Here is a 57,286-nt window from a genome sequence, read left to right on the forward strand (position 1 = left end):
GACGTCGAGCTCGGTGAGCGGGTGGGTGTTGCCGTCACCGTCGCCGTAGGTCATGCAGAAGCAGCTGTCGTCCCAGAACGCGTTCACGTAGTTCTGGCCGTAGTGGACGCGGCTGTAGGCGCCGACGCCGTCGTTGCGGATGCCGTTGCGGCCGAACGTGTTCTTGTAGTAGTCCCAGGTGGCCGCGACGCCGAAGTGGGCGTCGACCGCGGCGGACTCGCTGTTGGCGGCGGTGCCGTCGCCCCAGCTGTCGGTGGACTTGCTGTACAGGGTGCCGGTGCCGGAGGTCCCGTGGTTCAGGTTGGTGGTGTACATCCCACCGCGGGCGCCGTCCTTCATCTGGTACGTCGAACCCGACTGCGTGGTGCCGATGGTGACGTTGCCGACGAAGACGCCCTTGCCGGTGCCGGTCTGGACGCCCTCGAACTTCTGGATGACCTGGCCGGAGGTCGCGTCGGTGACCACGTGCAGCTTGCTCGGGGTGCCGTCGGCCTCGGTCGAGGAGACGACCGTCTCCCAGGCGAGCCGCGGGTTGTTGTCGGCGGCCCAGACCACCAGGCGCGGCGCGCTCTCCACCGCGGAGCCCGACTCGGCGGCCAGCGCGGCGGACTGCGCGGCCGGCGCGGCCAGCTTCGGAGTCGTGCTGACACCGGTGAGCGCCGCGCTGCTGGCCCGGTCCACGCCCGTGGTCGCACCGCCCGGGGCCTGGTGCACCACCAGGTCGCCGCCGAGCACCGGCAGGCCGTTGAGGGTGCGCTCGTAGCGCAGGTGGCGGGCGCCGTTGGCGTCCTGGACGACGTCCTTGGTGACCAGCTTCTCCTCGCTGCCCAGGCCCAGGGTCTGGGCGAGGGAGGCGGACTGCTGGGTCGCCGAGGAGAGCAGCTCGGCACGGCTGGCCTGCTGGGCGGCGACGGCCGCCGGCGCGTCCGGGGTGGCCGCCTGCGCGATGACCGGGAAGCCGGTCACCAGCAGCGCGGTGGTGGCGGCCATGACAACCGCCGCCTTCCGGGCCTGGGTGTAGCGGGACATGCGGACTCCTTTTCCGACCGGCGCGGGTTCGCGTGCGGTGGAGAGAACCTGGCCGCAGGGTTGCGGCTCAGTGGGGGCCCCCGCCGCCGGTGTACGGCGCGGGTGCGGTTGCGGAGCAGGGTGGAACGATTTCCGTAGGGGCGCGCTGTTCCTGACCTGTGACAGCCGCACCGGGGGGTGGGGCCCCCTCGTCTGCAGCCGGAGGAATCGTGGCAGCAAACGCGTCATGAATGACAGATGCATGCCACGGAATGGCCGATTAGCGATCGAAACCGTATACCGGTCGGCCCCTTGACTGTGTTACAGGCATGAGACCTCGTGACGACCGTTTTCATTTTCTCCGGAACGTTCGGCCACCCCTGGTGGGCACTGACCAGTGCTCGGATCGGCCGCCCGCGCCGAAACCCGGCCGGAGGCGCCGGGCAGCGGCGGCACGTCACTGTTCCGGCCGTGCCGGCGAAGGTTTTCGGCCACCCGGCGCCCCGCCCGGTCCGGAAGACGACGCGGGCCCTGCACCGCCCCGGGGCGGTGCAGGGCCCGGGTCCGGGCGCTGCGTCAGCGCTGGACGAACACCGCCACGGTGCGGCCGGGCACCGTGAACGTGCCGCTGGACGGATCGAATCCGGCCTGCTTGACCACCGGGTCGGCCCCGCCGGCCTGGACCGGGTGCAGCGCCTGCGCGGTGCCCTTCAGGCCGGGCACGGTCTGGCTCTGCGCGCCGGGCGTGGCGTTGAACACCACGGTGACGCCCTTCTCCGCGCCCGCCAGCCCGGTGCCGTCCAGGTGGAGGGTGATCACGCCGGGCGTCTCGCCGGGCGTGCCGGAGAGCGGGTAGGAGAGCCGTTGCTGGACCTCCGCCAGGGTGGGCAGCGAGAACAGCGGCGAGGACCGCTTGATCCGCAGGAAGTCCTGGTACTGCAGGCCCGTCGCCCGGATGTCGGCGGCACCGACCGCCAGCTTCGGGTTGGCCAGCAGGGACTTGGCGGCCGGCCACATCTCCCGGTTGTCGGCCGCCATCGGCACACCCCGGCCCCAGCCGTTGCCGTCGGCCGGATCCCAGTGGATGGCGTTGAACCAGTCACCGGAGTCGTAGGCGTTGGCGTCCAGCGACTTGGAGCGCAGCAGGTCGCTGCCGGCCTGGGCGAAGCCGGTGCCCTGGCCGAGCGCCGTCAGCGAGAGCGCCAGGGCCTGCATCCGGGCCCGGTCGGCCGGCGCGGTGCCGGTCGGCAGCTTGTAGGCCAGCGCGTCGAACAGGTCGGTGTTGTCGTGCGCGTCCACGTACTCGACCGCCTCGCCGGGCTTGGCCGCGTAGCCGGTCGGGGCGCCGTTGTAGTCGACGCCGGCGCCGGTGACGGTCCGTCCGGAGCTGTCGGTGAAGGTGTAGCCGGCCAGGTTGCCGGTGAGCCCCACCTTGATCTGGTCCATCTGCTTGAGCAGCCGGGCCCGCTGCTCCTCGGGGCTGCCGTTGGCGGGCGAGCCGTTGGGGTCGGTGAACAGGCCCGAGGCGAAGCCCTGCTGCGGGGCGGAGGAGAGCATGAAGTTGCCGCCGCGCGCCGCGTCCCGGATCCGGTCGTCGAAGGTGGCGATGCCGGTGCCGGCCATGTTGAGCTGGGTGGCCTGTTCGAACCGGGCGTTGTTCGCGACGACGCCGAAGTTCCAGCCCTCGCCGTAGAGGAGGACGTTCCTCCCGTCCACGCCGTCCGAGTCCGGCGTCATCCGCCGCAGCGCGGCCTGCACGTCCAGCATGGTGGACTTCGGGTCCAGGCCCATCAGGTCGAAGCGGAAGCCGTCCACCTTGTACTCGCGCGCCCAGGTGGTCACCGAGTCCACCACCAGGCGGTTCATCATGGCGTGCTCGGGCGCGGTGTCGGAGCAGCAGCTGTCCGTCGTCACCTTGCCGTCGGCGTCCAGCCGCTGGTAGTAGCCGGGGACGACCTTGTCCAGCACCGAGTGCTCGGCCTGACCGCTCGCGGCGGTGTGGTTGTAGACCACGTCCAGCACCACCCGCAGCCCGGCCGCGTGGATCGCCTGCACCATCTGCCGGAACTGCACCGTCCGGGCCGTGCCCGTCGGGTCGGTGGCGTACGAGCCCTCCGGCACGTTGTAGTGCAGCGGGTCGTAGCCCCAGTTGTAGGCGTCCTGGGCGGCGACGGCGGCCACGCACTCCTGCTGCTTCTCGCTGTCCGCCGCCAGCGCCTTGAGGTCGCAGGCGGGCAGCTTCTGCTCGGCCCGGTTCTCCCGGATGGTGGCGATGTCGAAGGTCGGCAGCAGGTGGATGGTGGTCACACCGGCCCCGGCCAGCTCGCGCAGGTGCTTCATGCCGGCCGACTGCGACTCGGTGAAGGCCAGGTACGTGCCGCGCTCGGCGGCCGGCACGGTGGCGTCCTCGACCGAGAAGTCGCGGACGTGCAGCTCCTGGATCTGCTCACGGGCGGGCGGGACGGCCTCGGGGACGGCGTGGTCGTCCCAGCCCTGCGGCTTCAGGGCCGGAGCGGCGAGGTCGGCGACCAGGCTCCGCCGCGAGTCGGCGGAGAGCGCCACCGAGTAGGGGTCGGTCACCGTGTTGACCACCGTGCGCTGCACCGACGGGGCCCAGACCTTCACCTGGTACAGGTAGTACTTGCCGTCCAGCTCGGCCTTGTCCCTGACGAGTTCCCAGACACCGGTCTCGTCGTCCAGCTTCATCGGCACGGTCTTCGGGGTGCCGCCGTCCGGCCCGTCGAAGAGCTGGACGGAGACCTCCTGTGCGGTCGGCGCCCAGACGGAGAGCGCCACCTTGCCGTCGTAGTAGGCCGGGCCGAAGTCCACCCGCCCGGTGCGGCGCGCGTACAGGTCGTCCAGCACGCCGGGGATCTGCACCCCGGTGGCGGCCAGCGCGGCCCCGCTCGGCAGGTGCTCGGTGAAGAGCAGCTGGCCGCGGAGCGCCTGCGCGACGCGCCCGGTGTCCCGCTGGTCCACGGTGAAGGCGCGGTAGCCCGCCAGGTGCGGGAACCTCGCCTTCTGCGCGTCGGTCAGCCCGCCCTGGACGGGGGTGAGGCGGATCCACTGCCCGGCCTTGCTCAGCACGCCCTTGTCGGCCGTGATGCCGCCCTCGGGGTCGTAGACGAGCTGGGCGCTGGTGCCGCCGGCCAGGGCCACGTCGCCGGCGCCGTAGCCGGCCGGGACGACCACCGTACGGGCGTCGATCCACTGCGCCTTGGCCGAGCCGAGGTCCACCTGGGAGGAGGCGGCCGCGGTCTGCGGCAGCAGGTAGCCCTCCCGGCCCCCGAGGATCCAGACCTCGCGGCCGGTGGCGGCGAGGTCCAGCGACTGGTCGTGGGGCAGGTCCTTGTCGTTGCCCCGGTGCAGGATGTAGCTGAGGCTGGTCGCGCCGGGCGCGAGCGGCACCTCAAAGACGGCCCCGAAGGCGTCGCGGCGCACCGGCATCAGCGGGCTGCCCCAGTCGGTGGGGTGGGCGGCGCCGGTCCAGTCGTGCAGGCCCCAGCCGTCGTAGTCGCCGTCGGGTCGGTTGTAGTGGATGACGGCGGTCCCGGCCGGCGGGGTGCCGACCGGCCCGGGGTTGGTGGTCCGGACGGTCGGGTCGCCCTCCTTGAGCCAGATCTCGCCGGTCGCGCCGACGTCGATGTGGCGGTCGGCGTCCACGTCCTTGACGCCGCCCTTCTCCACGATGAAGCCGACGTCCGAGGCGCCGGGCTTGAGCCTGACGTAGGCGAAGGCGCCGTAGGCGTCGCGGCCGGTGAAGCCGTGCCCGGCCGGCCACTGGGTCCCCTCGCCGTCGGCGATGTCACCCCAGGCGTAGAGGTTCCAGCCGTCGTAGTCGCCGCCCCGGCGCTGGTAGTGCACGACGGCGTAGGGGCGGGCGGCCGCGCTGGGCACCGGCTGGGGCGCGGGGGCGCCAGTGGTGTAGCTCGCGGTGGCCGAGCGGAGGTGGCCGCTGGAGTCCTGGACCACGGCCTTGTAGCGGACGACGGTGCCGGGCGCCACGGCGCCGAGGTCCTGGGTGACCCGGTAGGTGCCGTTGTCGGCGGTGCCGAGGGTCTGCCAGGGCCCGGTGCCGATCTGGGCGGCGAAGGTGACCCGGTTGAAGCCGCCCCCGTCGACGTCGGCGCCGACGGTGACGGTGCCGCTGCTGCCGTCGGCCGGCGGCCGGAGCGCCAGGCCCGGTGCGGCCGCGACCGGGGCCAGCCTGGCGGCGGCCTTGAACACCACCGAGGAGAGCGCGGGCACGGTCACGGTCACCTTGCGGTCCGCGCCGCTGGTCAGCCGCTCGCCCGCGGTCGGGTAGATCCGGTCGAAGCCCTGCCCGGCGGCGAAGGTGTCCAGCGTGACGGTCTTCGCCTCGGTCGCGTTGTTCACCGCGACCAGGTACTCGACCTGCTGGCCGGCGTCGATCCGGGAGAAGGCGTAGACGCCCGCGCCGTCGGCGGCGTACCGCTCGATCTGGGCGCCGTCGGCGAGCGCCGGGTGGTCGCGACGGAGCCGGGCCAGCCCGGCGATGCCCTGGTAGAGCGCGCCGCCCTGGTCGTAGCGGTCGGCGGAGCCGGCGGTGCCGCCGAGCACCCGGTCGGTGTTGTACGAGGGGGTCTGCGAGGCGAAGAGGTCCTGCCGGGCGTCCTTGTCGCCGCCCGCACCGGTGAAGCCCTGCTCGTCGCCGTAGTAGACGACGGGCTGGCCGCGGGTGAGGAACTGCAGCTCGGTGCCGAGCCGGTCCTTCTTCACCAGGGTGGCGTCGTCGGCACCGGGGTTGTCGCTCAGCAGGAAGGAGCCGAACCGGCCCATGTCGTGGTTGCCCAGGAAGGTCGGCAGCTCGTACGCGTCGGTGTCGGCGGTGGTGTAGCGGTAGTCCTGGCCGTACACGTCGGCGAGGGCCTTCGCCGGGCCGCCCTGCGAGACGTAGGAGCGGGCGGCGTTCTGGAACGGGAAGTCCAGCGTGGCCTGCAGCCTGCCCTTGGTGACGTACGGCGAGGTGATCGCCGGGTCGCCGGAGTAGACCTCGCCGAACATGAAGAACCGCTTGTTGCCCTGCCTGGCGGCGAAGTCCTTGAGTGCCGGAGCCCACTGCTGCCAGAAGGCCATGTTGACGTGCTTGACGGTGTCGATCCGGAAGCCGTCCACGCCGGCGTCCTTGACCCACTGCTGGTAGACCTTCTCGAAGCCCTGCACCACCCGCGGGTTCTGGGTGTCGAGGTCGTCCAGGCCGGAGAAGTCGCCCTCGGTGGCGGACTCGCCGGCGAAGGTCGAGTCCCCCCGGTTGTGGTAGAGCGCGGGGTCGTTGAGCCAGGCCGGGGTCTTGGCGGTGGCGTCGGCCGGGTTGCGGAAGACCGGGCTGTACGGGAACGAGTCCCTGGTCAGCTTCGGCCACGCGGCCCGTGCGTCGGCGAGCGCGGTCTCGTCCACCGGCCGGCCGTCGGCGTCCAGCACCGGGTAGGCGCCGGTGCTCCGGTAGCCGTACTGCTTCTGCTGGTAGTCGATGACGTCGGCGGTGTGGTTGGTGATGACGTCGAAGAAGACCTTGATCCCGCGCGCGTGCGCCTTGGCTATCAGCTCCTTGAGCTGCTCGTTGGTGCCGAAGTGCGGGTCGACCTGGGTGAAGTCGGTGATCCAGTAGCCGTGGTACCCGGCGGACACGTCCGAACCCGTGCCCTGGACCGGCTTGTTCTTGAAGATCGGGGCCATCCAGATCGCCGTGGTGCCGAGGTTCTGGATGTAGTCGAGCCGCTGGATCAGCCCGGCGAGGTCGCCCCCGTGGTAGAAGCCCTTGTCCGCGGGGTCGAGGCCGTGTTCCAGCCGGCTGCCGGTGATGCCGCCGGTGTCGTTGCCCCGGTCGCCGTTGGCGAAGCGGTCCGGCAGCACGAAGTAGAACTGCTCGCGGGTGAGGTCGTGCCGCCCGGCGGTGGCGGCCAGCGCGGCGTCCGACGGGGGTGCCGGCGGGGCGGCGGCGAACGCGGCCGGGGCGGTGCCGAGCGTGGCGGCCAGCAGCGAGGCGGCCAGCAGCACCGCCGTCCGGCCGGGTCTACGGGTGGTGCTCCGCCGGCGGCGGGGCGTGACATCGGCCACGGAGGGCTCCCTGCGGGGGAAAGGGGTGATCGAGTTGCGAGGACGCTAGCGGGCTGCAATCTGTTTCAGCAAGATGCAGAAACGGTTTCGGGGAGGGAAAATACGCCCCTCGTACCGGTTCCCGACCCCCGATTGCGCCGGCCGATCCACCCGGCGTGACAATGGGAGCTATGCCCGTCCCACCGGTTCGCACCAGACCCGTCCGCACCCCCTACCCCGGTGGGAGAGACCCCCTAGCCCTCAAGGGGGACAGCCGGTGAAGAATCCACTTCCACAGGATGAGCAGACGGCTACGGGACGTCTGGCAGACTTCTCGTCCATGGGGGAACCGACCGACATCCAGCAGCCCGGCGCCGAGCAGACGGCCGCGGAACCCGGCACTCCCGCGACGGCCCCGGCCGAGCCCGGCCCGATGCCCGACGGTGCCACCCGGGTCGCCCAGTCCCGGTCGGCCGCCCTGCGCAGCCGCGTCCGCGACCAGCGCCGCTCGCCGGCCCGACCGCGGATCTGGTTCGAGCTGGCGCTGATCGGCATCAGCTACTGGCTCTACTCCCTTGTCCGCAACGCGGTGCCCGAGCAGGAGGCGATAGCCCAGCATCACGCCTCCTGGATCTGGGACTTCGAGCACAGCCTGGGCATCGCGTTCGAGCGGTCGGTCAACCACGCGGTGGACGGCGTCGGGTGGCTCATCACGGGGATGAACTACTACTACGCGACGCTGCACTTCGTCGTCACCATCGGCGTCCTGGTCTGGCTCTACCGGAGCCACCCGGGCCGCTACGTCGGGGTCCGCACGGTGCTGTTCGTCACCACCGGCCTCGCCCTGGTCGGCTTCTACTTCTTCCCGCTGGCCCCGCCCCGGCTGATGACCGACGGCGGCTTCATCGACACCGTGAAGACGCACGGCACCTGGGGCTCGATGGCCTCCGGCCCGGCCACGCACGTCTCCAACCAGTTCGCGGCGATGCCCTCGATGCACATCGGCTGGTCGATGTGGTGCGGCCTGACCCTGTTCTTCCTGGCCCGCCGGACCTGGGTCCGGGTGCTCGGCCTGCTCTACCCGGCCGCCACCCTGGTGGTCATCGTGTCCACCGCGAACCACTTCTGGATGGACGCGGTCGGCGGCCTGGTCTGCCTCCTGGTCGGCTTCCTCACCGCCCGCTGGCTGTACCACTCCTCGGTCTACAGGCTGCCGAGGGTGCCCGCCCGGGAGACCCCGGAGGAGCCGATCACCGTGCCCGAGCAGTGGAGCGAGCCGGCCGTGAGCACCGCCCGCCGCTGACCGCCGTACGGCACGACCCGAGGACGCCCGAGAGGGCCCGGTGACCACTCGCCGGGCCCTCTTCGCACCCTGCAGCGCGCAGCCCGGGCGCGCCGCCCGGACGTAAGGACGCGCACCCCGGGCGGGCACCGCACGCCCCGGGGCAGGCGGCCCTCAGCCGTAGAACAGCCGCTCCACCACCGCCCGGGCCCGCCGGGTGGCCCGCCGGTAGTCGTCCACCAGCTCGCCGCTGTGCCCGGCGCCGTAGCCGAGGTAGCGCGCCACCCCGGCCAGCTCGCGCGCGTCCGCGGGAAAGCTGTCCCCCGGCCGGCCGCGCACCAGCATCACCGCGGACCGCACCCGTGAGGCCAGCACCCAGGCGGTGTCCAGCACCGCCGCGTCCTCCGCGTCCACCAGCCCGGCCTGGGCGGCGGCCGCCAGCGCGGCCCTGGTCCGGGTGGTGCGCAGGGCCGGCAGCTCGTGCCCGTGCTGGAGCTGGAGCAGCTGGACGGTCCACTCGACGTCCGCCAGCCCGCCCCGGCCGATCTTGGTGTGGGTGGTCGGGTCGGCCCCCCGCGGCAGCCGCTCGGCCTCGATCCGGGCCTTGATCCGGCGGATCTCCATGAGGTCCCGCTCCGGCACTCCGAGCCCCGGGTACCGCAGCGGGTCGATCAGCTGCCGGAACCGCGCCCCCAGGTCCTCGTCCCCGGCCACCGGCTCGGCCCGCAGCAGCGCCTGGCTCTCCCAGGCGTGCGACCAGCGCCGGTAGTACGCCGCGTACGAGGCGAGGGTGCGCACCAGCGGACCGTTGCGGCCCTCCGGCCGCAGGTCGGCGTCGACCAGCAGCGGCGGCTCGGTGGACGGCGCGGCCAGCAGCGTGCGCAGCTCGTGGCAGACGGCCTGGGCGGCCCGCGCGGCGTCCTGCTCCAGCGAGCCGAGCAGCGGCTCGTGGACGAAGAGCACGTCCGCGTCCGAGCCGTAGCCGAGCTCGCGGCCGCCGAACCGGCCCATCGCGATCACCGCGATCCGGGTCGGCAGGCCGCCGTGCGCGGCCTCCCAGCCGGCGATGCAGGCCCGCAGCGCGCCCTGCAGCGTGGCGGCGTTCAGCGCGGTGAGCGCTTCCCCCGCCGCGTCCAGGGCCTCGGCCGGGTCGTCACCCAGCCGGCCGAGCACGTCGGCGGCCGCGGTGCGGAACAGCTCGCGCCGGCGCACCGCGCGGGCGGCGGCGACCCCCGCGCCGGCGGAGTCGGCCCGGCCGACGGCGGCCAGTATCTCCTGTTCGAGCGCGGCCCGGCCGCGCGGCACCAGACCCTGCGGGTCGCCCAGCATGGCCACCGCCTCGGGCGCCCGCAGCAACAGGTCGGGGGCGAGCCGACCGGCCGACAGCACCCGGGCCAGCTGCTCGGCGGCGCCGCTCTCGTCCCGCAGCAGCCGCAGGTACCAGGGGGTGCGGCCGAGCGCGTCGGAGACCTGGCGGAAGTTGAGCAGCCCGGCGTCCGGATCGGCCGAGTCGGCGAACCAGCCGAGCAGCACCGGCAGCAGCGTCCGCTGGATGGCGGCCTTGCGGCTGACGCCGGAGGCGAGCGCGGTGAGGTGGCGCAGCGCGGCGGCCGGGTCCGCGTAGCCGAGCGCCTCGAGCCGGGCCCGCGCGGCGTCCGGGGTGAGGCCGGCCGCGCCGGGCGGCAGTTCGGCGACGGCGTCCAGCAGCGGCCGGTAGAACAGCTTCTCGTGCAGCCGGCGGACCTCGACGGCGTGCCGCTTCCACTCCCGCTGCAGCGCGGCCACCGGGTCGGCCCGGGTGTCGTCGTTGATCAGCGGGGCGAGCGAGCGGGCCAGCCGGCGCTGGTCCTCCTCGCCGGTGGGCATCAGGTGGGTGCGGCGCAGCCGGTGCAGCTGGATCCGGTGCTCCATCGAGCGCAGGAAGCGATAGGCGGCGTCCAGCGAGGCGGCGTCGGCCCGCCCGACGTACCCGCCCCGGGAGAGGGCGGCCAGCGCCTCCAGCGTGTTGCCGCTGCGCAGCGCCGGGTCGGTGCGCCCGTGCACCAGCTGGAGCAGCTGGACGGAGAACTCCACGTCGCGCAGCCCGCCCGGGCCCAGCTTGAGCTGGCGGTCCAGCTCGGTGGCCGGGATGGAGTCGATCACCCGGCGGCGCATCTGCTGCACGTCGGCGACGAAGTTCTCCCGGGTCGCGGCCTGCCAGACCATCGGCTCCAGCGCGGCGAGGTAGGCGGCGCCCAGCTCGGCGTCGCCGGCCACCGGACGGGCCTTGAGCAGGGCCTGGAACTCCCAGGTCTTGGCCCAGCGCTGGTAGTACGCGGTGTGGCTGGCGAGGGTGCGCACCAGCGGGCCGTTGCGGCCCTCGGGGCGAAGGTTGGCGTCGACCGGCCAGATGGTGCCCTCGCCGGTGGTGTCGGCGCAGAGCCGGGTGAGCGCGGCCGCGAGCCGGGTGGCGGCCTTGAGCGCCTCGTGCTCGTCGGCACCGTCCTGCGGCTCGGCGACGAAGATGACGTCCACGTCGGAGACGTAGTTGAGCTCGCGGCCGCCGCACTTGCCCATGCCGATGACGGCCAGCCGGCAGGCCCGGGCGGCCTCCGGGTCCTGCTCGGCGGCGAGGTCCAGGGCGGTCTGCAGGGTGGCGCCGGCCAGGTCGGCGAGCTCGGCGGCGGTCTGCGCCAGGTCGGTGGTGCCGGTGAGGTCGCGGGCGGCGATGGCCAGCAGGCAGCGGCGGTAGGCGATCCGCAGGGCGTCCGCCGGGTTGCCCGCGCCCTCCGCCCGGACGGCCTGTTGCAGCGCGCGCAGGAAGTCGTCCGGGCCGGGATGCATGTCGCGCAGCTCGAAGGTGACCAGGGCGTGCCAGTCGTGCGGGTGCCGGGCCAGGTGGTCGGCGAGCGCGGTGGACGCGCCGAGCACGCCGAGCAGCCGGTCGCGCAGCGGCTTGGAGGTGGTCAGGGTGTCGCGCAGGGCGCGCCGGTCCGCCTCGTCGGCGGCCTCCAGCAGGCGGGCCAGGCCCAACAGGGCGAGGTCCGGGTCGGCGGTGGCGCCGAGCGCGTCCAGCAGCACCGGGTCGTCGGCCAGGCCCTCCAGGCCGGGGCCGGCGAGCAGCCGGACGGCCTGCGCCGGATCGGTGAACCCGCGCCGGACCAGCCGGATCTCCGGTCGGCTCACCCGGCTCCCGGCCCGCTGCTCCTCCACCGCCATGGCCCCTCCATCCCTCCGTTCAGCAGGTTACGCGCCCCCACGGCGCAGTGCCGGGCATGACCGCGGACCGGACGCCGCCCGGCCGGCGGTGTGGCGTGTCGGCTTGCCCGCCCGTCCGGGGCGCGGTGGAGTACGCCATGACCGGTCCGGACGGCTCGGGCCACGGCGTGCCCGCCGCCGCGCCGTGCGGACCGCGGCCCCACCCCGGTCCGACGTCCGCACCCCTGCCTCAGCCGAAGGACAGCGTCATGGCGACCGTGCACCCGCCCGCGGCCCGATCCCCGCGCCGGCGCCCGCGCCGGGCCGTGGTCGGCGCGCTCGGCGACCTGCTGTTCACCGTGGGCGTGCTGCTCGCCCTGCTGGTCGTCCACGCACTGTGGTGGACGGACCTCACGGCCGACCGGCACGCGGGTCTCGCCGCCGAGCAACTGCGCCGGCGCTGGTCGGCGGCGGTCCCGGCGGCACCGCCGACGGTGGCGCCGGCGCCGCCGACCGGAAGCGCGGACGCCGCCGCCCCGGCCCCGTTCGGGGAGGACGACGGCATCGGTTTCCTGCACGTGCCCGCGATGGGCGCCGGCTACCAGGTGCTGATCAAGTCCGGCACCGACGAGAGGACCCTCGCGGAGGGCGTGGCCGGCGCCTACACGGAGCCGTACGCCTCCGCCATGCCCTGGGAGCCCCAGGGGAACTTCGCCCTGGCCGCCCACCGGGACGGCCACGGCGCGAAGTTCCACGACCTGGACGTGCTGAAGCCGGGCGACCCCCTGGTTGTGGAGACCCGCGACCGCTGGTACGTGTACCGCGTCGACGCCACGCTGCCGAAGACCTCCAAGGACGACACCGGCGTCATCGCCCCGGTGCCCACCGGCTCCCCCTACACCGGGCCGGGCCGCTACATCACCCTGACGACCTGCACGCCGGTCTACACCTCGCTCCACCGGATGGCCGTCTGGGGCAGCCTGGTCCGGGAGCAGCCGGTGGACGCCGCTCGAACGCCTCCCGCCGAGCTGCGGTAGCCGGGCCCCTCTCAGGGGCGACCGGTGGAGGCCGGCCGGCGGACGGGCGCGCGGTGCGCCTCGCCCCCGGCCGGCCGCCCCGGTCGCTGCACGGCCGGGGCGGCATCCCGGACGACCGCGCAGCGCGGCCCGCGCACCGTCACCCGGCGGCCCGGGGGACGGGTGCGGTCATGCACGCCGCCGGCCGACCCGCATCGCCGCCACGCCCGCCGCGAGCAGCGCGGCCGAGAGGCCGAGCATGATCGGCATCCCCTGGGAACCCGTCTCGGCGAGCTCGCCGTGGTGGTGCCCGGACTTGTGCTCCGTGTCCTTGCCGTGCGGCTTGCCCTGGTGGTCCTTGCCGCCACCGTGGTGACCGCTCGGGTGCTCCTGGCCGGAGGCGTGGTGCACGGGCTTCCCGCCGTGCTCGCCGCCGCCGTGGTGAACAACCGTCGAGGGCTTGCCCGCCTGCCCGACGAGGCTGGTCTTGTTCACGTTGTGCGAGGCCTGCTGGTTCTTCTGGCTCTGGGCGTTGGACAGCTTGTTGTCCTGCGAGGCCGACTGGCTGTTGTGCGCCGCGTTCTGCGCGCTGTTGTGCGCCGAGTTGTTCGAGCTGCTGGCGGCGATGTTGTTCGCGCTGTTGTCGAGGTTGTTGGTGACGCTGTTCTGCACGACGACGGTCACGCTGACGTGCTGGTCCTGGCCCTGGTTCTGCGCGCCGCTCTGGCTCTGGCCCTGCTCCTGGCCCTGACCCTGCTGCTGGCCCTGGTTCTGGCCCTGCCCCTGGTTCTGGCCGTTGCTCTGGCCCTGGTTCTGCCCCTGCCCCTGCCCGCCGTGGCCCTCGTGGCCGCCATGACCCTCGTGGCCCTCGTGGCCCTCGTGACCGCCGTGGTCCTCATGACCACCGTGGCCCTCGTGGCCCTCGTGACCACCATGCCCCTCGTGACCGCCGTGGCCCTCGTGACCGCCGTGGTCACCGGACTGGCAGTCGCAGTCGGACGGCCCGTGACCGTCGCCGTGGCCCTGCCCGTTCTCGTCGCAGTGCTCGCCGCCGTGCTCGCCGTGCTCGCCGCCACCGGTCGGCCGGCCCTCGGGGGTCACGAGCTCCGGCGACGCCGAAGCCGCCGGTCGGGTGCGCACGACGCCGTCCTCGCCCAGCCGGGCCGGCTCGTCCTGCTCCACGGCGTCGCCCTCGGCCGACTCCCACGCCGGGCCGTCGGCCCAGGCGCCCTCGGCCTCGGTGTCGGTGCCGGTCTCGGCCCGGTGGGCCGGGCGGACCACCGGCGAGGAGTGGATGGTGCTGCGACCGGTGAAGGTCCAGGTACCGGCGGCTGAGCCGGTGTCCTCCTCGGCCAGGCGCAGGAGGCTGTCGACCCATTCGCCCTGGGCCTCCACGGATTCCGAGGCTGCGCCGTGGTCGACGAGGGGTGAGGCGTAGGCCGTGCCGTCCGCGCCCCACACGAGGGCGGCCGAGGCCAGTCCGGACAGGACCAGGGTGGTGATTCGAGTACGCATGACGCTCCAGGATGATCCGCAAAACGGATCTTCTGAATACGCCCCTCCGTCATCCGTTCACGGTTCGCACCGCTGGGGTGTAACCGCATCGGCCTAACGAATTAGCGTGCGCGGGGGACGCCGCCCCGGCCCGCCCCGGCCCACCCGCCACGGCCACCGGAACGGGCGCCCGCCTCCACGAACCACAAGTGGGCTCACTCCGAACGGAGCAAGCCCACTTGGCAGTTGACTGATCGTCAGAGCACCTGGAGGTTCTTCCGGAGCTCGAACGGCGTGACCTCGGAGCGGTACTCCTCCCACTCCTGGCGCTTGTTGCGCAGGAAGAAGTCGAACACGTGCTCGCCGAGCGTCTCGGCGACCAGCTCACTGCGCTGCATCAGGTCGATCGCCTCGCCGAGGTTCTGCGGCATCGGCTGGATGCCGAGGGCGCGGCGCTCGGAGTCGGTCAGCGCCCAGACGTCGTCGTCGGCGCCGGGCGGGAGCTCGTAGCCCTCCTCGATGCCCTTGAGGCCCGCCGCCAGGGTGACGGCGTAGGCCAGGTAGGGGTTGCAGCCGGTGTCGAGCGAGCGGACCTCGACCCGGGTGGAGCCCTGCTTGCCGGGCTTGTACATCGGGACGCGGATCAGCGCGGAGCGGTTGTTGTGGCCCCAGCAGATGTACGACGGGGCCTCGCCACCGGCGCCGGCGGTGCGCTGGGAGCCGCCCCAGATCCGCTTGTACGAGTTGACCCACTGGTTGGTGACGGCGGCGGTCTCGGCGGCGTGCCGCAGCAGGCCGGCGATGAAGGAGCGGCCGACCTTGGAGAGCTGGTACTCGGCGCCGGACTCGTGGAAGGCATTGCGGTCGCCCTCGAAGAGTGAGAGGTGGGTGTGCATGCCGGAGCCGGGGTGGTCCGAGAACGGCTTCGGCATGAAGCTGGCGTGCACGCCCTGCTCCAGCGCGACCTCCTTCATGACCAGACGGAAGGTCATGATGTTGTCGGCGGTGGAGAGCGCGTCGGCGTAGCGCAGGTCGATCTCCTGCTGCCCCGGGGCGCCCTCGTGGTGGGAGAACTCCACCGAGATACCCATCGACTCCAGCATGGTGATCGCCTGGCGGCGGAAGTCGTGGCCCACACCGCGCGGCGTGTGGTCGAAGTAGCCGGACTGGTCGGCGGGGATCGGCGGGGTGCCGTCGCCGGGCAGGTTCTTCAGCAGGAAGAACTCGATCTCGGGGTGGGTGTAGAAGGTGAAGCCCTGCTCCGAGGCCTTCTCCAGGGTGCGCTTGAGCACGAACCGCGGGTCGGCGAAGGACGGCGAGCCGTCCGGCATCAGGATGTCGCAGAACATCCGGGCCGTGCCCGGCGTCTCCGAGCGCCACGGGAGGATCTGGAAGGTGGTCGGGTCCGGCTTGGCGATCATGTCGGACTCGTAGACCCGGGCGAAGCCCTCGATCGCCGAGCCGTCGAAGCCGATGCCCTCCTCGAAGGCCTGCTCCAGCTCCGCCGGTGCCACCGCCACGGACTTCAGGAACCCGAGCACGTCGGTGAACCACAGCCGGACGAAACGGATGTCACGCTCTTCGAGCGTCCGGAGCACGAACTCCTGCTGCTTGCCCATGGGGACAGTCTCACCTCTGCTCTTTACGTTCGTGTTACGCCCGGAAACCACCTGGGAGCGCCTGTTCCCCATCATGGCGGATCACCGCCCCGCAGGGCAGTGGTGACCCCCGCCCGGGACATTGCGTCAGATAGACGATTACACTCGGGGCCATGCCCAATCTCCGTCTCGCCCTGAGCCAGACCGACCCCTGGGTCGGCGACATCGCCCGCAACAGCGATGAGGTGGTGCGCTGGACCAAGCGGGCCGCCGAGGCCGGCGCCCAGCTGGTCGCCTTCCCCGAGATGGCCCTCACCGGGTACCCGGTCGAGGACCTCGCCCTGCGCCGTTCGTTCGTCGAGGCGTCCCGGTCCGCGCTGGTGGAGCTCGCCGCCCGGCTGGCCGCGGAGGGACTGGGCGAGCTGCCGGTGGTGGTCGGTTACCTCGGCCGCTCCGACCAGGCCTCGCCGCGGTTCGGCCGCCCGGCCGGCTCGCCGCAGAACTGCGGCGCCGTGCTCCACCGGGGCGAGGTGGTCACCCGGTTCGCCAAGCACCACCTGCCCAACTACGGCGTCTTCGACGAGTACCGCTGGTTCGTCCCCGGCGACCAGCTGCCGGTCCTGCGGCTGCACGGGGTGGACGTCGCGCTCGCGATCTGCGAGGACATCTGGCAGGACGGCGGCCGGGTCACCGCCGCCCGTGAGGCCGAGGCCGGCCTGCTGCTGGTGATCAACGGCTCCCCGTACGAGCGGAACAAGGACGACGTCCGGCTGGAGCTGGTCCGCCGCCGCGCCGCCGAGGCGGGCTGCCCGCTGGCGTACGTCAACATGGTCGGCGCCCAGGACGAGCTGGTCTTCGACGGCGACTCGATCGTCGTCGCCCCGGACGGCGAGGTGCTGGGCCGTTCCCCCCAGTTCGAGGAGCACCTGCTCGTCCTCGACCTGGACCTGCCGGCCGCCAGCAGCGACCACACCGACGGGCTGCTGCTCAGCGACGGCCTGCACCTGGTCCGCACCGAGCTGGACGGCGAGGCGCGCCCGGCCCCGGCCGAGCCGCTGCGCGCGGAGGTGGCCCCGCGGGTCTCGGACGAGGCCGAGATCTGGGCCGCGCTGGTCTCCGGCACCCAGGCGTACGTGCGCAAGAACGGCTTCCGCTCGGTGCTGATCGGCCTCTCCGGCGGCATCGACTCGGCCCTGGTGGCGGCCATCGCGGTGGACGCGATCGGTGCGGAGAACGTCCACTGCGTCTCGATGCCGAGCCGCTACTCCTCGCAGCACTCCCGGGACGACGCCGCCGAGCTGGCCCGCCGCACCGGGCTGCACTTCCGGACGGTGTCGATCGCCCCGATGTTCGACGCCTACATGGCGGCCACCGAGCTGACCGGCCTGGCGGAGGAGAACCTGCAGTCCCGGCTGCGCGGCACGCTGCTGATGGCGATCTCCAACCAGGAGGGGCACATCGTGCTCGCGCCCGGCAACAAGAGCGAGCTGGCGGTCGGCTACTCCACGCTGTACGGCGACTCGGTCGGCGCGTTCGGCCCGATCAAGGACGTCTACAAGTCGCTGATCTTCCGGCTGGCCAACTGGCGGAACGAGGAGGCCGAGCGGCGCGGCGAGGTGCCCCCGATCCCCGAGAACACCATCACCAAGCCGCCGTCCGCCGAGCTGCGGCCGGACCAGAAGGACACCGACTCGCTGCCCGACTACGACCTGCTGGACACCGTGCTCGACCTCTACGTCGAGGGCGACCAGGGCCGCGACGCGATCGTGGCCGCGGGCTTCGACCCGGCGGTGGTGGACCGCGTCGTCCGGCTGGTCGACACCGCCGAGTACAAGCGGCGGCAGTACCCGCCGGGCCCGAAGATCTCGGTCAAGGGCTTCGGCCGGGACCGCCGCCTCCCGATCACCAACCGGTGGCGCCGGGGCTGAACCCGCGACCGGGTCAGTACCGGTAGGTGGCGGCCACCGCGAGGTGGTCGCTGCCGTCCCGGCCCAGGGTGCGGGAGTCGGTGGGCTTCAGGCCGCCCTTGCTCATGATCTGGTCGATCCGGGCCATCGGGAAGGACGCCGGCCAGCTGAAGCCGAAGCCGTCGCCGGCCGCGCCCTGGGCCGAGCGCATCTGCGAGGTGATCGGCGCCAGGCTGCGGTCGTTCATGGTGCCGTTGAGGTCGCCGAGCAGCAGGACCTTCTTCAGCTGCTCCGCCTCGATCGCGTCGCCGAGTGCCTGGGCACTGGCGTCGCGCTGGCTGACGGTGAAGCCGCCCTCGGCCTTCAGCCGGACCGACGGCAGGTGCGCCACGTACACCGCGACCGGGCCCTGCGGGGTGGCGACCTGGGCGCGGAACGCCCTGGTCCAGCCCATCTTGATGTCCACCACCGAGACCCCGCTGATCGGGTACTTGGACCAGAGCCCGACGGTGCCCTCGACCGCGTGGTACGGATAGGCGTCGGCCAGGCCGGTCTCGTAGCCGCGCAGCGGCCTGCCGGCCAGCTCCTGCAGGGCGACGATCTGCGCGCCGGAGTCCTTGAGCAGCTTCACCGTGCCCTGGGCGTCGGTGTTGGCCGCGGCCACGTTGTGGCTGACCACCGTGAAGTCGCCGGTGCCGCCGCTCTTGTCGCTGAGCAGCCCGCCGAACATGTTGAACCAGATCAGGGTCGGCAGCAGCAGGGCGACCAGGGCGGTCGCCGAGCGGCGCAGCAGCGCGGGCACCAGCAGCACCGGGACGGCCAGGCCGAGCCAGGGCAGGAAGGTCTCCAGCAGGCTGCCGAGGTTGCCGACGGTGTTGGGGACGTCGGCGTGCAGGCCCAGCAGGGCCGCGGTGAGCAGGGCGAGGGCGGCGACCGCGAGGCCGCGCCGCCAGGTGGTGCTGCCCCTGCGGTCCCGGCCCCAGTGCCGCAGGCCCAGGAACCCGCCGCTGCCGGCGCCGGGACCCTCGGGGCGCGAGCCATCGGGGCGGGGACCCTCGGGGCGGGGACCCTCGGGACGGGGATCCTGGGGGCGGGGACCGTCGGGGCGCGAGCCGTCGGGGCGCGGGTCGGAGCCGCCGTCGGCGCCCGGGCCGTCAGGACGGGAGCCGGAGCCGCCGTCGGCCGGGCCACTGCCCCCCGCCTCCGGTGCCGCCGTCCGGTCCGTCCTGTCAGCCTTCGCCATGCCGTGGCTCCCGTCGTTCGTGCCGCCTGCCGGTCCGGCGGCCCCGCGACGCCGCCGGCGGGGCGGGCGAGGCGCCGGGCCGGTGCCGGTTCGATCGGATTCCCGGCTCAGCCTATGCCGGGACAGACGCCGGTCCGGTGGACCGGGTTCCGGCGTGGCCCGCTTTGGTGAGCCACACCACGGCGGGTGCGCCGGGGGCGCGCGGCGGGAGCGGCGGCCGCTCAGCCCCGGGCGGCCGGGCCGCCGAGGCCCTGGAGCAGGGCGTCGACCATCTTGACGGCCAGCGCCGGGTCCTCCAGGTCGGAGTCGTCCCACAGGACGCTGCGGGCGAGGATCGGGCCGACCAGCAGGTCCCCGACGAGGTCCTCGTCGAGGTCGGAGCGGAGCTCCCCCTCCTCGATGCCACGGCGGACCAGCTCACGGGCGGCCTGCCGGCGCGGCTTGATCACCCGCTCGCGGTAGGCGGCGTGCAGCTCGGGCGAGCTGTGCATCTGCCCGAGCGCGGCCTTGAGCACCCAGCGGGAGCGCTTGGCCAGGCCCCGCAGCCGCATGTACTCGATCATGGCGACCAGGTCGCCGCGGACCGATCCGGTGGCGGAGGGCAGCGGCTCCTCCAGGCGGCTGACCATGTCCACCAGCAGCGCCTCCTTGTTGGGCCAGCGCCGGTAGATGGTGGCCTTGCCGACGCCGGCCGCGGCGGCGATGCCCTCGATGGTCAGCTCGGGCAGGCTGGTGCCGCCGGCCATCAGCTCCTCGACCGCGGCGAAGATGGCCTGCTCGGCGGCCTCGCTGCGGGGGCGGCCCCGGCGCGGGGCGGCGCAGTCCGACGCGGTCGTGGTGTCGGTGGTCATCGCCGCTCCTGTCTGCCCGGCCGCTCGCGTGCACGCGGCGCCGTCTCCCACTCCCGAACCTCCCGATTGTCGTCCGCGGCCCCGGATCCGGGAAGTCCCGGTACGGCCGCGGCCCTGCCCGCACGGACGGATCCGGACGGGCAGGGCCCATTGTCGCTCAGCGCAGCCGCTGGTCAGGCGCGTGCGGGGGCCGCCGGACGGGACTTCCCGGCGGGGTCGGCCGCCTCCTCGGGGCCGGCCTGGCCGGCCTGCGCCGCGCCGGGCGCACCGCCCTGGCCGCCGGCGCCGCCCGGGCCGGCGGCCGGCACCCGGCCGGGGAGCAGGAACCAGGCCAGCAGCGCGCCGACCACCGTGATTCCGGCGGAGAGCCCGGCCACCACGTGCATCGCGTTGATGAAGGAGTCGTTGGCCGGGCCGACCAGCCCGGCGCCCTGCGGGCCGAGCCGCCCGGCGACGGCCAGGGTGGCCTCCAGGGACTCGCCCGCCTTCTCCCGCAGGCCCTCGGTCGGCAGCGCGTCCAGCTTGTCGGCCATGCCGTCGCGGTAGACGGTGGAGAGCACCGCACCGAGCACGGCGACCCCGAGCGAGCCGCCGACCTGGCGGAAGGTGTTGTTGATGGCCGAGCCGGCGCCGGCCTTCTCGCGCGGCAGCGAGCCCATGATGGCGACCGTGACCGGCGGCATGACGTGCGCCATGCCGGTGCCCATCAGCAGGCCGAGCACCACCAGCACCCAGATCGGGGTGTCGGTGTCCAGCAGCAGGTAGCCGAGGAAGCCGACCGCGATCAGCGCCATGCCGCCGGCGCAGGTGGCCCGGACGCCGAAGCGGTCGACCACCAGCCTGGCCCGCGGGGCGAACAGCAGCTGGGCGACGGCCAGCGGCAGCATCAGCACTCCGGCCTGGAGGGCGCTGTAGCCGCGCACGCTCTGGGTGTAGAAGACACCGAAGAACGAGACGCCCATGAGGGCGAAGAAGACCACGCCGACGACGGCCACCGAGGCGCTGAAGACCCTGTTGCGGAACCAGGTGACGTCCAGTGCCGGGTGGGCGGTGCGGCGCTCGAACCAGACGAAGGCGGCCAGCGCCGCGGCGCCGACCAGCATCGGCACCCAGGCCTCGGGGGAGGTGAAGTCGGCGAGCTCGCCACCCTTGATGATGCCGAAGATCAGGGAGACCAGGCCGATGATCGAGAGCAGCACGCCGACCGGGTCGAGCCGGCCCGGGTTCGGGTCCTTCGACTCGGGCACCAGCAGCACCATCGCGATCAGGGCGATGATCACGATCGGGACGTTGATCAGGAAGACCGAGCCCCACCAGAAGTGCTCGATCAGCACGCCGCCGGTGATCGGGCCGATGGCGATGGCCAGACCCACCGCGCCGGCCCAGATGCCGATCGCCTTGGGCTGCTCGGCGCGCTCGAAGACGTTCATGATGATGGCCAGCGTGGCCGGCATCGCCAGCGCGCCGCCGACGCCCATCAGCGCGCGGTAGCCGATCAGTTCGCCGGGCGAGGCGGCCAGCGAGGAGAGCAGCGAGGCGATCCCGAACACCGCCATGCCGGCGAGCAGGGCGCGCTTGCGGCCGAACCGGTCGCCGAGCAGGCCGGCCGTGAACAGCAGGCCCGCGAAGACCAGGGTGTAGGAGTTGATCGCCCATTCCAGGTCGCTCTGGCTGGCGCCGATGCCGGTGGGCGCCGGGGACGCGATGGTCTTCATCGCGACGTTGAGGATCGAGTTGTCCAGGACGACGACGAGCAGGGCGAGTACCAGCGTGCCCAGGATCGCCCAGCGGCGGCGATGGATGGCCTCCGGTACCCGTGGTGGCGCGGCTGCAGTGGTCATGGCGGTCTCCCCGTCCGTGGTGGCGTGACACTGGCGGGCATTTCCGAGTCGATGGCGTCTCGTAACCCCCGTGGCGAGCGTAGCGCCATTTTCGATACGAGACGAATCCGTTTCGTAAAACATGGGCAAAGAACGGGCCGCCCCGGGCCGGACCGCGCGGCCCCGCCCGGCGGACCGGCCCCCGCCCGGCCGCCCGGTGTGCCGTAGATCGCACCGGCACGGCGGCACCCCTCTTTGCGCCCGTGCCGGGGCGTGCAAGCATGGAGGTGATCCGGGGACGCCACACGGCGCCACGAGACGACAACCCTTCAGGAGCCTGTTCGATGAACGCTTCTTCGCCGTCGCCTGCCCAGAACCAGGCGTCGACCGCCTCGCTCTACGGCGGGGTCACCAACCGCCGCGTCACCGTCCGCGACCTCGCCGCCGCCAAGCAGCGCGGCGAGAAGTGGTCGATGCTCACCGCGTACGACGCCCTCACCGCGGGCGTCTTCGACGAGGCCGGCACGCCCGTGCTGCTGGTCGGCGACTCGGCCGGCAACTGCCACCTCGGCTACGAGACCACCGTCCCGGTGACCATGGATCAGATGGTGATGCTCTCCGCCGCCGTCGTCCGCGGCACCAAGCGGGCCATGATCGTGGCCGACCTGCCCTTCGGCTCCTACCAGGAGTCCCCCGCCCAGGCCATGCACAACGCCGCCCGGCTGATGAAGGAGGCCGGGGTCGGCGCGGTCAAGCTGGAGGGCGGCGAGCGCAGCGCCCGCTCCATCGAGCTGCTGGTCGAGGCCGGCGTCCCGGTGATGGCGCACATCGGGCTCACCCCGCAGTCCGTGCACGCCCTCGGCGGCTACCCGGTCCAGGGCCGCGGCGACGAGGCGGCGCACCAGCTGCTGCGCGACGCCAAGGCGGTCCAGCAGGCCGGCGCCTTCGCCGTCGTCCTGGAGGCCGTGCCGGCCGAGCTGGCCGCGCAGGTCACCGAGCAGCTGGCCATCCCCACCGTCGGCATCGGCGCAGGTGTCGGCACCGACGCCCAGGTGCTGGTCTGGACCGACTTCGCCGGCATGACCGCGGGGCGGGTGCCGAAGTTCGTCAAGCAGTACGCCGACCTGCGGGCCGTGCTCGGCGAGGCCGCCCGCGAGTTCGCCGAGGACGTCCGCTCCGGTGCCTTCCCGGCGCCAGAGCACACCTTCCACTGACGGTCGCCGCACCACTGGACCGGGCCCCGCTCCCCTCACCCGAGGACGCTGTTGGTGAATTCGGGGTCCTGATCACTTCGCCCCGTCGGGCTGTTGCTCGGCGGGGCGAAGTGCTGCGAAGTGGCTGGTGCGGGTGCGGGCCCGGGGGGTGTCGGTGAGGTGGGCGTCGATGCGGGCCAGGTTGATCGCGGCGCCGGTGAGCTGGTGCTGGAGGCTGGTCTTTGCGAGGCCCTGATAGCGGGATCTGCGCAGGCCGCAGCGCCCGACGCCCTGGGAGATGGTGCCCTCGACGCCGGCGCGGATCTTGTAGCGGTCCTTCCAGGCGTCGGTTCGCTGTTCGGCGCGGGCGGCGTGGACGGCTTCGTATTCGTCCCGGCGTCGCAGGTTGAGCTCGCGTCGTTCGGCCCTGGGTGAGTTGACGCATTCCCGCAGGTGGGGGCAGGGGCGGCAGTCGGCGGGGCTGAAGCGGACCCGGATGACGGGCAGGTTGTGCTGCGAGTGCCGGTGGTGCCATTGGGTGCTGGTGGCCCCGTTCGGGCAGGTCACGTGTTCACGCTCCCAGTCGATGGTGAAGGCGTCCTGTCCGTAGGGGCCGCCGGCGGAGGCGGCGGTGTTGTCCGCGATCGGCCCTTGCAGGTCGACGCCGTGGTCGGTGCGTGCCGCCACAATCTGGGCGGCGGTGGGATATCCGGCGTCCACCCAGTGCTCGTCGGGCAGGCAGTCGCGGGCGGCGAGCTGGTCGTGGATCGCTCCGGCCATCACGTTGTCGGGGACAGTGGCGACGGTGGTGGCCATGTTCGTGACCAGGTTCGGGGTGTCGGGTTCGCAGGTCTCGGTGGCGTGGACCTTGTAGCCGTCCCACATGATGTCGCGCTTCACGCTGCCCCGGGCTGCGACGTCATAGGGCGTGACCAGGCGTGTCGCGCCCGGCGGGCGGTCTTTTGGGTCCCGGCGCCTCACCTCGCCCCCGAGCACGTGGAACTGCTGGACCCATACCTGCCGCAGGGTCTCGACCCCGGCAAGCGCGCGCAGACCGGGCGGCGCCTCGGGTGCGAGGACGGCTTCGAGCAGTCGCATGCCGTCCCGGCCGATCCGCAGGCCCACCTCCTCCCGCCTGGCACGCGCCTTCGGAAAGCGGGAGTCCTCGGCCCGACTCGCGTAGTGCCGGAACCAGTCCGGCTCGGCCACCTCCGCCAGCCATTCGGGGGCGGCCTGGGCGAGCGCGTTCAACGCCGCGCGCAGCGTTTCCGCGACCAGCTCCAGAAAGCACAGCTCACGGGCTGCCGACAGCACATGCGTGGAGTCGGTGCGGGCCCGGCCCGCCGTCTTCAGCAGGCCCTTGTCCCGGGCCGCGACCAGGACGGCGTCCAGCACCCGCCGCCCGGCGTCCGCCTCGACCAGACGGTCCCGGAACTCCGACAGCACCGAGAAGTCGAAGCCCGGATCGCCGAGCTCCAGCCCGAGGGCGTACTTGAAGTCGATCCGGGCCCGGACCGCCTCCGCGGCCTGCCGGTCGGTCAGCCCCTCGACGAACTGCAGCACCAGCACCAACGCCAGCCGGCCCGGCGACCACGCCGGTTTGCCCCGCACCGCGAACAGGTCGGCGAACTGGTCATCCGTGAACAGCACCCCCAGCTCGTCCCGGATCCGAATCGCCAGGCTGCCCTTCGGGAACGCCGCCCGAGCCACCCGCACCGTCTCCACCGGAACCTCACCCGGCCCGTCCGCACGCATCGACACCACACACCCCCACAACAAGGAACGCCGGTCTCCGAGACAAGTCTCGGAGACCGGCGTCACACACCGCAGGCGATCAGCCACAATTCACCAACAGCGTCCCCTCACCCGAGGGGGCGGGGCCCCGTCGTGCCCGCGTCCCCGTGTCCGAGGGCGGCCGCGTCCGGGCCCGGCCGTGCACGAGGGCGGCCGCGTCCGGGGGCCCGCCGTGCACGAGGGCGCCGCGTCCGGGCCCCGACAGCGGGATGACAGCGAGGTGACAGCGCGCCGACGGCTTCCCGCCCGCCCCCGCCGGGCGGTGACGGCACGCTGACAGCCGGGCCGGACAACCTGAGGGCATGACACCAATCGCCACCGCCCCGAACGACCGGGGGCGCACCGCCGGCAACGCCGTCGAGGTCCGCGGCATCGTCAAGCACTACGGCACCACCAAGGCCCTGGACGGCGTCGACCTCACCGTCCGCGAGGGCACCGTGCTCGGCGTGCTCGGCCCCAACGGCGCCGGCAAGACCACCCTGGTCCGCATCCTCTCCACGCTGATCAAGCCGGACGCCGGCACCGCCCACGTCGGCGGCTACGACGTGGTGCGCCAGCCCAAGCAGCTGCGCCGGACCATCGGCCTCACCGGCCAGTACGCATCCGTCGACGAGATGCTCTCCGGCTACGAGAACCTCTACCTGATCGGCCGGCTCCTCGACCTCTCCCGCAAGGACGCCAAGGAGCGCGCCGCCGAGCTGCTGGAGCGGTTCTCGCTCACCGACGCCGCCAAGCGGGTCGCCAAGACCTACTCCGGCGGCATGCGCCGCCGCCTCGACCTGGCCGCCAGCATGATCGGTCGCCCCCGGGTCCTCTACCTGGACGAGCCCACCACCGGCCTGGACCCGCGCACCCGCAACGAGGTCTGGGACGAGGTGCAGCGGATGGTCTCCGAAGGCTCCACCGTGCTGCTCACCACCCAGTACATGGAGGAGGCCGAGCAGCTCGCCGACGAGCTGACCGTGATCGACAAGGGCCGGGTGATCGCCGCCGGCGGCGTCGCCGAGCTCAAGGCCCAGGTCGGCGGCCAGACCCTGCAGGTCCGCCCGGTCCACCGGGCCGAGCTGCCCGAGATGGCCCGCTGCCTGCACGGGACGGGCATCGCCGAGGCCACCTTCTCCGCGGACACCGGGCTGCTCTCGGTGCCCATCACCGGCGAGGAGCAGCTCACCGCGGTGATCCGGGTGCTCGGCACCAACGGCTTCGCCGTCGCCGGGATCGACACCAAGGTGCCCAGCCTGGACGAGGTCTTCCTCACCATCACCGGAAAGCCCGCGGCCGCCGCGGTGCCCGCCCCGAGCCTCGCCAAGGAGCCCGTCGCATGACCACCGCCACCGCCGCCACCGCCCGGGTGGAGGACTCCCGGATCGACCTGGCCGGCCACCTGCGCCACGTCGGCGCGCTGACCCGCCGCAACCTGATGCGGATCAAGGCGGACCCGGAGTCGATGTTCGACGCCGTGCTGATGCCGATCATCTTCACCGTGCTGTTCGTCTACGTCTTCGGCGGCGCGATCTCCGGCGGTCAGGACGCCTACAAGCAGTACATGATCCCCGGCCTGCTCGGGCAGACCGGCATCACCCTGGCGATGGCCGTCGGCACCGGTCTGAACAGCGACTTCCAGACCGGCGTGATGGACCGCTTCCGCACCCTGCCGATCGGCCGCGCCGCCGTCCTGCTGTCCAAGATCGCCGCGGAGACCTGCCGGGCGATGCTCTCCTTCGCCATCCTGATCGGCTTCGCGCTGATCCTCGGCTTCGAGGTGAAGACCGGGCCGCTGGAGGTGCTGGCCGCGATCGGCCTCTCGCTGGTGTTCGGCATGTCGATCGTCTGGATCTCGATGCTGCTCGGCATGGCGCTGCGGAGCGCCCAGGCCGTCCAGGGGGTCGCCATGCTCGTCCTGATGCCGCTGCAGTTCGGCAGCTCGATCTTCGCGCCGACCGACACCATGCCGGGCTGGCTGCAGTCCTTCACCAAGGTGAACCCGCTCTCCGCGCTCGCCGACGCCTGCCGCTCGCTGCTCAACGGCGAAGGGGCGCTGGCCCACCCGGTGCTCATCGTGCTGGGCTGGTCGGTCGGCGTCACCCTGGTCTTCGCCCCGCTCGCGGTGGCCCGGTTCCGCAAGCGGACCTGAGCCGGCCGTCGCAGCCACCGGAACCGCCGGTCGGCCGGCCCCTGGGGACGGGGGGTCGACCGGCCGGCCTTCGGCCTCTCCACCCGCGGCCCGACCGGCCGTCAGGCCATCAGGTCGTCCAGCAGGGAGCTGGTCTGCGGCAGCGACAGGCCCGCCCCCTCGGCGTGGGCCGCCTCGAACGCCTCGTCACCGAGCAGGGCCCGCAGGCTCGCCTCGGAGGCCGCCCGTTCGAGCCGGTCCAGGTAGCCGCCCTTCGGCCCGTTCAGCTCGGTGTGCGCACCGAGCAGCACGGCCGCCTTGCGGCCCGCGACGAGGTCGTGGTCGCGCTCGGCGAAGATCCGCAGCACCCCGGCCGCCGGGGGGACCAGCATGACCGACAGCTGCTCCGCGAAGCCGCTGCCCTCGGGCGGCACCGCGCGCAGCAGCCGGCGCCCCTCGTCCAGGATCGCGAGCCCCCGCTCCGGATCGCCGGCCTGCGCGACGATCCAGCCCCGGGTGACCGTCAGCATCCCGCCGACCAGGTCGGGGGCGAAGGTCCCGATCCGGCTGGCCCAGTTCACCCGGTCCAGCTCGGCCAGCGCTTCGTCGTAGGCACCGCGATGGGCGCTGATCCCGCAGAGCATCAGGCGCCCGAAGAGCAGTGCGCCGTCGGCCGCCTGGATCTTGCCGGGATCGATCGTGTCCAGCGCCTCGCGGATGTACCGCTCGCCGGCGTCGAGGTCCTGTTCCAGCATCGCGCTGCCCAGGTGCACCCGCAGCATCGGCACCTCCTGCGGCGCGTCCAGCTCCTCGGCCAGCTCGATCGCCCGCTGGTAGGCGGCGACCGCCTCCGCGGAGCGGCCCTGGCCCGCCAGCGCCTCGCCGTGGGCCGCGTACGCCTGGGACATCCCCCACCGGTCGCCGATCCTGCGGTACAGCTCCAGCGACTCCTCGCCGTCCCGGAGCGCCTGCTCCAGGCCGCCGGGCCAGTCGTTCATCGTCTTGGCCCGGATCTGCAGGACGAACGCCAGGTCGGCGGCGCGGCCGTGCCGGCGGGAGCCCGCGACCGCCTCCTCCATCAGGTCGCGCATCACGTCCAGCCGGCCGGCCAGGAAGGCGGCGAACACCCGCATCACCCCCGGGAACCGGTAGCTCTGCGGGAGGTCCGGGGTGTAGGCCTCCAGCAGCTGCTGGGACACCCGAATCGCCTCCCGGTCGGCCAGCACGTCGAGGTTCCCCTCGAAGAGCCCGACCAGCCGGAAGATCTCCAGCTGCCGGCGCGCCTCGGCGGCCACCCCGGGCGGCATCGGCACCCCGTACTCCAGGACCTGCCGTTCCAGGGGCTCCGCCGGCGGGCCCGCCGGGTCGAACGGGTCCGGACCGAGCGCGCGCACCGCGTCGTACCAGCCGCGGGCCTCCAGGCTGAAGCCGCGCAGCGACCAGTACCAGCTCATCCCGAGCGCGAGGGCCAGCCCCTCCTGCTCCTCCTCGCGCTCCACCGCCCGGCGCAGCGCGGCCCGGATGTTGTCGTGTTCGCGCTCCAGCACCGCCAGCCAGCGCAGCTGCTCCGGGCCGTGGACGTGCTGGTCGGCGGTCCGGACCAGCTCGCGGAAGTGCACCAGGTGGCGCCGCTCGACCTCGGCCCGCTCGGCCGCCTCGGCCAGCCGCTCCTCGGCGTACTCGTGGATGGTCTCCAGCATCCGGTAGCGGGACGAGCCGTCCCCGCTCAGGTCGGCCACCACCAGCGACTTGTCGGCCAGCGAGAGCAGCTGGTCGGCGACCTCCTCGCGGGGCACCTCGACGTCGTCGGCGCAGATCGCCTCGGCGTCCTCCAGCGTCCAGCCACCGGCGAACACCGACAGCCGCCGCAGCACCGCCCGCTCCCGCTTCCCGAGCAGCTCCCAGCTCCAGTCGACCACCGCGCGCAGGGTCTGCTGGCGGGGCAGCAGGGTGCGGCTGCCGCCGGTGAGCAGCGCGAACCGGCCGTCCAGGCGGTCGGCGATCTGCCGGGCCGTCATCACCCGCAACCGGGCGGCGGCCAGCTCGATGGCGAGCGGGAGGCCGTCCAGCCGCCGGCAGATCTCGGCACAGGCCTCGGGCTCGCGCTGCGGGTCGAAGCCGGGTCGGGCGGCGGCGGCGCGCTCGGCGAGCAGGCGCAGCGCGACCGGGTCGGGCAGCGGCTCCACCGGCAGCACGGTCTCGCCGGGGACGCCGAGCGGTTCGCGGCTGGTGGCGAGGACGGTCAGGCCGGGGCACTCGGCGAGCAACCGGTCGGCGAGGTCGGCCGCAGCCTGGATCAGGTGCTCGCAGTTGTCCAGGACGAGCAGCATCCGGCGGTGGCCGCAGTACTCGACGAGCCGGCGCAGCGGGTCCTCCGAGCGGGGCTCGATGACCTCGGCGACCATGCCGCCGGTGTGCAGCACGGTCTCGCGCAGACCGAGCGCGGAGACCACGGCGGCGGGCACCGCGGCCGGGCTCTCCAGCGGGGCGAGTTCGGCCAGCCAGACGCCGTCCGGCCAGTGGCCGGCCGCCTGCTCGGCGCGGCCGGCCTCGACGGAGAGTCTGGTCTTGCCGGACCCGCCTGGGCCGGTCAGGGTGACCAGCCGGCTGCGCGTCAGGGCGCCGCGCAGGGCGGCGAGGTCGCCCTCGCGGCCGACGAAGCTGGTCAGGCGGGTGCGCAGGTTGCCCGCGCTGCGGGGCGGCTGCGGGGCGGTGGCGGACGGGGTGCCGGCGGACGAGGTGCCGGCGGACGGGGTGGTGGCGGACGGGGTGGTGGGTGGGGCGGCGGGCCCGGGGGCGGTCGCCGCCGCCGCGACCGGGGCGGGAGCCGGGGCCGGACGGTCCGCCGGTGGGTGGTCAGCAGGGGCCAGCAGCTCGGCGTAGAGGGTCCGGAGCCGGCGGCCCGGGTCGACGCCGAGCTCCTCCGCGAGGGTGCGCCTGGTCCGCTCGTAGTGGCGCAGCGCCTCGGCGGTGCGCCCGCTCTCGTGCAGCGCCCGGACCATCAGGTACTGCACCGACTCGTCCAGCGGCTGCCGGGCGCAGAGCTCGGCGAGCTCGGCGACCAGCTCGGCCGCCCGGCCGAGGCCGAGGTCGGCGAGGATCCGGTGCCGGCGCACCTCCTCCCGCTGGGTCTCCAGCCTGGTGGCCGGGCCACTGCGGTCGGGCAGGTCGGCGAGCACGGGACCGCGCCAGAGAGCCAGTGCGGCCCGCAGCCGCTCGGCGGCGGGCCCGTGGTCGCCCTCCTCCAGGGCCCGGCGTCCCTCCCCGGCCAGCCGCTGGAACTCGCCGAGGTCGGTGTGCGGCTCGGTCAGCCAGTAGCCGGCCGGCCCGGAGCCGACCTGGTCGCGGCCGATGGTCCGGCGCAGCCGGCCGACCAGGGTCTGCAGCGCGGCCGGCGCGTCCTGGGGCGGCTCGGCGTCCCAGACCTCGTCCACCAGCAGGTCGGCCGCCACCGGCCGTCCCTGCCGCAGGACCAGCGCCGCGAGCAGCGCCCGCAGCCGGGCCCCGCCGAGCGGGACCGGCGTGCCGTCGTCGTGGTGGGCCGTGGTGGTGCCGAGGATGCCGTAGTGCACTCGCCCATTCTGGTCGATGGGCGCGGCCCGCACGCACAATTGTCCGGGCGCCACCGGGCCGCGGAACCCCGCGCGGGGCCCCGGACGTTCACCCGGGACGGCTTGTCCGGCGACCTCCCGGCCCGGCATGATCGGTCCCTGCCCCCTCCCCCAGACCCCGGAGCACCCACTCATGACCTTCGCCGCAACGCAGCGCTCGCGCAGCGAGGACCGCCGGATCAGTCCGGTGTTCTGGGTGCTCCTCGCGATACTGGGCACGTCCGGGTGGGCGGTCCACTCGGGGTACGGCAACGCCCGCTTCGGGGTGTTCCTGTTCGTGGTGGCCGGCTGGATGGTCTCGCTCTGCCTGCACGAGTACGCGCACGCCCGCACCGCACTGCACGGCGGCGACCTCACCGTCGGCGCCAAGGGCTACCTGACGCTCAATCCGCTCAAGTACGCCAACGTCCTGCTCAGCTTCGTGCTGCCGATCGTCTTCGTGATCCTCGGCGGCATCGGCCTGCCCGGCGGCTCGGTCTGGATCGAGCGGCACCGGATCCAGGGGCGGCTCAAGCACAGCCTGATCTCGGCGGCCGGCCCGCTGGTGAACCTGGTCTGCGCGGCGCTGCTGCTGGTCCCGGTGGGCGCGGGCTGGCTGGACGACCCGACCACCCCCGTCGAGTGGCACGGCATGCAGTTGCCGTACTCGCCGCTCGCCTGCGCCTTCGCCTTCCTCGGCCTGCTCCAGCTGAGCGCGGCGGTGCTGAACCTGCTGCCGGTGCCCGGCCTGGACGGCTACGGCATCGTCGAACCGTGGCTGTCGTACCGGACCAGGCGGGCGGTCGAGCCGTTCGCGCCGTACGGGATGCTGGCGGTGTTCGCGCTGCTCTGGCAGCCCGAGGTGAACCGCTTCTTCTTCGACGCCGTGTACGGGCTGATGCACCTGTTCGGCGTGAGCGACGACGCCTTCGCCGCCCTCGGCCACGACCTGTTCCGCTTCTGGCAGGACTAGGCGCCCCCGGGGTGGCCTACCGGGGCCGCCTGCCGGGCCGGGCTCAGCCCTGCTCGGCGGCGGCCTTCGCCAGCTTCGCCCGGCGCAGGTTCATCCACACCACGTTGCTGGCGATGCCGGCGAGCGGGAGCCAGATCAGCCCCCAGTAGTTGTCCTTCACCACGGAGACCACCGCGGCGGCCAGCGCGAGGACGACGACGATCGCGGCGAAGAGGGACGTGCGGGGCATGGTGGCTGGCTCCTAGCGCGGGCTGACGGTCGGCCCCCATTGTCGCCGACCTCACCTCCGGAACGGGGCCAGGGGTGAGGTCGGCGGCCGGCGCGTCGCCGGTACCCGCCGGCCCGGGGTGCCCGGCGCGCGGGGACGGTCTCAGACGTCGGTGATCCGCAGGCCCGCGTGGGCCTTGTACCGGCGGTTGACCGAGATCAGGTTGGCCACCAGCGACTCCACCTGGTGGGCGTTGCGCAGCCGGCCCGCGAAGATTCCGCGCATCCCCGGGATCCGCCCGGCCAGCGCCTGCACCACGTCGGTGGCGGCACGCTCCTCGCCGAGCACCATCACGTCGGTGTCGATCCGCTCGATCGACTCGTCCTGCAGCAGCACCGCCGAGAGGTGGTGGAAGGCCGCGGTGACGCGCGAGTCCGGCAGCAGCGCGGCGGCCTGCTGGGCGGCGCTGCCCTCCTCCGGCACCAGGGCGTACGCGCCCTGCTTGTCGAAGCCGAGCGGATTGACGCAGTCCACCACGATCTTGCCGGCCAGCTCCTCGCGCAGGGCGCTGAGGGTGGCGGCGTGCCCCTCCCAGGGCACCGCGACGATCACGATGTCGCTCTCGCGCGCGGTGGTCGCGTTGTCGGCGCCGCGCACGCCGAGGCCGAGCTCGGCCGCCGAGGCCTCGGCGCGCGCCGCGTCGCGGGAGCCGATGATCACCTGCTGGCCCGCCTTGGCCAGCCGGTGGGCGAGTCCCCGCCCCTGGTCGCCGGTGCCGCCGAGGACGCCCACCACCAGCTGCGAGACGTCGGGCAGCTCATGGGCGGGGTTTGTCGCTGAATCGAGGGAAGTCATGGGCCGATCCTGCCAAACCGTGGGTCGGCCACGACATTCTGTGGCCCATGGACGCGGTGAGAGTTTCGGCACTCCGTGAGCGGCTCGCCGGCACCGGCTGGCTGGAGGCGGCCGGCGGCTTCGCCGGATCGCTGCGCCACGCGGTCGACCGGCGGGGCTCCGCAGGCCTGCTGCTGGTCGGCACCGAGGCGTACGAGCCCTGGCACCTGGCCGCCCACCTCGCGGACGAGGCCGCCTGGTCGGACGCCCCCCGGCTGAGGCCCACCCTGCTGCGGCACCGGGTGCCGGCCCGGGCCCCGGCCCATCTGGCGCACGACCTGCGCCGGCTCGCCGCGGCCGGGCGCGGGTCGACGGTGCTGGTGGTGGCCCCGGCGGCGGCCGGGGAGCAGTTGCTGCAGCGGGTGCAGGACGCCCGGCACGGCGGGGCCACCGTGCTCGCCCTGGACGGCGCCGCCGGGCCGACCGAGCTGGCGGCCCTGGCGCACGAGCGGCTCGCGGTCGGCACCGCCGAGACGGAGCCGTTCGACCTGGCCCAGCACCTGGTCAGCGCGGCCGCCGGGCACTCCCCGGCGCGCCGCTCGGCGCTCGCCCGGCTGGCCGACCTGGCCGGCCGGCTGACGGCGGGGCCGACGCTCGGCCGCTGGTAGCCGACCGGCGGCCCGCGGAAAGTAAGTGGCACTAGCGAGCTAGGGTTATTACACTGCCCCTCGGTCCGGATGGGCGGACCGCCGAACGGAAGGGGTGGCCGTGCTGGAGATCACGTCGGAGAACGTCGTCCGGAGCTGGGTCGACGGATGGACGGCCTCGCGGGCCGCCGCGCCGGCCGTCGTCCAGCCGTGGGGTTACACCGTCGACGTCGGCCTCAGCGGCCACGTGACCCGCCACGTGTTCGACGCCGTCGGCGACGCCGTGCGGGAGGAGGACGTCCGCGAGGTCGCCGGCGCGGTCCGCGCCGAGGGGACGTGGCTCAAGGTCTTCGCGGACCCCGGCGTCACCTCGCCCTGGCTCGGCCCGCAGTGGTGGATCGACGACGAGCCCGGCTACCTGATGACCGCCCCGCTCGCCCCGGCGCCCGCCCACCGGCTCACTGCTCCGGACGGCTACCGCCTGCGCACCTGGTCCCGCGGCGGCGTGGTCCGCGCCCTGGTCACCGCGGCGGACGGCGCGCTGGCGGCTCGCGGCCAGATCGCCCCGACCGGCGCCACCGCCGTCGTCGACCAGATCGAGACCGCGCCGGAGCACCGGCGCCGGGGCCTGGGCAGCCTGGTCATCCGGACGCTGGTCGCCGCGGCGTACGAACAGGGCGCCCGGACCGGCGTGCTGGCCGGCACCCCGGACGGGCGCGCGCTGTACACCGCGCTCGGCTGGCAGGTGCTCGCCCCGCTGACCAGCGCCGAGTACCGGGGCGGGCGGTCCGGCTGACGCCCGCTCGGGCGCCGGGCCGTCGGACCGTCAGCTCCCCACCGCGGGCCGTCCCGCTACTCGGTGTCGTCCGCCGCCGGCCGGTCGCTCCAGCGCGGGTCGTTCTTCCACTCGCGGTTGCGCTCGTCGGCGATCTCCAGCGCGTGCGCGGCCTCCTCCCGGCTGGCGTACGGCCCGAGCCGGTCCTTGGCCGGGCACTCGGGGCCCTCCTCCACCTTGGCGTGCTTGATGCAGTAGAACCACTCGCCGGGCTTGCCGGTGGGCTTGCGGTGGAACCCGAAGGGCATGGCGGTCTCCCGTCCGTGAGGTGCGTCGCGCCGACCGGCCGAACCGATCGGTCGTACCGATCATTCCCCGGACCGGGGCCGCCCGCACACCACCGGGCGGCGCGGGGCCCGGCGGATAGACTCGCGGCCATGGCTCTCGTACCCGGCACCCAGTCCCCCACCCGCAAGGTCCCCGCGCACATCGCCCGCCCCGAGTACGTCGGACGACCCGCGCCGGCGCCGTACACCGGGCCCGAGGTGCAGACCGCCGAGACCGTCGAGAAGATGCGGATCGCGGGCGGGATCGCCGCCCGGGCGATGGAGGAGGCCGCCAAGCTGATCGCGCCCGGCGTCACCACCGACGCCCTGGACGCCGTCGCCCACGAGTACATGTGCGACCACGGCGCCTACCCGTCCGACCTCGGCTACCGGGGCTTCCCGAAGTCCATCTGCACCTCGATCAACGAGGTGATCTGCCACGGCATCCCGGACTCGACCGTCCTCCAGGACGGCGACATCGTCAACATCGACGCCACCGCGTACATCCACGGGGTCCACGGCGACCTCAACGCCACCTACCTCTGCGGCGACGTCGACGAGGAGTCCAGGCTGCTGGTCGAGCGGACCCGCGAGGCGCTGAACCGGGCGATCAAGGCGGTCAAGCCGGGCCGTCAGATCAACGTGATCGGCCGCGTGATCGAGTCCTACGCCAAGCGCTTCGACTACGGCGTGGTGCGGGACTTCACCGGGCACGGCATCAACACGTCGTTCCACTCCGGCCTGATCGTCCCGCACTACGACAGCGAGCGGGCGACCGAGGTGATCAAGCCCGGGATGACCTTCACCATCGAGCCGATGCTGACGCTGGGCACCTACGACTACGAGATCTGGGCCGACGGCTGGACGGTCGTCACCAAGGACCGCAAGCGCACCGCCCAGTTCGAGCACACCCTCGTCGTCACGGCGGACGGCGCGGAGATCCTCACCCTGCCGTAGCCGACCGGCGGGCCGTGGCGCGAAAGACGAAGAGGCCGAAGACGAAGAGGCCCGGGCGGGAGCGCCCGGGCCTTCTCGTCGAGCCCGTGAGTCGGTGAGTCGGTGAGTCGGTGAGCCCGTGGGCCGGTGCGTCCGTGGGCCGGTGCGTCCGTGGATGCTCGGGTGCGGGACCGGGCCGTACGGTCCGATCAGCGCCGATCAGCCGATCAGCCACTGCTCCTCGGCCACCGCGCCCACCTCGGTGCAGGCGTCGGTCAGCACGTCCAGCACCCGCAGCGGGTCCGGCAGCGGCTGGTCGGGCCCGCGCAGCCAGCGGACCGCGGAGCCGTCCGGGAGCGCGGCCGGCGGCAGCAGGGTGTACGAGCCGCGGCAGTGCCAGCGCAGCCCGGGGTGCTCGGACATCGTGTCCGGGGTGGAGTCCAGGGCGCTCGGCCACCACTCGTCCTCGTCGACCGGGGTGCCCCGGGTGGCGGTGAAGAAGAGGTAGCGGTCGTCGCCGACGGCCGCCACCGGTCCCTCGACGCCCAGCGCGGTCAGCCGCTCCAGCGCCAGCCGGCCCGCCTCGGCGGGCACGTCCAGCACGTCGTGGACGCGGCCGGTCGCGGTGACGAAGTTGGCCTGCGGGTCCCGGGAGAGCCAGCGCGCGACCTGCTCGGGATCGGTGGTCGCCTGGGTCTGCCAGGCGAAGGAGACCGGGTGCTGGGCCGGCGCCGGACAGGCGACCCGGTCACAGGAACACCGGTGACCGGCCGGATGTGCGGCCGGTGCCAGCGGGAAGCCTGCGCGCACGGCGCCCAGCAACTGGTCCAGTCGGGCTGCGGGGCTGTCCGCGCCGGCCGACCGGGCCCGCTGACGATCACGCCTCTGCCACCAGGTCGTCCACCTGCCGCCGGCTTCCATCGGGCCCCTTCCGCGCGTTGCCGTGCCTGGTGTGACACAGCATTCGACGTACCACTCCGACGCAACGCGCGGCGCCCCCCGCTGCTTCCCGGGGCGGTGCTCGGCCCTGCCGTCCACGCCCCGTCGGCCGGAGCCGGGGTTGCCGGACGGCCGACGCCCGGGTCACGGTACGGAGTCGCGGCAGCACGCAGGCGGCGGCTCGGCGGCCCGACGGGCACACCGACGTGCGCCTCGCCCGGCCCGTACGGGGCCCGCTGACCCGGGTGAACCCCGAGGGCGTACAGGAAGGATAAGGGTGCGCGGAGCCTTCGGATGACCGGGGGCGGTGCCTCTCCGGTCACACTCCCGGCACGCCCACGTCACAAGGCCTCCCCCGGACCGCACAGGGCCTCCCCGGACCGCCGCGCACGGCGGTTCGGCCGGGCGGGGTGAGACCCTGGTGGGGTGAAGAGCACGGACACCGAATTCGTCGGCGGCCCCCTGGACGGCCGGATCCTCCCGATCCCCCTGGGGCCGATGTACGGCGTGCCCAAGACCTACAAGGTGCCGGTCCCCGCGCACGGGGACACTCCCGCGCGCACACTGGTGTACGTCCGGGCCAAGCAGCTGGACGGCGTCCGCTGGTTCTGGCGCTACGAGTACGACGAGGCGGCCACCGCCCGCGCCTCCGGGTGACGACCGCCACTCCCCCCGGGAGGACGGCCATGGCGAGGACCGCACGCCACCAGCAGTCCAGGAGCCGGTCCGCGGCGGCGGCGCACCGCAACCGGCAGGCGGCCGCCGTCACCGGCGCCCTGCTCGTGGCGGTCAGCCTCTACAGCGCGGTGATCGGCTCGAACGGCTGGCTCTGGTTCGGCTGGGCGGTGCTGCTGCTCGCGTGCGCGGCGCTGTTCGCCGTCCGCGGCTGAGGGCCTGAGCACCTGAGCACCCGAGCGCCCTGTGCCTGAGCAGCCGCACCGCCTCCGCCGCCGGCCGCCCTCACCCGCGGCCGGGTCCCACCGGTCCCCCCAGGACCGTCACTCATCCTCGGCGAGGATCAGGTAGAGCTTCTTGCGGGCCTCGTTGAGCACCGCGAGGCCCTTGGCGCGCTGCGCCTCCGTGCCCGTCGTCATGACCTGCCGGATCGCGTGGTCGACGGCGCCGAGCGCCTGACCGACCTCCTGCACGGCCTCCCAGTCGACCTCCCGGCCGGCCTCCGCCCACGGCTCCGCGGAGCCCGCCTCGGCCTCGGCCCGGCCCGCCTCGGTGAGCGAGACCAGCCGCTTGCCGCCGACCTCCTCGGCCGTGATCAGGCCCTCCTCCTCCAGCAGCTGGAGGTTGGGGTAGATCGAGCCGGGGCTCGGCCGCCAGGCCCCGCCCGTCCGCTCGGTGATCTCGGCGATCATCTCGTAGCCGTGCATCGGCCGCTCCTTGAGCAGCGCCAGCAGCGAGGCGCGCACGTCGCCCCGCCGGGCCCGCCCGCCGCGCCGGCCGCGCGGACCGTGGCCGCGCCCGCCGTGCCCGCGGAAGCCGGGACCGAACGGCCCGCCCATCGGGCGCCCCGGTCCGAACGGCGGCGGCCCGAAGGGGCCGAACGCCCCCCGGCCCTCGAAGCCCTCACCGGGCATGCCCACGAACTCCGGGCCCGGGCCGCGGCGTCGGCCGCGCGGGCCCTCCTCACGAAAACGTCCTGAGCGCATGGCGCTCACCTCCGTTGTGTCTCCGGTCGCCGAGCGGCGCCCGCCGGTCGACCTGTCGTTGATCGAGACGCACCGACCGAGCGGCCTTTCGACCGGTCGACGCGCGCCGGGCAGTCGCCCGGACAGTCGAGTAACTGTCTCGATAACTCGACGATATATCGGTGACTGTCGCTCGTCAACGGTTTCCGACACAGCCGCCCGACAACCCGGTGCGCGGGCGGCCGGCCGCTACGGTGGCGGGCATGGCCGGTGAACGAGACCTAGCGACGCTGTTGCGCGGGATGCGCCCACTGCTCAACCCGGGGCGGTACGTCTACTGCTCGCTCCCGGCGAAGGTGCCCGCCGGGATGCGGCCGGTGGTGACGGTCGCCGAGCCCGAGGGCGTGACGGTGGTGGTGGCGCAGGAGGAGGCCGACTCGCTCGGCCTGCGCTACGCGTACGTGGCCGCCTGGATCACCCTGCAGATCCACTCCGCGCTGGAGGCCGTCGGCCTGACCGCCGCCGTGGCGGGCCGGCTGGCCGAGGCCGGGATCAGCTGCAACGTCGTGGCCGGCTTCCACCACGACCACCTGTTCGTCGCCGCCGAGGACGCCGAGCGGGCCGTCCGGGCCCTGGAGGAGCTCTCGGCCTCGTCCGGCTGAGCCGCGCCGTGCTCGGCGGGGACGGCGGGGACGGCGGGTCGGCGGGGAGCGGCGGGGGAGGTCAGCCCGCGGGCGCGCTCCGAGTGGCCGGTCCCGGGGGCCGATCCGACACTGGGAAGGGCTGAGCGCCCACCCGGTCGGTCAGCCCCCCACCGGAAGGGAGACGGCCACCATGGCCATCTGCGTCACCTGCGGCAATGACTACTGGCTCGCCTTCGAGATCAAGACGATCACGGGCGACACCTACACCTTCGACAGCTTCGAGTGCGCGATGGAGAAGCTGGCGCCCCGCTGCGAGCAGTGCCAGGTCCGGATCGTGGGCCACGGCGTGGAGGTGGCCGGCCGGTTCTTCTGCTGCGCCAACTGCGCCCGCGTCAACGGCGGCCTCGGCGACCAGATCCGCGACGCGGTCGGCGCGCGCCCGTCCTGACGGGCAGTCGGGGGGTAAGGGGGCGGAAGAGTCGGCCTGTACGCCGGGTTCTGTCTCCCGGGTTGCTCGCGCGGCCCGGGGAGGCGGCCATCCATCTAGGGCTACCGTTGCCGGCAGCCTCGTGCGGTCTACCCGCGGACTCGGGCGAGCAGCCCTCGGACATCCGCGCACGGCGCCCGAGGGCACCGATCTTGACCTTGCTCCAGGTGGGGTTTACCGAGCCGGCCGGGTCACCCCGGTCGCTGGTGGTCTCTTACACCACCGTTTCACCCTTACCCGCTGCCGAAGCGGCGGGCGGTCTGTTTTCTGTGGCACTGTCCCGCGGGTCACCCCGGGTGGGCGTTACCCACCACCCTGCTCTGTGGAGCCCGGACGTTCCTCGGCGGGTCTGGGACCCGTCGCGACCGCCCGGCCGGCTCTTCCGCCGTAGTGGTCATGGTAGCCGCTCGGGCGGCGCCTCCCGTACGCCGGGCCGGACGGTGGGCGGCTCACCGCCGAGCCGGGCGGCCACCCGGGTCGCGGTGCCGGTCGCCCAGGCGGTCGTGGTGACCAGGCCCAGGACGAGGATGGCGACGCCGAGGCCGGCCACGATCCACCAGCCCGCGTGGCTGGCGGGGGCGAAGCCGGTCAGCACCGGGCCGACCACGGCCGAGGTGACGACGGTGCCGATCACCGCGACGCCCAGCGACTGGCCGACCTGCCGGCTGGTCGAGGCGACCGCCGCCGCCACGCCCGCCTGGGCGCGCGGCATGCCGGAGACGGCGGCGTTGGTGATCGGCGCGTTGACCATGCCGAAGCCGAACCCGAAGAGCGCGTAGGCGACCAGCAGCAGGGCCGCCGGGGAGTCCGCCGCGAGCCGGGTGAGCAGCACCCCGCTCGCCGCGAGGCCCAGGCCGGCCGCGACCAGCGGGCCGCGCGGGCCGCGGCTGCCGACGATCCGGCCCGAGACCGGGGCGCAGACCAGCATCATCCCGGCCATCGGGAGGGTCCACAGGCCCGCCTCGACCGGGCTGTAGCGGCGGACGTCCTGCAGGTAGATGGTGTTGAGGAAGAGGAAGCCGCCGAGCGCGGCGAAGGCGCAGACCGCGGTCACGGTGGCGCCGGTGAACGGCGCGCTGCGGAAGAACCGCGGATCGACCAGCGGCTCGGCGACCCGCCGCTCCCAGAGCGGGAAGGCGACCAGCGCGGCCAGTGCGACGGCGGCCAGCCCGATGATCAGCGGTGACGTCCAGCCGTGCTCCGGGCCCTCGATGATCGCCGCGGTGCCGCAGCCCAGCAGGACCACCATCAGCGACTGCCCGACCGGGTCCAGCCGACGGGCCCGGGGCGCGCGCGACTCGGGCACGTAGCGGGCGGTCAGCAGGCAGGCGGCCAGGCCGACCGGGACGTTGATCAGGAAGATCGACGGCCAGCCGGCCCCGTCCACCAGGAACCCGCCGAGCAGCGGGCCGAGCGCCATCGAGATGCCCACCACGCCGCCCCAGACGCCGATCGCCTGGGCCCGCTCGCGCGGTTCGGTGAAGGTGTTGGTGATGATCGACATCGCCACCGGGTTGAGCATCGAGCCGCCGACGGCCTGCACCGCGCGGAACACCACCAGCCACTCCAGGCTCGGCGCCATGCTGCAGAGCAGCGAGCCCAGCACGAAGAGCAGCAGACCGGTCTGGAACACCCGGCGCCGTCCGAAGCGGTCGGCCACCGAGCCGAACAGCATCAGCAGCGAGGCCAGTACCAGGGTGTAGGCGTCGATGACCCACTGCAGGCCGGAGGCCTGAGCGCCCAGGTCCTTCTGGATCTCCGGGAGCGCGATGTTCACCACGGTGTTGTCGAGGCCGACGATGAACAGGCTCAGGCAGCAGATCGCCAGGATCAGCAGCCTCCGGCGCCGGCCGGGGGCCGGCGCCGCTGAGGCGGGGGCGGCGGCGGACGCCGCGGAGGCGGGGGCGGGCACGTTCCGATCCTCCCCCGCGGACCCTTCCGGACCGGTGCGGAACCGACCGTCCGGGTGGCGGGGTCGCCACGGCCCCCGCCTCCGCGGCTGCGGCCCCGCCGGGCTCAGCGCCCCAGCAGCTCGCGGAGGTCCTCGGCGGCGAGGGCGACGTCGTCGTCGTAGCCGCCGGTGGCGAGCCGGAGCACGAAGGCGACGGCCGCATCCGGGGGCGGGTCGGTGTAGGGCTCGCCGTTGTAGTCGAGGAAGAGCAGCATCGCCTCGAAGGCGGTGCGCTTGTTCCGGTCGACCAGCGGGTGGTTGCGGGCGAGGCTCTGCCCCAGCGCGGCCGCCTTGGACCAGAGGTCCGGGTAGGCGTCCGCACCGAACAGGCTCGTCTGCGGGCGGGCCAGGGCGGAGAGCAGGGCGCCCGGATCACGGATGTTCTCCGGGCCGCCGGCCAGGTAGGTGACGTCCTCCAGGTCGAGGTACTCGATCCCGGTCCCCCCCGGTCCGCTCACAGGTCCTTCAGCCTCTCCAGTGTCTCCGCGTTGGCCTCGCGGATGCGGCCGACCATGGCGGCGCGGCGCGCGGCGCGGTCCGGGCGCTCGGCGCGGACCGGCTCGGCCAGGGCGTCCGGCAGCTCGGACTGGCGGACCTCGAACGCGAGCTCCGCGCGGTCCGCACCCGGCGCCTCGCTGACCCGCACGCGGCCGGCCATCACGGCCTGGGCGGCCGCACGCAGCGCGAACTCCAGCGCCTGCCTGGTCTCCGGCGCCAGGTCGGCGGGCAGCCGGACGGACAGGGACTCCTCCACGGCGTCGCCGCCGGCGGCGAGGTCCAGGGGGTTCAGGGTCATCGCGTCACTCTCCTCGTTCAGCTCGACGGTAGGGCGCGCCGGGCGGCGGCGGCCACCCGTTTCAGGGCGGCCGGGGCCGGACGCGTAAAGGGCCGTAGCGTGGGGGCAGGCATCGGTACGGCGAAGGGGGCTGGGTGATGGGTGCGGTGAAGACGACGGGGGCCGTGGTGGCCGGGGTGCTGGCGGGGACGGGGGTGCTGCACGCGGTGTGGGCGGTGTCCCCGTGGCCGCTGCGGACGCCGGCGGAGCTCGCGGACGCGGTGGCCGGCTGGGGTGACGAGATGCCGCCGGCCGCGGCGTGCCTCGCGGTGGCCGGGGCGCTCGGGGCGGCCGCGTACCTGGTGGGGGCGGAGTCCGGGGTGCTCCCGGCGGCGGGGCCGGCGCGGGTGCGGCGGGCCGGGGTGCGGACGGTCTCCGCGGTGATGCTGGCGCGCGGTGCGGGCGGGCTGCTGGTGTCCGGCCTCGGTCTGAGCGGGCAGTCGGCGCGGTTCCGGCGGCTCGACGCCCGCTACTACTCACCGCTCTGCCTCGCCCTCGGCGCCGGGGCCGGGGCGGTGGCGGTCGCGGGTTACCGGCAGCGGGACGCGGTTGCGTAGGGTGGCGGGGATCGCGTCCGCCGCCACAGAATGTCGAGGAGTCCGCTGTGCTGGTGCTGTTGCCGCCCTCGGAGGGCAAGGCCGCGTCCGGGGACGGCGTGCCGGTCGCGCTGGACGGGCTCTCGCTGCCCGGGCTGACGGCGGCGCGGACGCAGGTGCTGCAGACGCTGGTCGGGCTCTGCCGGGGTGACGAGGACACCGCCGCCGAGGTGCTCGGGCTGAGCCCGGGCCTGCGCGGTGAGGTCGCCCGCAACGCGGGCCTGCCGACGGCGGGCGCGTTCCCGGCCGGCGAGGTGTACACCGGGGTGCTGTTCGACAACCTCGGCCTGGCCACCCTGGACGAGGCCGCGTACGACCGGGCCGGGCGTGCGCTGCTGGTCTTCTCCGGGCTCTGGGGCGCGGTGCGGATCGGCGACCGGATCCCGCCGTACCGCTGCTCGATGGGCGTGAAACTCCCCGGTCTGGGGGCGCTCGGGGCGTTCTGGCGGGGCGCGATGGCGTCCGTGCTGCCGGAGGCGGCGGACGGACTGGTGCTGGACCTGCGCAGCTCGGCCTACGCGGCGGCGTGGAAGCCCGCCGGCGAGGTGGTGTCCCGGACGGCGACCGTCCGGGTGCTGCAGGAGCGCGACGGCCGCCGCACCGTGGTGAGCCACTTCAACAAGGCGACCAAGGGCCGGCTGGTCCGGGACCTGCTGGTGGCCGGCGCCGAGCCGAAGACGCCGGGCGAGCTGGTGGACGCGCTGCTGGAGCTGGGCCACCGGGTGGAGGTCGCGGCCGAGGGCACGGCCCGCAAGCCGTGGCAGCTGGACGTGGTGGTCACCGACGTGCACTGACGGCGTGGCCGGCCGGCGCGGCGGGCGAACGCGGGCGGCCGAGCGCGGGCGGGCGATCGCCGGCGGGCCCCGGTCCGGAGCCCGCCGCGGTCAGCGCAGGTGCCCGGTGTCGTTGAGCAGCCGCACGGAGGCGTTGCCGTCCGCGTAGTACTGGACGGCGCAGAGCGAGGCCGCCGACAACTCCATCCGGTACATCGAGTCCGGCGGGGCGCCGAGCGCCAGCCGGACCAGCGTCTTGATCGGGCTGACGTGCGAGACCACCAGCACCGTCCTGCCGGGGTAGCGGGCGAGGATCTTGTCGCGGGCGACCGCGGCCCGGTGGGTGAGGGTGGCGAAGCTCTCCGAGCTGCCGGTCGGCTTGGCCTTCGGCGAGGCGAGCCAGGCGTTGAGGTCGTCCGGGTGGCGCTCCCGCACCTCGGCGAAGGTCAGTCCCTCCCAGGCGCCGAAGTCGACCTCGCGCAGCCCGTCCTCGTAGCGGACCTCCAGGCCGAGGCGCGCCGCGACGGTCTCCGCGGTCTCCCGGGTGCGGCGCATCGGGGAGCTGACGACGGCCTGGACCGAACCGGCGGCGGCCAGCGCCGCGGCGGCGCGCTCGGCCTGCCAGCGGCCCTTCTCGGAGAGCGCGGGATCGCTGCCGCCGCTGCCGGAGAACCGCTTCTCCGGGGTCAGCGGGGTCTCGCCGTGCCTGAGCAGGACGAAGGTGGTCGGCGTGCCGAGGTCCGCGGGGGCGGCCCAGCCCGCCTTGGGGACGGCCTTCTCCAGCGGGGGTTCCACCGGCTCCACCGGCTCCACCGCGGAACCGGCGCCCCGCGGCGCGGCCGCCGTACCGGCGAGCGGCCGGGGCTCCCACGCGCGGCCGGCCTTGCCCGCGTCCATCGCCTCGTTGGCGAGCCGGTCGGCGTCCTTGTTCCGCTCGCGCGGGATCCAGGTGTACTCGACCTGGCCGCGCGGCAGGACGGTGCGCGCCTCGGCGGCGAGCGGCTGCATGTCCGGGTGCTTGATCTTCCAGCGCCCGGACATCTGCTCCACCACCAGCTTGGAGTCCATCCGGACGTCCACCGAGGCGTCCGGGTCGATCTCCCGGGCCGCCCTCAGGCCGGCGATCAGGCCCTTGTACTCGGCCACGTTGTTGGTGGCGTGGCCGATGAACGCCGCGGCCTGGGCGATGATCTGGCCGGTGTCGCCGTCCCGGACCACCGCGCCGTAACCGGCCGGCCCCGGGTTGCCCCGGGAGCCGCCGTCGGCCTCGACGATGAGCCTGCGCCCGGCCACGGGATCAGACGCCCGAGTCGGCGGTGCGGACCAGGATCCGCGAGCAGTTCTCGCAGCGGACGACCTTGTCGGCCGGCTCGGCCTTGATGGCGTTCAGCTCGGTGATGGAGAACTCGGTGCGGCAGCCCTCGCAGCGGCGCTGGTAGAGGCGGGCCGCGCCCACGCCGCCCTGCTGCTCGCGCAGCTTGGTGTAGATCTTCAGCAGGTCGGCCGGGATGGCGGCGGCCACGGTCTCGCGGTCGCGCTTGACCTTCTCGGCCTCGGCGTCGATCTCGGCGAAGGCGGCGTCGCGGCGGCCCTCGGCCTCGGTCAGCACGACGGTGGAGTGCTCCAGGCGGGCGCTCAGCTCGGTGACCCGGGTCTGGGCGGTCTCCAGGCGCTCCATGATCTCCAGCACGACCTCCTCCAGGTCCCCCTGGCGCTTGGCCAGCGAGCCGATCTCGTGCTGGAGGTTCTCCAGGTCCTTCGGCGAGGTGATCGCGCCGGAGTCCAGGCGCTGCTGGTTGCGGGCGGCCCGGGCGCGGACCTGCTCGACGTCCTGCTCGGCCTTGGTCAGCTCGCGGGCGGTGTCGCCCTGCTGGGCCTGGGCGGCGACGACCAGGTCCTTGAGCGCGGTGTGGTCGGCGGTGGCCTTGTCGATCTCGGCGTGCTCGGGCAGGCTGCGACGCCGGTGGGCCAGCTGGTCGAGCTTCGAGTCGATGGCCTGGAGGTCGAGCAGGCGGATCTGGTCGGCGGGCGCGGCGTTCAAGCGGAGAGCTCCTGTGAATCGGGTCAGGCGGTGAAGGACATGGGGGCGTGCGCGGTCCACGGGTCGGTGACCCGGTGGGAGACCTTGGTCTCCACGGCCCAGCCGCGCTTCTCGGCGGCACCGTGCAGCGCCCGCTCGGCCAGGGCGAGCCAGGGCCATTCGGTGGCCCAGTGCGCGGCGTCGAGCAGGGCGACCGGAGCCGCCTCGGCGGCCTCGGACGCCGGGTGGTGGCGCAGGTCGGCGGTCAGGTAGGCGTCGACGCCTGCCGCCCGCACCTCGGCGAAGAGGCTGTCACCGGAGCCGCCGCAGACCGCGACCCGGCTGATCAGCCGGTTCGGGTCGCCGGAGACGCGCACCCCGGTGGCGGTGGCCGGCAGGCCCTTGGCGACCTGCGCGGCGAAGACGGAGAGGGTGAGCGGGGGCTCCAGCAGGCCGACCCGCCCGCCGCCGCGCCGGCCCAGCGGGTCCGTGGGGTCCGGCACCAGCGGACCGGTGACGCGGACGCCGACGGCCTCGGCCAGCGCGTCCGAGACGCCCGGGTCGGCGTGGTCGGCGTTGGTGTGTGCCACGTGCAGGGCGATGCCGTTGCTGATCAGCGTGTGCACCACCCGGCCCTTGAAGGTGGTCGCGGCGACGCTGGTGGTGCCGCGCAGGTAGAGGGGGTGGTGGGTGACGACGAGATCGGCCCCCCACTCCACGGCCTCGTCGACGACCGCCTGCACGGGGTCGACGGCGAAGAGCACGCGGCGGACCTCGGCCTGGGGGTCGCCGCAGACCAGGCCGACGGCGTCCCAGGACTCCGCCCACTGGGGCGGGTAGACCTCTTCGAGTGCGGTGATGACGTCGGACAGATTCGGCACCTGTCGAGACTACCGTGCGCGCAGGGGCGCCCGGGCCGCCCGGGCGGCTGCGGCGGTCGGGCGGAGGGCTCTGGTAGCGCGGGCGGGCGGGTGCGCGGGACGGCCGGTGGTGCGGGTCGACGGTGTGGGGGACGGGACGCACAGGTGCGCGTCAACCTGCGGTGAGCGGCGTTCGGATGCCGTCGGGCCGCCCCCGCGCGCCGGTCGGAGCCGGTGTGCGCGCCGTCCGGGCGCCCCTGCCGCCGGGGTGCGCGGGTGCCGGCGCGCACACCGGCCGGTTCGCACGAATTCGAAATCGCGCGCAGATCACCCTTACGAGTGAAGTGACTCGCCACGCGTTGAGGCCGTGCCGAAACCGAAAGTAACTTCACTTCCGCGAACGGGAGTTGCCCCGACCGGGGGGTCGGAAGGGCGCTCCGCCGCAGGGGACCGCCGGATCGGACCGGCTCCGCGGCGGACGCGGCCGGGGCGGCGCTTCCGTACTTCCGGGGAACCGATCAGGCCGCGGCCGCGCGCCCGGGTGCCGGAGCAGTGTGCACCCGCCGGGCGGCGGCAGAGACGAAGGGATGTGAGAGCGGATGGGGGCAGGCACATCGCTTCGGACGGCCGGGGGAACGGGATCGGCGGACCACGCGCCGCGTGCGGTCGGCGGGTGGCCGGAGGTGGCGCGGTCGGCCCTGGCCGGCGCCGGGAGCCGGGGAGGCGACGGGGACTGGGAGGTCACCGTCGACGGCTTCTGGTGCACGGCCAGGCCGGCCGAGGGGGAACTGGCCGGGGAGGGCTGGAAGCTCCACGTCAGCGCGGCGCCCGCGGTGGGGGGCGCGGTGCTGGCCGCGGTCGTCGAAACGCTGGCCGACGACCCGTGCGCGTTCAGGTTCGCGGCCGGACAGGAGCAGCTACACGAGATGAACTCACGCAACGACGAGCGGGGTTCGGCCGGCAAGTTCATCACCGTGTACCCGGCGGGCGAGGAGCAGTTCCGGCGGCTGGCCGCCGCCCTGCACCTGGCGACCGACGGCCTGCCCGGCCCGGTGATCCTCTCCGACCGCCCGTACCGGCCCGGCAGCCTGGTGCACTACCGGTACGGCGCCTTCGCGGTACGCGCCGAGCTCGGCAACGACGGCGGCTACCGCTCGATGCTGCGCGGGCCGGCCGGTGAGCGGGTCGAGGACGTGCGCGGGGCGTCGTACCGGTGCCCGCCGTGGGCGCGGGACCCCCTGCGCGATCCCACGCGCCCGGCGGGCTCGGACGACGGGCCCGTGCCGGGGCGCGGTGGCGGTGCGGGCGCGGGCGCCGGTTCCGACGGCAGCACCGGGCGCCCGGGCGTCGGGGCCGCCGGCAGCGAAGCGGCTGGGCGGTCCGCGACCGGCCACCGCCCCGGAGCGGCCAGGCCGACCGCCGCCCGGCGCGGCGCCGGCGGGGTCCTGCTCGCCGGGCGGTACGTGATCACGGGCGCGGTCCGGCACAGCGCCAAGGGCGGCGTCTTCCTGGGGCGGGACACCGACGGCGGCGCGGAGGTCGTGGTCAAGCAGGCCCGCGCGCACATCGACGTGGACCGCGCGGGCACCGACGCCCGGGCCGCCCTGCGGCACGAGGCAGCCCTGCTGGCCGGGTTGGAGGGACACGAACTGGCGCCGCGCCCGGTCGAGCTGGTCGAGCAGGACGACTCGCTCTTCCTCGTGCAGGAACGAATCGCCGGTCAACCGCTGGGCAGCTGGGTCGCGGCCCGGCTGCGTCGCGACAGCCGCCCCGACGTCGACTGGGCCGAAGCGGGGCCGATGGCGCGGAGGCTGCTCGACCTGCTGCAACGCGTCCACGAGCTGGGGCTGGTGCTGCGCGACCTCTCCCCCGGGAACGTCCTGGTGCAACCGGACGGCTCGCTGCGGCTGGTCGACCTGGAGCTGGCCGCGGAGGCCGGCCGCCGGGTCGGCTCGGCCGGCACCCCCGGGTACCGGGCCCCCGAACAGGGGCCGGGCCGGCTGGCTCTGGTCGGCGCGGCCCCGGCCGGCACGGCCGCCGGGGCGGGTGCGGGTGCCGGGGCGGGTGCGGCTGCCGGTACAGGCCGCCGGGTCGGCCGGCCCGGCCGGGTCACGGACGGCCTGTGCGTGGCCGAGCCGGCGGCCGACCGCTACGCGCTCGGCGGGCTGTTCTTCCTGCTCGCCACCGGCCACGACCCGCTGCTGCCCGAGGACCTGCCGCACGCCCGCCCGGTCGCCGACCGGCTCGGCCGCTGGCTCGCCCTCGCCGCCCGTTCCGGCGAGACCGCGCGACGGCTGGCACCGGTGGTGCTGGGACTGCGGGCGGAGGAGCCGGAGCTGCGGTGGGGCCTGGACCGGGTGCGGGAGGCCCTGGCGGAGGCCGCGCGCGGCGACGTCCCCCGCCCGGTGGCCGGAGATGCGGAATTCCGCACCGGCGCCGAGGAGTCGGCCCAGCTGATCGCGGCCAGGTCGGCGCTGCGCGACGGCCTGCTGGTCCTGCCCGACGGGACCGGCACCGGCTGCGCCGCCGCGTACGGCACGGGAACGGCGGGCGCGCTCGCCTTCCTGCTCCGACTCCGGCACGGCGGCCCCCGGCTCTGGGTGGACCCGGTACCGGCGCGCCCCGTGCACCGTCCCGCCGCCGGCGGAACGCCCGGGACCGGGGACCTGCCGCGCGGCACCACCGGGGTACCGAGCCGGGCGGACGACGCGCCGGCCGGCACCGCCGAGGTACGGCGCCGGCCGGGTGAAGACCGGGCCCGGACCGGCGAGGTGAGGACGACGTGAACGTGGTCGTCCGCGCCGCGACGCAGGCGCTGCGCCGGCTCAGCTTCACCTTCGCCGCCGACGGCAGCCATGCCGCCTGCCTGGCCTCCGCGGCCGACGGCGGCTGGTACGCGGAGAGTTGGCAGCTGCCCGCGAGCGGCCCCGCCGTCCCGACCCCGCTGGCGCTGCCCGGCAACCGGTCCGAGAACCTCCGCTCCGAACTGGTCGCGCTGCCCGACGGATCGGTCCTGGTCTGCCGGCACGACGGCGAACGGCACGAGCTGGTGAAGCTCACCGCCGCCCCGCCCGGCACCGAACCGGCCACCCTGGAGACCCCGCTGGCCGCTCTCCGGCGCCCCGGCCTGCGGCTGCTGCCGCTCCCGGCGGACGCCCCGGCCGACCCCGGAGCACCGGTCGCCGTCGCGCTGGGCAGCGACACCCGGCCGGCCACCACCGTCTGGCTGGTCCACGGCGACGGTCGCGAGCCCCGGCAGGTCGCCGAGATCCCGGGGCTGCACGGCGGCGGCGTCTGGCTCGACCGCACCGGTGCACTCCTGGCGTTGGACCGGGTGGCCGACGGCATCGTCCGTACCGTGGTCCTGGACCTGCGTAGCGGTGCGATCACCCCGTTGCTAGAGATCGGCGAGCGCAGCAACGACCGGCTGGCACTGTTCGACCCCGACAGCCGCTTCGCGATGGTGCGCAGCGACGCCCCCGGCAGCGACCGGCTCGGCTGGGGCGTGCTGGGCGGCGGCGAGCCGCTGCGGTTCCCCGAACGCCTGCACGTGGCGGGGATGTTCCTGCGGCCGGTGGCGCTGCGGTCGGCCGCGGACGGGGTCCGCGTCGCGATCCAGATCGACCACGGCGCCGGCTCCTCGCTCGCGCTCTGGCGGCCCACCCTCGGACGCCTCGACCCGCTGCCGGTGCCGCCCGGGCGGCTCGGCGCCGTCGCGCACTGGTCGGAGACGACGCTGCGGATGCCGTACTCCGCACCCGACCATCCGGCAGCCCTGGCCGGCCTGGACGTGGACGCCCTGCTGGCGCACGGACCGGCCGCCCCCGCGTCCGGACCGGCCCCGCTGCCCCTGCAGTTGGCCCCGCTCCGCTCCGGCCTGCCCGGCCCCTGGCGGGACACCGTCCTGCCCTGGCAGCCCGGCGGCACGCACACCCCCCTCACCGCGCCGCCCGGTTGGCGGCTCGACGGCTCCACCCAGCCCGGGGACGGTGGCCGCTGGCACCCGGCACACAGCCTCGAACTCGCTGGTCCGGCAGGCCCGTTGGAGGCCGTGGTGTACGGCGGCGAGGCCTGGCTGAGCAGCCCGCACCTGGTCCTCGCCCTGCACGGCGGCCCGGCGGACGCCTGGCGGCTGGAGTTCGACCCGACCCTGCAGCGGATGGCGGCCGAGGGGCTCGCCGTCGTCGCGCCGAACCAACGAGGCTCCACGGGCTACGGGGTGGCGCACGCGATGGCCATCCGGGGTTCCTGGGGCGGGCCGGACCTCGACGACGTCCTGCACCTGCTGGACGGGATCGCGGGCCAGCGCGCGGCGCTCGGCCTGGAGCCGCCCGCCCTGTTCGGCGTCAGCTACGGCGCGTTCCTCGCGCTGCTGGCGGCCGCACACGCGCCGACCGAGCACGTCGCCCGGTGCGCGGTGGTCGCACCGTTCCTGTCCGGCGCCCGGCTGCTGGCGGAAGCAGCCGCTCCGGTGCGGGCGTTGACCACGCGGCTGGGCGGCGGCGAGCTGATCGCGGACGCCCGCGGACCGCGCGACGTGCTGCAGCTGGCGCACCGGTTGAGCGCGCCGCTGCTGGTGGTGCACGGGGACCGGGACGAGGTCGTCCCGGTGAGCCAGTCCCGTTCACTGCGGCACGAGTTGCTGCGGATCGGCCGCACCGAGGGCGCGGACTTCCGGTACGTGGAGGCGGCCGGCTCCGGGCACGAGGTGCTCGCGGAGGACGGTGCCGCGGTGCTCCACGAGCTGCTGGCGGCGTTCCTGCGCACCGGCCGGCCGGGGTGACCCGGGTCCCGGGCCGCCACCCGGGCCGGGGCCGCGACACCGGCCCCTCGGGGGGGGTGCCGGCGACCCGTTCGGCAGGGCGCTCCCCCGGCCGCGCACGCCCTCACACAGCCCGGACGGCGTGATCGCCGATCCCGGCACGCTCTCGGCCGGCGAGCGCCAGCCCCTGGCCCTGTCCCCGCTCTACCGCGAACGGGTCGGCCACCGGCTGGGGTCCACCGGCCCCCGTGCCGGCCTTTACCACGCCGGACCGCTCCCCGGGCGCCCGTCGTGATCTCGATAGGATCTCGTCCACCCGTGCGGTTATGGTGGCCGGGGCACGGGCCGTGATCACCGGCTCCGGCGCGGCCACCGCGACCACCGCGGCCGATCGCACCGGTCACGCCGGCGCCGTACCGGCCCTGCCGGTCGCGCCGTTCACGCGCCCGCTCGCGCCCGTGGCGCCAGCCAGGCGCCGAAGCATCCGCACCCTCCCACGGAAGACGATCTTGATGTCCGACACCCTCACCGACACCACCGGACCCGCGGCCCACGGGACCGACGCCGACGAGATCACGGCCGAGGACACCGCGTCGCACGGCCGCCACCGCGGCCGTTCCGCCGCCGACGACAGGCCCGAGGCCGACCCGCACGGCAGGCACCGCGCCGCCGCGCAGAACTGAACCCCGCACCACGTCACGTCGAGGGCCCGCCGGTCACCCCGGCGGGCCCTTCCGTTCACCGCCGGCACCCGCCCGACGACGACCCCGCCCGGCCGCCGGCCGCCCGCCGCCGACCGCCGCCCCCGGGGCCCACTCAGTCCAGCGTGACGACCGTCCGCAGCGCCTCGCCGCTCCGCATCTGCGCGATGGCCTCGTTGACGTCCGCCAGGCCGACCCGGTGGGTGACCATCCCGGCGAGGTCGATCCGCCCGGCCCGCCACAGGTCCACCACCAGCGCGACGGTGCGCGGCACCGGCGCTCCGCCGTACAGCGAGGGCAGCAGGCGCTTCTCGTTGAAGAACAGCTCGCCCATGGTGAACTGCGCGAGGTCGTCCTGCGCCCCGGCGCCGATCACCACCACCGCGCCGCCGCGCCGCGCGGCGTCGTACCCCGCCCGGACGGTGGCCGCCCGGCCGACCGCCTCGAAGACGTAGTCGAACCCGCCACCCGGCAGGCCCTTCGCGAACGCCTTCAGCTCCTCGGGGGCGAGCGCGTCGGTGGCCCCGAAGGCCAGCGCCCGCTCGCGCCGCGAGACCACCGGGTCCACCACCGCGATCCGGCCGGCGCCGCAGACCCGCGCGCCCTGCACGGCCGCGACGCCCACGCCGCCCGCGCCGAGCACCGCGACCGAGGCGCCCGGCTCGACCCGCGCGGTGTGGACGGCGGCGCCGATGCCCGTGGTCACCCCGCAGCCGATCAGGGCGGCCAGCTCGTACGGCAGGTCGGCGGGGACCTTGATCACGGCGTTGCGCTCGACCACCACCTCCTCGGCGAACGACCCCGTGCCGTAGAAGGCGGAGGCCTCGACCGGGCCGCCCGCGCGGCCCTCGTCGAAGCGGAAGCCCGGCGCGCCGAGCCGGCGCAGACTGGCCACGCACAGGTGCCCGCGGCCGCGCTCGCAGTGCGCGCAGCGGCCGCAGGGGGCCATCCAGCAGAGCACCACCCGGTCGCCGACCGCGATGCCGGTCACGCCCTCGCCGACCTCGACGACGTCCCCGGCGCCCTCGTGTCCGGGCACGAACGGCGCGGGCTGCGGCAGGACGCCGTTCATCGCCGAGAGGTCCGAGTGGCAGAGGCTGGCCGCCCGCAGGCGCACCCGCACCTTTCCGGGGCCGAAGCCCACCGCCAGCACGTCGTCGCGGACGTCGAGCGCGTCCTGGCCGGTGTTGTGCAGGATGGCTGCGCGCATGGGGCTGCTCCCGTCCCCTCGGATCGGTGGGTCGCGGCCGATTCTGGCACGCCGTGCCCGCACGGAGTAGAACACGTTCCACCCGCGGGTCCGGACGCCCCGGGCCGAGCGGTACGTCGACAGGTGGACGGGTCGCGGCGTCGCAGGTCAGCGGCGGCGCCCGGCGGGCCCGGGGCCGGGGCCGGAGGCGACGGTGGGCCGTACCGTCGAGTAGGGTCCGACGGCGAAGCAGCCGCACCGATCCCCCGGCAAGGAGCCCCGCATGTCCGACCTCCTGGAGACCGCCCACCCCGGGGCCGACGTGCTGGCGGCGTTCGAGGGCGCGACCGGCTTCATGCCGGTCGACGAGGGCCTCGCGCTGTACGCCGCCGCCGTGACGGCCGCGCGGCGCACCGGGCTGCCGGTGCTGGAGATCGGCACGTACTGCGGACGGTCGGCGATCCTGCTCGCCGGGGCGGCCCGGGAGACGGGGACGGTGGCGCTCACCGTCGACCACCACCGCGGCTCCGAGGAGCAGCAGCCCGGCTGGGAGTACCACGACCCGGAGCTCGTGGACCCGCAGGTGGGTCTGATGGACACGCTCCCCCGCTTCCGCCGCGCGCTGCACGCGGCCGGTCTGGAGGAGCACGTGGTCGCACTGGTGGGCCGCTCGCCGCAGATCGCCGCGCTCTGGGGCGGTCGGCTCGGCCTGGTGTTCATCGACGGCGGCCACACCGACGAGCACGCCACCGGCGACTACGAGGGCTGGGTGCCGCACCTGGCGCCCGAGGGCCTGCTGGTGGTGCACGACGTCTTCCCCGACCCGGCGGACGGCGGCCAGGCGCCCTACCGGGTGTACCTGCGGGCGCTCGCCGAGGGCTTCGAGGAGATCTCGGTCACCGGTTCGCTGCGCGTGCTGCGCCGCACCGCCGGCTGACCCGCGCCACCGGCCGACCCGCCACCCGCGCCCCGGCCGCCGCCCCGCAGCCCCCGACCCGCCCCCGCCGCGCGCCACCCGCCACCCGCACCGCGCTCCCGGCGTACCCCCGGGTAGATCCGCGGACCGCCCCCACGGGCGATCACGGATGCTCTAACGTCGTGCCGGGGCTGTCGGGCGGGGGTTCGAACGATACGGTGTCCGCGCGGCCGTTCGGCCGGAGCGGCAGGCGACCGGGCAGCCCCAGGACCGGCCGCACGGGCACGCGGCGACACGACACCAGGCAGAGCATCCGGCGGACTGTGGGGGCCAGCGCAATGACCGACCAGCAGAACACCGCTCCGGCGGTCTGGGACCCCACCGCGCGCGGCGGCGCCGGCGGCTGGGTCCGCGGCCCGCAGCAGCAGTCGGCCACCGCGCCCGCGCCGGACCCCGCCGCGCCCCCGGCCCCGCCCGCCGGAGCACCCCAGCCGCCGCAGGCGCAGCCGCCCGGGGCCCGGCAGCCGCTCCACTCGCCGATGGCCCGGCCGCCCGCGCCGGGCGCCGTCGGCGACCAGGGCCCGCCGCTCGGCGCCCGCCCGTACCTGTCCCCGGCCCCCGCTCACGACGCCCCGACCGCGGCGGCCTTCCCGGCGTCCGCCCCGCCGCCGGCCGCCCCGCGCGGCACGGGCTTCCCGGACCACGCGGCCCCGCAGGGCCAGGGCCCGTACCCGGGCGCCCCGCAGCCCCCGGCCGGCGTCCCCGGCTACCCGGCGGCACCAGCCCAGGCACCGCGGGGCCCCCCGTCCCCGCCGCAGGGCCACCCCCAGCCGCCGTACCCGCAGCCGTACGACGCCGCGCCCTACGGCTCCCAGCCCTACGGGCAGGGCTACGGGCAGGGCTACGGGCAGCCGGACTACGCCACCGGCTACGAGGAGCTGGACGGCGAGGACCGCCCCGGCAACAAGCGCGCACCGCTGCTGCTCGCCTTCGCCGTGCTGTTCGTGCTGGCGCTCGGCGGCGGCATCCTCTGGGCGGTGAAGGACAAGGACTCCTCCGCCGAGCAGGCCGCCCCGGCCCCGTCCGCCACCGCGGCCGCCCCGACCGGCTCCGGCAGCCCCCAGCCCGCCCCGGTGCCCACCGACGCGGCCGGCGCGCCGAGCCCGACCGCCGGCGACACCGCCTCCCCCGGCGCGTCCGCCAGCCCGACGGCCGGCGCGCCCGGCCCCAACGCGCAGAGCCAGGCGAAGGCCCTGGACGAGCTGCTGACCCAGGGCGAGAGCGCGAAGGCACCGATCGGCAACGCGGTCGCCAAGGTGAACAGCTGCCCCGCCAAGTCGGACATCGACAGCTCGGCGCAGGTCTTCGACAGCGGCGCCAAGCAGCGCGACCAGCTGCTCGCCAAGCTCGCCGCACTGTCCGTCACCGACCTGCCGGGCGGCGCGGAGGCGGTGGCCACGCTGAAGTCGGCCTGGCAGCTGTCCGCCGACATCGACCGCGCGTACGCGAGCTGGGCGCGCGCGGTGTCGGCCCAGGGCTGCTCCGGCACCGCCCCGAACACCGCCGACAAGAAGCGCGCCGACGAGCTCAACCCGCAGGCCACGCAGGCGAAGAAGGACTTCGTGGCGAAGTGGAAGCCGATCGCCGACTCCTACGGCCTGACCACGCGCACCCAGGACAGGATCTGAACCACACGTGACCCGCACCACCCCCGGCACGCCCGAGGACGACCGACCCCGCCGTTCCCTCCTGTTGCGCACCACCACCGTGGTCGGCGTCGTGGTGCCGCTCTGCCTGGCCGGCTGGCTGGGCTGGCAGGCCGTCGACGGCCACGACCGGGCGGACGGCGCGGCCCCCGCCGGTGCGACCGGCACCCCCGGCGGGGCGAGCGGGTCGGGGACGGCCGGCCCGGACGGCGCCGGCCCGGCCACCGGGAGCGGTACGGCGGCGGTCCCGCCGAGCTCTCCCGCGGCGCCCTCCGCCACCGCGCCCGCGGAGGCCGCCCCCAGCGCACCGGGCGCCTCGGCGCCGGCCACCGGACCGGGCACCCCGGCACCCGGCGCCTCTGCTCCCGCCGTCCCGGCGGCCCCCGGGACGTTCCCGGCCACCGCGCTCACCGGCCGGACCGTCCTGCTCGACCCCGGCCACAACCCCGGCAACTTCTCCCACACCGCCGAGATCAACCGCCAGGTGGACATCGGCAACGCCCGCAAGGAGTGCGACACCACCGGCACCTCCACGAACGCCGGCTTCACCGAGGCCGAGTTCACGCTGGACGTGGTCCGCCGGGCCCGGGCGATCCTCACCGCCCGTGGCGCCACCGTGGTGCTGGTCCAGGACGGCGACCGGCCGTGGGGCCCGTGCATCGACGAGCGGGCGAAGGCCGGGAACGAGGCGCACGCCGACGCGGCGGTCTCGGTGCACGGGGACGGCGGTCCGGCCGGCGGCACCGGCTTCCACGTGATCATGCCCGCCAAGGTGGTCGCGGGGAAGGCGGACACCTCGGCGATCGTCTCGCCCTCGCACCGGCTCGGCCTACTGCTGCGCGACGGCTTCCGCTCGGCCACGGGTGAGCCGTACGCCGACTACACGGCGAGTCAGGGCCTCGACACCCGCTCCGACCTCGGCGGGTTGAACCTCTCGACCGTCCCCAAGGTGTTCATCGAGTGCGGTAACATGCGCAACTCGGCCGACGCCAAGCGGATGACGGACCCTCAGTGGCGCCAGCAGGCGGCCCAGGGGATCGCCGACGCCCTGACGACGTTTCTGACCACGCGGTAGGCGGCGGGCAGGATCGGGACCGCGTCCGGGCGGGAAGGAACCGTCCGACCCGACGGTGGACGGCAGGGGGACGGACGCGCGCAGTTTGCAACGACTTCGCCCCATTCCCGAGCCCGCTGTGCACCCGCGAGGCGGTTGGCCCTAGGCTTCTGGTCCGTTCGGAGTTTCCGGGCCGGCCAAGCCGACCACGCAAAACCGCCGACCACGACACACCAACGAGGGGAACGTTAGTGAATCTGCGCGCTCTCACCAGGGGAGACGCTGCCGTCGCAGGTGCGGCCGTCCTGCTCTTCATCGCCTCCTTCCTGCCGTACTGGACCGTTGACTGCAGCGGCAGGTACTGCGGCGACACCTCGACGAACGCCTGGGACAGCGACCTGTTCCCCATCCTGCCCTCGGTCTTCCTGCTCGGCATCATCGCCGCCGCGCTGATCCTGGTGCAGCGTTTCCAGGGCGCCGCCGCCGCCAACCGCCAGGTGCTCGGCCTGCGGCTGGACCAGTGGGGCATCGCCTTCGCCGTCACCGCGCTCTGGACCTCGATCTGGGCGCTGGGCGGCGGCCCGAAGGGCCTGGACCACGGCTTCGGCGCCTGGCTCGCCGTCATCGCGCTGATCGTGCTCGCCGGTGCGGCCGCGGCCGGCCCGCTGGTGCCCGCCCTGAAGGCGCCGCTCGTCACCGACAAGCCGGCCGCCCCGCAGGGCTTCGCCGGCGGCTACCCGGGCCCGCAGCCGGGCCAGCCCGGTCAGTACGGCTACCCGGCCCAGGGTCAGGACCCGCTCCAGGCGCAGTCCCCGGCCTTCGGCGGCCAGCCCGGCGGCTACGGCTACCCGGCCCCGCAGGCCGGCCAGCCCGGCCAGCCGCAGGACGCGGCGGCCCAGGCCGCCCCGCAGCCGGCCCCGGCCGTCCAGGCCCAGCCCGGCCCGGCGGCTCCGGCGGCCGACTTCGCGCCGTTCTGGTTCGCCGTTCCGGCGCCGCGCCAGCTGGCCCCGAAGGACAACCCGGCCGGCGGCCCGGTCGGCGAACTGATCCCGGGCACCTGGTACCTGGCGGTCGAGCAGCGCGGCACCGCGCTGGTCGCCCAGCTCCAGGACGGCACCCAGGGCGTGCTGGTCGACACCACGGGCATCCAGCGCGGCTGACGTCCGGACGACGGACAGCACCACGCCGAAGGGGCGGGACCGGATCCACTCCGGTCCCGCCCCTTCGGCGCTCACGGGTCCTGACGCCGGCTCCGCGGGCGCGCGACCGCGCACGACACGACGGCACCCGGGGCGCGCGACCCCGCGGAACGCAACCGCTCACGGGCGGGCCGCCGGACCGCTCAGCAGCAGTCCTGGACCACCAGCCCGG

General features: G+C 74.6%; 47 protein-coding genes and 1 other RNA gene (2 of these 48 cut by a window edge). 24 read left to right on the forward strand and 24 right to left on the reverse strand.

The window, feature by feature from the left end:
- On the reverse strand, positions 1-1,029 hold the start of the coding sequence (locus MCM47_RS02685) for a M4 family metallopeptidase (RefSeq protein WP_238740556.1). 1,308 nt of this gene lie to the left of the window's left edge; 1,029 of the gene's 2,337 nt are visible here — the first part of the coding sequence; its start codon is at positions 1,027-1,029; the stop codon falls past the left edge of the window.
- 555 nt (positions 1,030-1,584) lie between these two features.
- Entirely contained in the window at positions 1,585-7,086 is a 5,502-nt protein-coding gene (pulA, locus tag MCM47_RS02690; protein WP_238740558.1) for a pullulanase-type alpha-1,6-glucosidase, read from the reverse strand.
- A gap of 319 nt (positions 7,087-7,405) precedes the next feature.
- Between pulA and MCM47_RS02695 the strand changes: the two genes are divergently transcribed.
- Positions 7,406-8,368 (forward strand): phosphatase PAP2 family protein, encoded by a 963-nt coding sequence (locus MCM47_RS02695; RefSeq protein ID WP_238740560.1) that lies wholly within the window; start codon positions 7,406-7,408, stop codon positions 8,366-8,368.
- 153 nt (positions 8,369-8,521) lie between these two features.
- Here the strand turns inward: MCM47_RS02695 and MCM47_RS02700 are convergent, their stop codons facing one another.
- Positions 8,522-11,545: a bifunctional [glutamine synthetase] adenylyltransferase/[glutamine synthetase]-adenylyl-L-tyrosine phosphorylase gene (locus tag MCM47_RS02700; RefSeq protein WP_238740561.1), complete on the reverse strand. Its 3,024-nt coding sequence runs from the start codon at positions 11,543-11,545 to the stop codon at positions 8,522-8,524.
- A 248-nt stretch (positions 11,546-11,793) separates the two neighbouring features.
- Here MCM47_RS02700 and MCM47_RS02705 point away from each other — a divergent pair, with 248 nt between their 5' ends.
- Positions 11,794-12,561: a class E sortase gene (locus tag MCM47_RS02705; protein WP_238740563.1), complete on the forward strand. Its 768-nt coding sequence runs from the start codon at positions 11,794-11,796 to the stop codon at positions 12,559-12,561.
- Between the two features lie 168 nt (positions 12,562-12,729).
- On the opposite strand, the gene MCM47_RS02710 is transcribed toward MCM47_RS02705, so the two are convergent.
- Both MCM47_RS02710 and MCM47_RS02715 read right to left on the reverse strand, forming a co-directional pair.
- Positions 12,730-14,055, reverse strand: coding sequence for a hypothetical protein (locus tag MCM47_RS02710; RefSeq protein ID WP_238740565.1), 1,326 nt, complete (start codon positions 14,053-14,055; stop codon positions 12,730-12,732).
- 236 nt (positions 14,056-14,291) lie between these two features.
- Entirely contained in the window at positions 14,292-15,653 is a 1,362-nt protein-coding gene (locus MCM47_RS02715) for a glutamine synthetase family protein (RefSeq protein WP_238740566.1), read from the reverse strand.
- Positions 15,654-15,805: 152 nt separating this feature from the next.
- Between MCM47_RS02715 and MCM47_RS02720 the strand changes: the two genes are divergently transcribed.
- Positions 15,806-17,560, forward strand: a complete 1,755-nt coding sequence (locus MCM47_RS02720; RefSeq protein WP_238740568.1) for an NAD+ synthase — start codon at positions 15,806-15,808, stop codon at positions 17,558-17,560.
- Positions 17,561-17,573: 13 nt separating this feature from the next.
- On the opposite strand, the gene MCM47_RS02725 is transcribed toward MCM47_RS02720, so the two are convergent.
- From MCM47_RS02725 to MCM47_RS02735, 3 genes are all read right to left on the reverse strand, one after another.
- On the reverse strand, positions 17,574-18,536 hold the full coding sequence (locus MCM47_RS02725; protein WP_374209074.1) for an endonuclease/exonuclease/phosphatase family protein: 963 nt from the start codon (positions 18,534-18,536) through the stop codon (positions 17,574-17,576).
- Positions 18,537-19,003: 467 nt separating this feature from the next.
- A complete protein-coding gene (locus MCM47_RS02730) occupies positions 19,004-19,633 on the reverse strand; it encodes a TetR/AcrR family transcriptional regulator (protein ID WP_238740572.1) in 630 nt (209 codons plus the stop codon).
- Between the two features lie 173 nt (positions 19,634-19,806).
- Entirely contained in the window at positions 19,807-21,474 is a 1,668-nt protein-coding gene (locus MCM47_RS02735; protein ID WP_238740573.1) for a DHA2 family efflux MFS transporter permease subunit, read from the reverse strand.
- Between the two features lie 323 nt (positions 21,475-21,797).
- Between MCM47_RS02735 and panB the strand changes: the two genes are divergently transcribed.
- The gene (gene panB / locus MCM47_RS02740; RefSeq protein ID WP_238740575.1) at positions 21,798-22,667 is read left to right on the forward strand and encodes a 3-methyl-2-oxobutanoate hydroxymethyltransferase; all 870 of its coding nucleotides are present in this window, start codon (positions 21,798-21,800) and stop codon (positions 22,665-22,667) included.
- A gap of 72 nt (positions 22,668-22,739) precedes the next feature.
- Here panB and MCM47_RS02745 read toward each other — a convergent pair whose 3' ends face one another.
- Positions 22,740-24,407, reverse strand: coding sequence for an IS1182 family transposase (locus MCM47_RS02745; protein ID WP_238740577.1), 1,668 nt, complete (start codon positions 24,405-24,407; stop codon positions 22,740-22,742).
- A 335-nt stretch (positions 24,408-24,742) separates the two neighbouring features.
- On the opposite strand from MCM47_RS02745, the gene MCM47_RS02750 reads away from it, so the two are divergent.
- Together MCM47_RS02750 and MCM47_RS02755 are read left to right on the forward strand one after the other, a co-directional pair.
- Complete coding sequence (locus MCM47_RS02750; protein WP_238740579.1) at positions 24,743-25,765, forward strand: ATP-binding cassette domain-containing protein; 1,023 nt, start codon at positions 24,743-24,745, stop codon at positions 25,763-25,765.
- Positions 25,762-26,574: an ABC transporter permease gene (locus tag MCM47_RS02755; protein ID WP_238740581.1), complete on the forward strand. Its 813-nt coding sequence runs from the start codon at positions 25,762-25,764 to the stop codon at positions 26,572-26,574. Before MCM47_RS02750 ends, MCM47_RS02755 begins: the two co-directional genes overlap by 4 nt.
- 101 nt (positions 26,575-26,675) lie before the next feature.
- Here the strand turns inward: MCM47_RS02755 and MCM47_RS02760 are convergent, their stop codons facing one another.
- Positions 26,676-30,125, reverse strand: a complete 3,450-nt coding sequence (locus tag MCM47_RS02760) for a BTAD domain-containing putative transcriptional regulator (protein ID WP_238740583.1) — start codon at positions 30,123-30,125, stop codon at positions 26,676-26,678.
- 172 nt (positions 30,126-30,297) lie between these two features.
- Here MCM47_RS02760 and MCM47_RS02765 point away from each other — a divergent pair, with 172 nt between their 5' ends.
- Positions 30,298-31,116 (forward strand): site-2 protease family protein, encoded by an 819-nt coding sequence (locus MCM47_RS02765; RefSeq protein ID WP_238740585.1) that lies wholly within the window; start codon positions 30,298-30,300, stop codon positions 31,114-31,116.
- A 43-nt stretch (positions 31,117-31,159) separates the two neighbouring features.
- On the opposite strand, the gene MCM47_RS02770 is transcribed toward MCM47_RS02765, so the two are convergent.
- Complete coding sequence (locus MCM47_RS02770) at positions 31,160-31,345, reverse strand: hypothetical protein (RefSeq protein WP_238740587.1); 186 nt, start codon at positions 31,343-31,345, stop codon at positions 31,160-31,162.
- Between the two features lie 141 nt (positions 31,346-31,486).
- Positions 31,487-32,179, reverse strand: coding sequence for an NADPH-dependent F420 reductase (gene npdG / locus MCM47_RS02775; RefSeq protein ID WP_238740589.1), 693 nt, complete (start codon positions 32,177-32,179; stop codon positions 31,487-31,489).
- A 47-nt stretch (positions 32,180-32,226) separates the two neighbouring features.
- Here npdG and MCM47_RS02780 point away from each other — a divergent pair, with 47 nt between their 5' ends.
- The gene (locus MCM47_RS02780; protein ID WP_238740591.1) at positions 32,227-32,826 is read left to right on the forward strand and encodes a hypothetical protein; all 600 of its coding nucleotides are present in this window, start codon (positions 32,227-32,229) and stop codon (positions 32,824-32,826) included.
- A gap of 100 nt (positions 32,827-32,926) precedes the next feature.
- Positions 32,927-33,601: a GNAT family N-acetyltransferase gene (locus MCM47_RS02785; protein WP_238740593.1), complete on the forward strand. Its 675-nt coding sequence runs from the start codon at positions 32,927-32,929 to the stop codon at positions 33,599-33,601.
- Between the two features lie 56 nt (positions 33,602-33,657).
- Here MCM47_RS02785 and MCM47_RS02790 read toward each other — a convergent pair whose 3' ends face one another.
- Positions 33,658-33,888: a hypothetical protein gene (locus tag MCM47_RS02790; RefSeq protein ID WP_238740595.1), complete on the reverse strand. Its 231-nt coding sequence runs from the start codon at positions 33,886-33,888 to the stop codon at positions 33,658-33,660.
- A 129-nt stretch (positions 33,889-34,017) separates the two neighbouring features.
- Between MCM47_RS02790 and map the strand changes: the two genes are divergently transcribed.
- Entirely contained in the window at positions 34,018-34,863 is an 846-nt protein-coding gene (gene map, locus MCM47_RS02795) for a type I methionyl aminopeptidase (RefSeq protein ID WP_238740597.1), read from the forward strand.
- Between the two features lie 198 nt (positions 34,864-35,061).
- Here map and MCM47_RS02800 read toward each other — a convergent pair whose 3' ends face one another.
- On the reverse strand, positions 35,062-35,763 hold the full coding sequence (locus MCM47_RS02800; protein WP_238740599.1) for a bifunctional DNA primase/polymerase: 702 nt from the start codon (positions 35,761-35,763) through the stop codon (positions 35,062-35,064).
- Between the two features lie 444 nt (positions 35,764-36,207).
- Here MCM47_RS02800 and MCM47_RS02805 point away from each other — a divergent pair, with 444 nt between their 5' ends.
- Positions 36,208-36,438 (forward strand): hypothetical protein, encoded by a 231-nt coding sequence (locus MCM47_RS02805; RefSeq protein WP_238741548.1) that lies wholly within the window; start codon positions 36,208-36,210, stop codon positions 36,436-36,438.
- A 29-nt stretch (positions 36,439-36,467) separates the two neighbouring features.
- Entirely contained in the window at positions 36,468-36,671 is a 204-nt protein-coding gene (locus tag MCM47_RS02810) for a hypothetical protein (RefSeq protein ID WP_238741555.1), read from the forward strand.
- A gap of 108 nt (positions 36,672-36,779) precedes the next feature.
- Here the strand turns inward: MCM47_RS02810 and MCM47_RS02815 are convergent, their stop codons facing one another.
- Complete coding sequence (locus MCM47_RS02815; protein ID WP_374209054.1) at positions 36,780-37,442, reverse strand: PadR family transcriptional regulator; 663 nt, start codon at positions 37,440-37,442, stop codon at positions 36,780-36,782.
- A gap of 242 nt (positions 37,443-37,684) precedes the next feature.
- On the opposite strand from MCM47_RS02815, the gene MCM47_RS02820 reads away from it, so the two are divergent.
- Both MCM47_RS02820 and MCM47_RS02825 read left to right on the forward strand, forming a co-directional pair.
- Positions 37,685-38,083, forward strand: coding sequence for an ACT domain-containing protein (locus tag MCM47_RS02820; protein WP_238740601.1), 399 nt, complete (start codon positions 37,685-37,687; stop codon positions 38,081-38,083).
- A gap of 172 nt (positions 38,084-38,255) precedes the next feature.
- Entirely contained in the window at positions 38,256-38,513 is a 258-nt protein-coding gene (locus tag MCM47_RS02825; protein WP_238740603.1) for a Prokaryotic metallothionein, read from the forward strand.
- A gap of 23 nt (positions 38,514-38,536) precedes the next feature.
- On the opposite strand, the gene rnpB is transcribed toward MCM47_RS02825, so the two are convergent.
- The 4 genes from rnpB to MCM47_RS02845 all read right to left on the reverse strand — a co-directional run bounded on the left by rnpB (position 38,537) and on the right by MCM47_RS02845 (position 41,299).
- Positions 38,537-38,933, reverse strand: an RNA gene (gene rnpB / locus MCM47_RS02830) — RNase P RNA component class A.
- Between the two features lie 13 nt (positions 38,934-38,946).
- On the reverse strand, positions 38,947-40,464 hold the full coding sequence (locus tag MCM47_RS02835; protein ID WP_374209055.1) for a DHA2 family efflux MFS transporter permease subunit: 1,518 nt from the start codon (positions 40,462-40,464) through the stop codon (positions 38,947-38,949).
- 104 nt (positions 40,465-40,568) lie between these two features.
- Positions 40,569-40,961 (reverse strand): type II toxin-antitoxin system death-on-curing family toxin, encoded by a 393-nt coding sequence (locus MCM47_RS02840; RefSeq protein WP_238740605.1) that lies wholly within the window; start codon positions 40,959-40,961, stop codon positions 40,569-40,571.
- A complete protein-coding gene (locus MCM47_RS02845; RefSeq protein ID WP_238740607.1) occupies positions 40,958-41,299 on the reverse strand; it encodes a hypothetical protein in 342 nt (113 codons plus the stop codon). Before MCM47_RS02845 ends, MCM47_RS02840 begins: the two co-directional genes overlap by 4 nt.
- 137 nt (positions 41,300-41,436) lie before the next feature.
- Here MCM47_RS02845 and MCM47_RS02850 point away from each other — a divergent pair, with 137 nt between their 5' ends.
- Together MCM47_RS02850 and yaaA are read left to right on the forward strand one after the other, a co-directional pair.
- Positions 41,437-41,895, forward strand: coding sequence for a DUF3995 domain-containing protein (locus MCM47_RS02850; protein WP_238740609.1), 459 nt, complete (start codon positions 41,437-41,439; stop codon positions 41,893-41,895).
- 47 nt (positions 41,896-41,942) lie between these two features.
- Positions 41,943-42,728 (forward strand): peroxide stress protein YaaA, encoded by a 786-nt coding sequence (yaaA, locus tag MCM47_RS02855; protein WP_238740611.1) that lies wholly within the window; start codon positions 41,943-41,945, stop codon positions 42,726-42,728.
- Positions 42,729-42,818: 90 nt separating this feature from the next.
- On the opposite strand, the gene MCM47_RS02860 is transcribed toward yaaA, so the two are convergent.
- From MCM47_RS02860 to MCM47_RS02870, 3 genes are read right to left on the reverse strand one after another with little or no spacing between them, the layout of a single operon-like run.
- Positions 42,819-44,000, reverse strand: coding sequence for a bifunctional RNase H/acid phosphatase (locus tag MCM47_RS02860; RefSeq protein WP_238740613.1), 1,182 nt, complete (start codon positions 43,998-44,000; stop codon positions 42,819-42,821).
- Between the two features lie 4 nt (positions 44,001-44,004).
- Positions 44,005-44,748 (reverse strand): zinc ribbon domain-containing protein, encoded by a 744-nt coding sequence (locus MCM47_RS02865; RefSeq protein ID WP_238740615.1) that lies wholly within the window; start codon positions 44,746-44,748, stop codon positions 44,005-44,007.
- A 23-nt stretch (positions 44,749-44,771) separates the two neighbouring features.
- Complete coding sequence (locus MCM47_RS02870; RefSeq protein ID WP_238740616.1) at positions 44,772-45,608, reverse strand: Nif3-like dinuclear metal center hexameric protein; 837 nt, start codon at positions 45,606-45,608, stop codon at positions 44,772-44,774.
- 662 nt (positions 45,609-46,270) lie between these two features.
- On the opposite strand from MCM47_RS02870, the gene MCM47_RS02875 reads away from it, so the two are divergent.
- From MCM47_RS02875 to MCM47_RS02890, 4 genes are all read left to right on the forward strand, one after another.
- Positions 46,271-48,373, forward strand: coding sequence for a hypothetical protein (locus MCM47_RS02875; protein ID WP_238740617.1), 2,103 nt, complete (start codon positions 46,271-46,273; stop codon positions 48,371-48,373).
- Positions 48,370-50,370, forward strand: coding sequence for a S9 family peptidase (locus tag MCM47_RS43125; protein ID WP_238740619.1), 2,001 nt, complete (start codon positions 48,370-48,372; stop codon positions 50,368-50,370). The genes MCM47_RS02875 and MCM47_RS43125 overlap by 4 nt, the downstream gene beginning before the upstream one ends.
- Before the next feature lie 121 nt (positions 50,371-50,491).
- Entirely contained in the window at positions 50,492-50,644 is a 153-nt protein-coding gene (locus MCM47_RS02885) for a hypothetical protein (RefSeq protein ID WP_238740621.1), read from the forward strand.
- A 217-nt stretch (positions 50,645-50,861) separates the two neighbouring features.
- Positions 50,862-51,032, forward strand: coding sequence for a hypothetical protein (locus tag MCM47_RS02890; RefSeq protein WP_238740623.1), 171 nt, complete (start codon positions 50,862-50,864; stop codon positions 51,030-51,032).
- Between the two features lie 133 nt (positions 51,033-51,165).
- Here MCM47_RS02890 and MCM47_RS02895 read toward each other — a convergent pair whose 3' ends face one another.
- Positions 51,166-52,260 (reverse strand): alcohol dehydrogenase catalytic domain-containing protein, encoded by a 1,095-nt coding sequence (locus MCM47_RS02895; RefSeq protein WP_238740625.1) that lies wholly within the window; start codon positions 52,258-52,260, stop codon positions 51,166-51,168.
- A gap of 262 nt (positions 52,261-52,522) precedes the next feature.
- Here MCM47_RS02895 and MCM47_RS02900 point away from each other — a divergent pair, with 262 nt between their 5' ends.
- The 4 genes from MCM47_RS02900 to MCM47_RS02915 all read left to right on the forward strand — a co-directional run bounded on the left by MCM47_RS02900 (position 52,523) and on the right by MCM47_RS02915 (position 57,075).
- Positions 52,523-53,176: a class I SAM-dependent methyltransferase gene (locus tag MCM47_RS02900; RefSeq protein ID WP_238740627.1), complete on the forward strand. Its 654-nt coding sequence runs from the start codon at positions 52,523-52,525 to the stop codon at positions 53,174-53,176.
- A gap of 317 nt (positions 53,177-53,493) precedes the next feature.
- The gene (locus tag MCM47_RS02905) at positions 53,494-54,843 is read left to right on the forward strand and encodes a hypothetical protein (protein ID WP_238740629.1); all 1,350 of its coding nucleotides are present in this window, start codon (positions 53,494-53,496) and stop codon (positions 54,841-54,843) included.
- Between the two features lie 7 nt (positions 54,844-54,850).
- On the forward strand, positions 54,851-55,936 hold the full coding sequence (locus tag MCM47_RS02910) for an N-acetylmuramoyl-L-alanine amidase (protein WP_238740631.1): 1,086 nt from the start codon (positions 54,851-54,853) through the stop codon (positions 55,934-55,936).
- Positions 55,937-56,166: 230 nt separating this feature from the next.
- The gene (locus MCM47_RS02915) at positions 56,167-57,075 is read left to right on the forward strand and encodes a hypothetical protein (RefSeq protein ID WP_238740632.1); all 909 of its coding nucleotides are present in this window, start codon (positions 56,167-56,169) and stop codon (positions 57,073-57,075) included.
- Positions 57,076-57,257: 182 nt separating this feature from the next.
- On the opposite strand, the gene MCM47_RS02920 is transcribed toward MCM47_RS02915, so the two are convergent.
- Positions 57,258-57,286, reverse strand: partial view of a prenyltransferase gene (locus MCM47_RS02920; RefSeq protein WP_238740634.1) — the 3' end only. Its footprint extends 1,051 nt past the window's final position; the window shows 29 of its 1,080 coding nt (coding positions 1,052-1,080); its start codon lies beyond the right edge, outside the window; it ends in the stop codon at positions 57,258-57,260.

The organism is Kitasatospora sp. A2-31 (assembly GCF_022288725.1).
GTDB lineage: Bacteria > Actinomycetota > Actinomycetes > Streptomycetales > Streptomycetaceae > Kitasatospora.

Coding starts and splice junctions, on each gene's coding strand:
- MCM47_RS02695 (WP_238740560.1), top strand. CDS start 7,406: ATGGGGGAACCGACCGACATCCAGCAGCCCGGCGCCGAGCAGACGGCC.
- MCM47_RS02700 (WP_238740561.1), bottom strand. CDS start 11,545: ATGGCGGTGGAGGAGCAGCGGGCCGGGAGCCGGGTGAGCCGACCGGAG.
- MCM47_RS02705 (WP_238740563.1), top strand. CDS start 11,794: ATGGCGACCGTGCACCCGCCCGCGGCCCGATCCCCGCGCCGGCGCCCG.
- MCM47_RS02710 (WP_238740565.1), bottom strand. CDS start 14,055: ATGCGTACTCGAATCACCACCCTGGTCCTGTCCGGACTGGCCTCGGCC.
- MCM47_RS02715 (WP_238740566.1), bottom strand. CDS start 15,653: ATGGGCAAGCAGCAGGAGTTCGTGCTCCGGACGCTCGAAGAGCGTGAC.
- MCM47_RS02720 (WP_238740568.1), top strand. CDS start 15,806: ATGCCCAATCTCCGTCTCGCCCTGAGCCAGACCGACCCCTGGGTCGGC.
- MCM47_RS02730 (WP_238740572.1), bottom strand. CDS start 19,633: ATGACCACCGACACCACGACCGCGTCGGACTGCGCCGCCCCGCGCCGG.
- MCM47_RS02735 (WP_238740573.1), bottom strand. CDS start 21,474: ATGACCACTGCAGCCGCGCCACCACGGGTACCGGAGGCCATCCATCGC.
- panB (WP_238740575.1), top strand. CDS start 21,798: ATGAACGCTTCTTCGCCGTCGCCTGCCCAGAACCAGGCGTCGACCGCC.
- MCM47_RS02750 (WP_238740579.1), top strand. CDS start 24,743: ATGACACCAATCGCCACCGCCCCGAACGACCGGGGGCGCACCGCCGGC.
- MCM47_RS02755 (WP_238740581.1), top strand. CDS start 25,762: ATGACCACCGCCACCGCCGCCACCGCCCGGGTGGAGGACTCCCGGATC.
- MCM47_RS02765 (WP_238740585.1), top strand. CDS start 30,298: ATGACCTTCGCCGCAACGCAGCGCTCGCGCAGCGAGGACCGCCGGATC.
- MCM47_RS02770 (WP_238740587.1), bottom strand. CDS start 31,345: ATGCCCCGCACGTCCCTCTTCGCCGCGATCGTCGTCGTCCTCGCGCTG.
- npdG (WP_238740589.1), bottom strand. CDS start 32,179: ATGACTTCCCTCGATTCAGCGACAAACCCCGCCCATGAGCTGCCCGAC.
- MCM47_RS02780 (WP_238740591.1), top strand. CDS start 32,227: ATGGACGCGGTGAGAGTTTCGGCACTCCGTGAGCGGCTCGCCGGCACC.
- MCM47_RS02790 (WP_238740595.1), bottom strand. CDS start 33,888: ATGCCCTTCGGGTTCCACCGCAAGCCCACCGGCAAGCCCGGCGAGTGG.
- map (WP_238740597.1), top strand. CDS start 34,018: ATGGCTCTCGTACCCGGCACCCAGTCCCCCACCCGCAAGGTCCCCGCG.
- MCM47_RS02800 (WP_238740599.1), bottom strand. CDS start 35,763: ATGGAAGCCGGCGGCAGGTGGACGACCTGGTGGCAGAGGCGTGATCGT.
- MCM47_RS02810 (WP_238741555.1), top strand. CDS start 36,468: ATGGCGAGGACCGCACGCCACCAGCAGTCCAGGAGCCGGTCCGCGGCG.
- MCM47_RS02815 (WP_374209054.1), bottom strand. CDS start 37,442: ATGCGCTCAGGACGTTTTCGTGAGGAGGGCCCGCGCGGCCGACGCCGC.
- MCM47_RS02820 (WP_238740601.1), top strand. CDS start 37,685: ATGGCCGGTGAACGAGACCTAGCGACGCTGTTGCGCGGGATGCGCCCA.
- MCM47_RS02825 (WP_238740603.1), top strand. CDS start 38,256: ATGGCCATCTGCGTCACCTGCGGCAATGACTACTGGCTCGCCTTCGAG.
- MCM47_RS02845 (WP_238740607.1), bottom strand. CDS start 41,299: ATGACCCTGAACCCCCTGGACCTCGCCGCCGGCGGCGACGCCGTGGAG.
- MCM47_RS02850 (WP_238740609.1), top strand. CDS start 41,437: ATGGGTGCGGTGAAGACGACGGGGGCCGTGGTGGCCGGGGTGCTGGCG.
- MCM47_RS02890 (WP_238740623.1), top strand. CDS start 50,862: ATGTCCGACACCCTCACCGACACCACCGGACCCGCGGCCCACGGGACC.
- MCM47_RS02895 (WP_238740625.1), bottom strand. CDS start 52,260: ATGCGCGCAGCCATCCTGCACAACACCGGCCAGGACGCGCTCGACGTC.
- MCM47_RS02900 (WP_238740627.1), top strand. CDS start 52,523: ATGTCCGACCTCCTGGAGACCGCCCACCCCGGGGCCGACGTGCTGGCG.
- MCM47_RS02905 (WP_238740629.1), top strand. CDS start 53,494: ATGACCGACCAGCAGAACACCGCTCCGGCGGTCTGGGACCCCACCGCG.